Origin of the sequence: Cognatishimia sp. (assembly GCF_049116455.1) — a bacterium.
In the GTDB taxonomy this organism is placed as follows: Bacteria; Pseudomonadota; Alphaproteobacteria; order Rhodobacterales; family Rhodobacteraceae; genus Cognatishimia.
The window spans coordinates 1-57671 of record NZ_JAGDYW010000006.1 but is presented as its reverse complement, the minus strand read 5'-3'; the positions used below and the strand labels follow the sequence as shown (position 1 = coordinate 57671).

Below are 57671 nucleotides of genomic sequence, written 5' to 3'. Positions count from 1 at the left end.
TGATGGCAAATAGCTTTTCACGTTCAACCGCTGTCAGCGAGGTCGTGGGTTCATCCAGGATCAAAACACGATCTGCATGCAAAAGCGCTTTGGCGATTTCCACCACCTGCTGTTTGCCTGCGCCCAGAGTTTCAATCAAAGCACGCGGATCAATTTCGATCCCAAGAAAGTCGATCTGCTCTTTTGCGATCTTTTCTGCCTTAGCCCAATTCACGCGGGCGGATGGTCCGGGCAGATCCGATACACAGATATTTTCTGCAACCGTCAGAGACCCAAACAAAGACAGCTCTTGGTGAACAGCCGACACGCCGTGTTCAGCGGTGTTGATCCGCTCAACGGCTTGCCCATTGACCAAGATCTCTCCTTCGGTCGGTTCCAACAACCCGCAGAGCATGTTCTTCGTTGTGGATTTCCCTGCGCCATTTTCACCGACCAGAGCCAATGCCTCGCCGGGGCGAAGGTCAAATTCAACACCATTCACGACAACCTTGCCTGAAAAGGATTTTTTCAATCCCCGGACAGAGATCGCGGGTTTTACCGATTGATGCTGCATCATGCCCGCCCTCGTGCGCCAAGACGCATCGCAAGATAGGTACCAAGGAATATCAGAACGCCCTGAATGATCAGCTGATCATAGAACGGTATTCCCACAAGGTTCAGACCGTTTGTCAGGATCGCCAAAATGGCAACGCCCAGCAATGTGCGTTCGACAGAGCCTTCACCTCCGTTCATACCTGTACCACCCAGAACAACGGCACCGATGATGATCAGCAAAAGCGTGTCGCCGACACCCGGAATAGCGTTGCCTAGATTGGCGATTGAAATGAAACCGGCAGCGCCCGCCATGGCGCCTGCAAAAAGGTAGACGCTGAACTCAATGAAACGCGTGTTGATGCCAACATGGCGCGCGGCATCTTCGTTAGAGCCAACCAACATCACATACCGCCCCCAGGTGGTCTGAGACATGGCGAAGGCAGACAAAAGCACCAATGCCAGAGCAATCAGCGTGACAGCCGGAATGCCCATCCAAACCATAAAGCCAAAGTCGAGCATCCAAAACGGTGTGCCTTTGACCGCAATCCCCTGGCTAAGCACAAAGGCGATCCCGCGTGCAATCAGCTGTGTCGCCATGGTTGTGATGAAGGGCGTCAGGCGAAAATACCCGATCAACACTCCATTCAGCGCACCAAACCCAAGGCCCACAATCACAGCCGTCACGGCTCCTAGCGCCACATTGTCTGTTTCGGCCATCACAAGGCCGGCAATGACCGCGCTGGCGCTGATCACCGTCGAAATCGAGAGATCAATCCCCCCTGCCAGAAACACAACCGTCATGCCAATCGCGGCAATCAGGACGACAGCATTCGCGCCCAGCATGGCCTCGAAGTTACCGGTCGTCAGAAAAAAGGGAGATAATAGAGAAAATCCAACCAACAGCACCGCGATAATCTGCAAAGCTGGGTAGGATTTCAGAAACTTCAAAACAGGCTGCACGCACTCATTTCCTTAAATCGAAAACCCCGCGCTTGATGTGGCGCGGGGTCTGAATGGGTTTGCTTACTTAGGTGCGCCCCAGATTTTGGCTTTGTTCGCTTCTGCGTCGGCAGCCGTATAAAGGTTGCCACCCACGTAGTTCAGACGATCAACAGACTCGCCAGCCAGGATTTTTGCAGCCAGATCAACCGCTTTCCGACCCGTCGCCTCTGTCCCCATGACGACAAATGCATCTGCTGTCCCGGACAGAACCGCTTGATATCCGTCGTTAGATCCATTCACGCCGGTGATCACAACGTGACCATCTTTACCCGTCGGCATCAGTTTCCCAAGGTCAGTCAGAACAGTTTCAACCGCTGGAATATGCGTGTCTGTTGCCGCAAAAACTGCAGCTACATCCGGGTTTGCTTGGAAAGCGTTCTGCGTGCCAGACAATGCGCGCGCGGAATCCCAATCTGTCGGCACTTCGATCAGATTAACGTTTTCCAAAGACGCAATACCTTCGCGGAACCCCTTAGAGCGGTCGATGCCGTTCTGATCGTTAAGAGCCCCAATCAATTCGACAATTGTGATTGGCCCTTCTTTGCCAGCTAGAACATCAGCGGTGTATTCACCAGCAAGACGACCATCAATCAAAGAGTCTGGCCCCACAAAGGCCTGAACCACGCGGCTGTCAGGCAGGTCACGGTCATAGGCAACAACCGGAATATCTGCGCGCTTTGCAGCAAGCAAAGCACGTTCAATTGTGTTCTGGTCCACAGCACACACCAAGATTGCGTCAACACCCTGAGCGATCAGGGATTGAATCTGCGCGTTCTGCTGTTGCGCATCGCCATCTGCGACCACTTCTATAACGTCATAACCACGATCTGCTGCTTCAGCCTTAATGCCATCGTTCACCGCAACGCGGCTTTCAAACAATTGGTCTACGGACAAGCCGATGGTGATTTCAGCGAACGCTGCACTTGCAGTCAGCATGGCGCCAGCCACCACTGCTCCGAAAATCTTCTTCATGATCTAAGTTCCTCCAAAAACGATCAACCGCGGCGAAACTCGTGCCGCGGATTTAATACAAACCGAGTCCTCCTCAGGCTCACTTTCATTTAAGCAAGTAATTTTTATATATGCAATAACAGATATTATTTAGGACAAAATTCTTGGTTTTAGACGCCGCATTGAGGATCATGCGGCTGCATCGGTTCTCGCAATCGAAGTAGCAAACAGCGCCCGTTAGACGGATTAGCCTCTCTGCGCTGCAGAACGAATTACTGGCCTAGAGCTCTGCATTGGGCCATTTAACCTTCCCAACCGTGGACTAGTTAATCCCGACATCACTGAGTCGAGTCTCAGAGTCGGACGCGATCATCGCGCCTGAGAAATTCCGCCTTCATCTATCGGGTTCTAGTGAAATCTCACTTATCAGTTTAGATCTGCGGTCGAAAACGTCCGGTAGTTGTCCAGAAAAGTTGCATCGGTTGCCGTTCCATTTTCGTCCCCTTGGGGAGATCTCGCTGACCAAATCAAACTACGCATTCCTGAACACTATCTGAACAATGTCATGTTCAACCCGATTTGAGAACTCGTATCGATGACCAGGTGCTCCTAAAGATAAGGCGTGATTGGTTGCGCGAACACGGAAAACTCTGAGCATATCTATAACGTCCTTGATCATGCGGGCGTTCAATATCGATCTGACATCGGTATTCATAGCTCCCACATGGGATATTCGATGATCGCGATGAATTTGGCGGTTGGTGTGATTGAACCATTTGGTGCCGGACTTTGGCGCGTAAATGGCGTGGTCACTCGGCCGTTTGAGCCAAGCGTTGAATATTTTTAAGTCATTGCGACGCCTGAAGGGCTGCCCTCCACAAAACACCTTGAGGCTTTGTGCAAATTCTCAGGCATGTCGCTGCGGAAACCGCCGCTCGGTAGTGCACGCATAAAAATACCCACCGCATGTCACGGTGGGTATCACTTGGATTATCCCGAAGTCGCTTTAATAGGTTGCACGCCCACCTGATAGGTCGAAGACGAACCCTGTTGTGTATGAGCAGTCTTCGGAGCACATGAAGGAGACCATTGAGGCGATCTCATCGATGGTGCCAGGGCGTCCCATTGGGATTTTGGACAGCATGTAGGCCAACTGTCCTTCTGTGACGTCATCCAGCATCTCTGTGCGGATCACGGCCGGGCACAGCGCGTTCACGCGGATATTGGAGGTCGCCAGTTCTTTGCCAAGAGATTTGGTGAGGCCGATCACCGCCGCCTTGGAAACAGAGTAAGCCGAGGCGTTCGGGTTGCCTTCCTTGCCCGCAATCGAGGCAATGTTTGCAATGCGCCCGTAGTCTGATTTCTGCATGATTGGCACAATGGCCTTACAAGTGTGGAAGATCCCGTTGAGGTTTACTTTCTGCACAGCGTACCATGTCTCGATCGGGTACTCGGTTACAGGTACATTGACCCCGGCGATCCCTGCGGAGTTTACCAGCAACTCAATCCCACCAAGCTCCACCTCTGCCTGCGCCGCAGCCGCTTCGACGTTGGCATAATCGCTGACATCAACACGCTGTGTGATAACCGTGCCAAGCGACGATAGCGTGTCTTTGGCCTTAGCCAGGGTCTCTTCACTGATGTCCCACAGCGCTACAGAGGCACCACTTTCCAGAAAGCGTTTTGCAACCGCAAACCCCATGCCGCGCGCGCCTCCGGTGATCACGGCGCGACGCCCCTTCAGATCAAATTGGTTCATAACTTCACCACGGTCTGAGCTTGTTCACCCAATCCTTCGATGCCAAGCGTGACCTTGTCGCCAACATTCAGCCAGACCTGCGGGTCCATGCCTGCACCCACACCCGGAGGGGTGCCTGTACAAATTAGATCGCCTGGCTGCAGTTCAGTAAATTCGCTCAGGTAGCTCACGATGGTCGCCACATCAAAGATCATCGTGTCGGTATTGCCGGTTTGCATCCGCGTGCCGTTCACATCCAGCCACATGGACAGCGCCTTGGCGTCATCCAGCTCATCGCCTGATACAATCACGGGACCGGTTGGGCAGAAATTCGGGAAGCTCTTGCCCTTGGCCCATTGGCCGCCGCGCTCCATCTGCCAGGCACGCTCGCTCACATCGTTCACCAGCACATAGCCCAGAACATGTTCCAGCGCGTCGTCTTTGGAGATGTTGAGCGCTTTCTTCCCAATCACAATGCCCAGCTCAACTTCCCAATCCAGCTTGGTCATCTTCTCGCTAAACAGGATGTCATCGTTTGGACCGCAGTAGGTCACAGAGGATTTGTTAAACAGGATCGGCTCATCAGGCACTGGCAGGCCCGCCTCCACTGCATGGTCAGAGTAGTTCAGACCGATGCAGTAGATATTGAACGGCTGCGCAGAGGGTGGTGCGATCCGTTTGCCTTCGATATCCGCAACGGGCAGCGTGGTTGGATCCACGGATTTCAGCTGATCAATCACCTCTGGCGTCAAAGAGCGCGGGCCGAAGTCGCCAACAATGCTGGAAGCGTCTCGCGCCACGCCATCAGCGTCCAGGATGCAGGGAGTTTTGGAACCATCTCGGTCCCCATAGCGCATCAGTTTCATAATCAGCTATCCTTCTTATTCGCTTTGCCCCACCATGTATTGGCAAGGGCCTGACCAGCCGCAAAACTGTTCTGGCCAAGTTGATCTTGAATGCGCAGGCATTCGTTCCATTTTACCATCCGCTCAGAGCGCTGGAAGGAGCCAACCTTCAACTGACGCCCACCGAGACCGGTGCTGAGATGAGAGATCGAGGCGTCTTCGGTTTCACCCGAACGTGCAGAGACAATCGTACCCCAGCCTTTTTCTTGCGCGGCTTTGAAGGTCTCAATCGCTTCTGTGATTGTCCCGATCTGGTTCACCTTAATCAACACTGCATTACAGGCGTTATCAGCCTGCGCCTCGCGCACCAGATCCGCGCTGGTCACCAGATAATCATCTCCAATGATCTGCACCCGGTCCCCAAAACGGCGGGTGAACTCAATTGTGCCTTCTTGGTCGTCTTCGCCAAGCGGGTCTTCGATCGAGGCAATCGGATAGGCATCCAGCCAGCCGCCAAGCATGTCAATCAACTGACCGCTGTCCATGTCGCGATCTTCCAGCGCCAGACGATAAGTGCCGTTTTCGCCAAATTCAGACGCCGCGATGTCCAAAGAGATCACCACGTTCTCGCCTGGCTTTTCCCCTGCCTTTTCGATGGCTTGAACTAGGGTCTCTAGTGCTTCTTCATTGCTTTTGAAGACCGGCCACCAGCCGCCTTCATCCGCCACACCAGCGAGGTTGCCACGTGAGGCCATAATATCGCCAGCGGCAAAGTAGACCTCATTGGTGACTTCCATGACCTCATCAAAGGTCTTGGCACCCGGCACCATGATCATGAAGTCCTGAATATCCACGCGGCGACCCGCATGCGCCCCGCCGCCAAAGATCTGGACTTCAGGCAGAGGCAAGGATGGCGTGCAACCATAAGCCTTAGCCACGTGACGCCACAATGGTTCACCTGCATCTGCAGCTGCCGTATGCAGCAACGCCAACGAGGTCGCAACGGTCGCATTGCCGCCCAGAGTTTCTTTCAGAGCCGATGGGTCCAGCTCTAAAATCGCGTTGTCTGCCCCCTGCTGGTCATAAATATCACGCCCCACCAAAGCAGAGGCAATTGGACCGTTGACGCTGGCCAGAGCCTTCTCGATGCCCTTCCCCTGCAAGACAGGGCCACCATCGCGAAGATCGATGGCCTCTCGTGTCCCGCGAGACGCACCTGCCGGCGCGATGGCGCGCCCCAGTTTGCCGTTTTCCAGAAACACATCGACTTCGACCGTCGGATGCCCACGAGAATCCCAGACCCGACGTCCAGTGATTGATTTGATTGCCGTCATGAACGAATGTCCTTCAGTACATTGGCGAGTGTTTCAACGAGTGTGTCCAAGTCGGACACAGGTGATTTGATCAGTGGGATAGAAAGACGACGCACAGCCTCGCGCCCCGTTTCATCCAAATATTCAACAGGGGATTTGCCATCCACACGTGCCAGCATCAGAGCGGGCAATAACCGACAGATCTTGGCCTCTAGGGCGGCAGGATCTTCCCAAGCGATGTGCGGCGCATAGGCCGACCAATACTGACCCATCTGCCCCAGCAGGCTTTCTGTCGATCCCGGCAAATGCACAGCTTTCAAAATCAGATGGTTCAGACAGAAAGACACGTCAAAACTCGCGTCCCCCATCGTCGCGCATTCTGCATCCAGGACCAAAGGCACATCGCCCCGGAACAGAATATTCTTTGGGCTCACATCCCCGTGCACCAAAACATTGCTGCTCTCATACAGCATGTCCTCAAGCGGTTTGATCTGTCCCGCCAGATCAGGATGGTTCTCGGCCGTGAAGCTCAGATAGGGCTCGATCCGCAGCGCCCGGAAGTCATCCCGGTTTTGGAAGGCAGCGGTGTCAAAACCCTCTGCAGCAGAAGCCTTGTGCACCTGACCCAACATATCGGCGACACGCGCGGCCTCTCCCCGATCAGGCGCTTCCTCAAGAAGCGACTCCTTCCAAAGATAGACCCCCTTACCGTCCAGAAACTCCATGGCAAACCCGTGCTCTTTCTCGGAGCGGCCAAAGAGTTTCACTGAGCTATCAGGCAGGATATCTGCGGCCACCTTGAGCCAAGCATATTCAGCCGCATTCCGGTGCACAGGCGCCTGCCAATCCGCTGCCACACGCAATTTTGCCAAGGCAAATTTCACGCAAATCTTCTGCGTCGGCAGCGCCACCATCGCAATATCAGACGCCACCCCGCCGGTCAGCGGACGTACTTCAGACACATCCTCCCGTGCCCCAAGGCCAAGCTCGACCACAAGGTCACGGCAACGTTGTTCTAACTCGGTGGGCACGGATGATTTCCCTTGTATTGTTCACGTGAACAATTAGTCTAAAAATTGTATTTCCGTCAAGACAGGATTTGACAACTTTGTTAAAAGCGCTGGAACCGAAGGGAAAAAACTTGTCTAACCGCGTGACCATCAAATCGATCGCAAAGGATCTCGGCATTTCGCATATGACCGTGTCGCGTGCCCTGTCTGATCATCCCAATGTCAACAAAGCCACGCGCGATATGATCCTCAACCGAGCACGTGAACTTGGCTATGTCAAAAACGCAGCCGCCAAGGCCATGCGCGGCGATGGCACAAAGATCGTCGGGCTGCTTCTGCCCAATATCATCAACGAATTTTATGCCCGCTTCGCGAACGCATTGGCCCTGGCCTGCGAGAAGAACTCGCTGCATCTGATCATCCATCTGACCAATGACGACATCGACCAAGAATACGCAGCATTAGAGCGCTTACGGGAAGTTCAGGCCATGGCCGTTCTTATGGTCCCTGCCCCGCGCCACGCAACCAATGACGTCACCCAGACATTTGGCCATAATATCATCCAGCTTGTGCGGGAACGCCCAATCGATGGCACCAGCGCCACTGTCTTGGTCGATGACCACAGCGCCATTCAGGAGGCCGTAGCATATCTGGCAAAGCAGGGTCATACGGAGATCGGCTATATTGGTGCCAACAACAAGCTCTCATCTGGTCAACAACGTCTGGCGGCCTTTCGCGCAGGGCTCGCAACCGCCGGTCTCAGCGAAAACCACGAACTCGTGCACACCGCCACCCCCTCCTTTGAAATGGGCCACGCCTGCACTGGCATGCTGTTAGACGGAAAAACTGCAACCGCGCTCATCTGTGGCGGCGTTGAAATATCAAACGGTGCGCTTGCGGCGCTTATGGATCGGGAAAAAGACCCCCACAAGGACATTGCCTTCATCGGATATGGTGACCCATCATTCTACGCGTGGATCGCAGGTGGGATTTCGACCATCAAATTGCCGATAGATCAACTTGCGCAGCAAGCCATGCACCTGTTGCAGAATACCGAGGACACCCCCCTAAACTCAGACGCCCTGAAGGCCACCCTCACTCTTCGACCATAGTTGATCACCTTGAAATCGGTGCTACTCAGTGCTACTTAGGCAAGAGGAGCACCTCATGACTGTTAAATCCTCAATCTCTCTTACCGACGACCAATTCGCCTTTGCCAAAGCAATGGTGGAGACAGGTCAATTCTCAAGCCTTAGTGCTGTCCTACAGCAAGGCGTTGAAATCTTGCGTAAAAAACAAGAGGATGATGTGCTGGAACGCGACGCTCTCCGGGTTCTATTGCAGCAGCGCGCAAAGGCACCAACCGTGTCGGCTGATGAATTTGATACAGGCCTGACCGATATGTTGGCTCGGAAACGCGTGGCCTATGGCCTGGACACTTAAATTTGCCGAAGGGGCAGAGCGTGACTTTGCGCTGATTTTCGACCATCTCGTGGACAGCTATATCGGGTTCGGAGAACCGCTTTCTGCTGCGCTAGATCACGCAGAAAACCGCGTGCTGGATATTCGGAAAGAAGCAGATCGTATCCTAATCGCGCCACATCGTGGTTCAGCGACTGACGACATCTTACATGGGTCGCACCAACTGACATTGGGGCAATCCACCTATTGGTTCCGCATCGATGAAGCTGAACAGATTGTCGTGGTTCTGGCAGTTTTTTTCGGAGGTCAGGATACAAGGCGAAAAATGCTTTTGCGCCTGCTTGAGGGCCCTCAATAGACCTGCGCCAGAGGTGGGCGACAATGCAATATTGGTGCTTTCAGCTCAGCAGAGAAAAGATTGCGTCGAATTCTGCTTTGACAATACCGCTGCTGATTTCTTCCAGATCAGCAGTGATTTACCGAGAACTTACTTTCCCGCCCCCATATCACATTGCCCCTCCCCAGCGAGCCTGCCCAAGTGTTCACCGGGACAGGCGGTGGAATCTACCGGCCCATCCAGCCGCCATCGACGACCAGAATCTCGCCGTTTACGTAACTCGCAGCATCGGATGCTAGAAACACAACTGGTCCTGCGAAATCTTCGGGTGTACCCCAGCGCCCTTGCGGAATCCGTTCTAGGATGGCTTTGGAACGCACTGGATCATCTTGTAGGGCCTGGGTGTTGTCTGTGGCGATATAGCCTGGTGCGACAGCATTCACGTTCAAACCTTTGCCCGCCCATTCATTTGCCAAGGCTTTGGTCAACTGGCCAATCCCGCCCTTTGATGCAGCATAACCCGGCACAGTGATACCACCTTGGAAGGTTAGCAACGACGCTGTGAAGATGATTTTTCCGCTTCCACGTTCAATCATGCCACGGCCAATCTCGCGTGACAGAATGAACTGTGAAGACAGGTTCACATCAATGACTTCATCCCAGATCTCATCTTCGTGTTCCGCTGCGGGCGCGCGTTTGATGGTGCCTGCGTTATTGACTAAAATGTCTGGCTTAACGCCATCCGCCTCTAATTGAGCCGCAAACCCACGCATGGCATCGCGATCTGAGAAATCGCACTGATAGGCTTTGAAATTTCGGCCAATCTCGCGCACTGATTTTTCGACTGCGCTGCCTTCAAGTTCCAAAGATGCGCTGACACCAACGATATCTGCACCTGCTTCTGCAAGGGCCTCGGCCATGCCCCGCCCAATACCGCGTTTGCAACCGGTGACGAGTGCGGTTTTTCCGGTCAGATCAAAGCTCGACAGAATGCTCATGCGAAATCTCCAACTTTGATTAGGCTTTTCATTGCGGTTGGGGTGCTGTCCAACGATTCAAACGCCGCTTGGATGTCTGACAACGGGCTGACGTCAGTGATGATGGTTTCCGCATCGATCACGCCAGTGGCCACAAGCGAAATCGCGTGTTCGTAGTCTTCTGGTTCATAAACACGAGCGCCGATCAGCTTCAGTTCGCGCCAGAAGTACTGGAACATATCAACGGTTGGCTTTTTCGCGTGGATGGCCACCATCACGATCCGGCCGCGTGTCGCTGCGACAGCGGTTGTGGCGTCAACACCTGGCTGAGAGCCAGACACTTCGAACACGACATCCGCACCTTTGTTGCCGGTCTTTTCATTGACGATGGCAACCAAGTCTTCTTTGGCTGGGTTCACGGTGTCAAAGCCAAGCTTTGCCGCAACCGCCAAACGGTTTTCGTTCACTTCAGATACGATCACTTTGCCACCTGCATCACGGGCCACCATGGCGACCAAGATACCAATTGGGCCGCCGCCGACAACAACTACGTCTTCGCCTTCTTTCAGCTCAGATAGGCGCACATCGTGGCAGGCCACTGCAACCGGTTCAACCAACGCTGCGTGATCCAGTTTCATGTCGTCAGGCAATGCGTGAACGGTAAAGGCTGGAACGGTCCACAGCTCTTGCATGGCGCCATCAGTATCAAGGCCTAGGAATTTCATGTTGTGGGACACATGCGGATACCCCGCTTGCGACGCTGGACAGTCCAGATCAGGGTCCAGTGGGCGCACGGTCACTTTCTGACCGGCGTCAAAACCCGTGACACCACTGCCAACATATTCGACAACACCTGACATCTCATGGCCAACAATCCGGTTATGACCGACACGCGCGTCCATATTGCCGTGAAACACATGCATATCGGTGCCACAGATGCCACAATAAGCGACCCGAATTGTCACTTCTCCAGATGCCGGCTTAGGGACCGGAACCTGTTCGACAGCAAATGTCTTGTCGCCGCGATAGAACGCGGCTGCCATCGTTTGGTTACTCATGAATGCATTTCCTTATGTGCGTCTTCAAGTTTGCCCCAATCAAAAGTCACGCCAACACCCGGTGCCATTGGTGCGAGTGCCATGTTATTTTCGATCTGAAGCGGTTGTGTTGTGTATTGGTCAATTGGGAAAGAGTGGACCTCGATCCATCCGCGGTTTTTCTGTGCCGAAACAAGGCTTACATGCAGTTCTTGCATACCATGCGAACAGATGGTCACATCATGTTTGCGGCTTAATTCGGCCACTTGCAGCCAACCTGTAATGCCACCACAATTTGAGGCGTCTGGCTGTACAAATCCTAGGCTTGCTTGATCAAAAGCATATTCGAATTCGTGGATTGTGTGTAGGTTTTCTCCCATTGCCAACGGGATGTTCGTATGTTTCGCGATCTCGCCAAAACCTTTGTAATCATCGGGGATCGTAGGCTCTTCAAACCAGACCAGATCAAAGGGTTCAAAGGCCTTGGCCGCTTTGATCGACTCTTCGACAGACATCGAATAATTGGCGTCCACCATGAATTTGATATGAGGCCCAATCAGCTCTCGTACGGCTTTGATACGTTCAATATCTTCTTCAAGCGTAGGCTGGCCAATTTTGATTTTAACGGCCTTAAATCCGCGATCCAAATAGGATTGAATGGATGAAAGCAGTTTCGGCAATGAGAAGTTCAAATCGATGCCACCGGCATAGGCAGGGCACTCTGGATTTTTGCCGCCAAGGTACTGCCAAAGCGGTTTGCCCGCCGCTTTACAGCGTAGATCCCACAATGCAATGTCCACCGCTGAAATCGCAAAGGACGCGATGCCGCCACGTGCCACGTAATGCAGGTGCCATTGCATTTCTTCATAGATGTCTTCAACGTTCGAGGCGTCTTGGCCGACCAACCAGCCGGCCAAGTCATGTTCAATCATCGCAGCGATCGCCCGGCCACCTTTACCACCGGTATAGGTATAGCCTGTTCCCTCAGATCCATCGGCCAACTGAACCGTTGCAGTGACCAATTCAAAGTGAGTGTGGTCACCGTGTTTTGCGTCCGAGAGAACCTCGGCCAGCGGGACATCAAAGACCCGAACGGTGACTTTGGCGATCTTTGCCATTTTAGATAGTTCCTTTCTTTGCCGTGCTTGCAACACGGCTTTGGAAAACGATCACCACGAATAAAAAGGCACCACGGATAACCATCTGCCAATATGCGCTGAGGCTGATCACCCCACGACCGTTTTCAAAGTTTAGAATGTTAAAGACGAGCCCCAAAAGAAGCGCACCGGCAACCGTGGCCGAAATCGATCCCATGCCGCCTGTCAAAAGCGTTCCGCCGACAACAACGGATGCGATGGCTGAAAGCTCCCAGCCGACGCCTTCCAAAGGCTGCCCTGCTCCAAAGCCAGAGGCCAAGAACAGACCGGCCATACCAGCGCAACCACCGCTGATCACATAGACCAGCACTTTGGCGCGGTTCACATTGAGGCCCATCATCATACTGGCGTCTTCACCGCCACCGATGGCCAAAACCGTGCGACCCAAAGACGTCTTTTCAAGCAGAATCCAAAGGCCGAACACCAGAATGATCGTGATCACGATGGTCCATGGCAGGATGCCAAAAGCCTTTTCCAGTCCCAGTTTGGTGAAATTGGAGGTCCAATCGATGGAAACTGTCTGAGCTCCAGAAATCACCAGAGCACCGCCTTTGGCCCCCAACATAGTGGCCAAAGTGGCAATGAACGGCGGGATGCGCATCGCCACAACGAAGAAGGCATTTAACCCCCCGATCGCCATGCCCGCAGCTACCGCGCCGGGCAAAGCCACCTGCACACCATAGGGTGACAGATAAGCCGCAACCACTGACGTGAAAGCTGCAACGGACCCCACTGATAAATCAATTCCGCCGGTCATGATGACAAAGCACATGCCCACCGCAATCACAATAAACATCGCGTTGTAGTTCAGAAAAGACGAGATGTTATAAGAGCCGCCAAAGTTCTCGTAGCGCATCAATCCAAAGAGAATTAGCGCCACCAGGGTAATCCAAACACCCAAGCTGTGCGTGTTGCCTTGAATGTAGCGGCGCAGGTCGAAAGCAGAAGTATCAAGCATCTGACTCACTCCTTCCGTGCTTGCTGGACATAGACCGCCAGCACGATAATGCCTGCCTTTGCGATCAGCGCGACTTCGTCGGCGACCCCATTGGCGAGCAGTGTGTATTTAACAAGCTGAATGATCACGGCACCCAAAATGGCTCCGAAAATGGGTGCTTTGCCGCCTTGCAGCAGCGTGCCCCCAACAACCGCCGCAGCAATCGCATCCAGTTCCATCAAATTACCGATCCGTGCCGCATCCGAGGCCGAGTTGATCGCAACAACGATCAAACCCGCCAACCCAGACAGGCCCGCACAGATCACATAGGCTCCGATCTTGACCCGTTTCACCGGCACGCCAGACAGCTGTGCCGCGCGCTCATTGCCGCCAACGGCAAGCAATTGACGCCCAAAGACCGTGTAGGCCATGACCCACCAGACGATGACCGCAATGATCAGCACCAAATAGCCCTGAAACGGGATGCCAAGGATCTTACCAGTCCCCAAATAGCTAAACGCCGGATTCGAGAAGGTTTGCAGATTCCCGTTAGTCAGAACCAGCGCGATACCGCGACCCGAGATGAAGAAAATCAAGGTGGCCACGATAGGCTGAACATTCAGTAGGCTCACCAAGGCACCGTTAAAGACTCCACAGGCCAAGGCCACAACGATTGGAACAATGATCGACAAAACCAGACCCAGTTCAGGGTTTGCTTCTGCGAAGGGAGACGTGAAAATCAACGGAGCTAATGCGCCAGACAATGCCATGATTGCCCCGACACTCAGGTCGATACCACCTGTGGCGATGACCAGCGTCATTCCAACGGCGACGATAGCAATGGTCGCCACTTGGCTGATGTTCACAAACAATGTTTGTGGATGCAGAAAGTTTGGTGTGACGAGAACGTTGAACAAAAGGATCACCAGCAGTGCAAATGCACCGCCATGACGTGTGATCATACTCCAGTCGAATTTTGGGCCAGCCGGTTTTGGCGAGTTATCCATAGCGTTATTTTCCATGGTCATGCCGCTGCCTCCCCGTGGTGTTGGGCAATGGCCGCAATCAGGCTTTCTTCTGTGACCCCCGGATTTTCCAGCTCTGTGATGGAATAACCGTCGCGCAGCACAATGATGCGATCCGCCCCTTCCACCAGCTCTTCGAATTCGGAACTGATCAGCAGAACACCCAAACCCTTGTCGACATATTCGCGGATAATCGATTGGATTTCGAACTTTGCACCAACATCGACACCGCGAGTCGGTTCGTCCAAAATCAATACTTCAGGCTCCAGTGCCAGCCAGCGCGCCAACAAGACTTTCTGTTGGTTCCCCCCGGACAATTCCCGGATCGGCTGCTCCATACCTGATGTTTTGATGCCAAGCGCTTTGATGAAACGTTCAACCAATTCGGCCTCACGTTTGCGATCTACCCGGCCCATTTTTTTCAGCTTGGGCAACAAGGCGAGCGTCATGTTTTCACGCACCGACATATGCGGCACGATGCCTTCGCGTTTTCGGTCTTCTGTTAGGAAACCAACCCCAGCTGCGATTGCTTCGGCAGGCGTGCCAATCTGACCTTTACCGCCGTGGCTGTCGATCTTGCCCGATTTTAGGGAATCCAAACCAAATAAAGCCCGCGCAGTTTCGGTGCGGCCAGATCCAAGCAGACCGCCCAATCCAACGATTTCACCTTTGCGAACAGTCACAGACACATCTTTGAGGCCACGCGCAGTTGAAATGTTTTCAGCCTCAAACAACGGGCTGCCCGGCGCGGTTTTCTCGCCGCCGCCAAGGCCTGTCATCCCAGCGGCTTCGATCTCTTCAGGATCGCGGCCAAGCATTTCAGAAATCAGACCAAGTTTTGTTGTATCTGCAATCACCCGCTGGCCCACAGTTTGGCCATCGCGCATGATCGTGACGCGGTCACAGATTTGATAAAGCTCATCAAGGAAGTGCGAAATATAAAGAACGGCAACGCCTTCTTTCTTTAGCTCACGCACAACACTGAATAGGATTTCGATCTCTTGATCATCCAGCGAGGATGTCGCCTCGTCCATGATCACCAATTGCGCATTCAATGAAACAGCGCGCGCGATGGCGACCAGCTGCTGAATGGCGGTTGAGTAAGACCCAAGCTGTGCTTTCACATCGATGTCGATACCAAAGCGTTCCAAAATCTCACGTGTGCGTTTGTGGGCCGCCTTCCAGTCGATCATGCCCATTCGGGTGCGCGGCTCATACCCCATCATGACGTTTTCCGTCACACTGCGTAGGGGAACCAGGCTAAGTTCTTGATAGATTGTTGCGATTCCGGCGTCTTGCGCCTCGCGAGGAGTGGATACCGTTGATGCGGTTCCGTTGATTGTCACCTCACCTGCGTCTCGTCGGTAGACGCCAGTCAGGATTTTAATGAGCGTGGATTTTCCGGCACCGTTCTGTCCAATGATGGCATGGACTTCTCCGGGTGCGATGTGAAGATTTGCGTTTTGCAAAGCAACGACGCCTGCAAACGATTTCTTAATCCCACTCATTTCGATCAGGTGTTGCATAACCTCATCGCCTTTCATGATGTTGTGCCGAAGGGGCCAGATGGCCCCCCCGGCTCAGGGAGAAATCAATACGCTTCGCCGATGTGGTCCGCTGCGTTGTCGATGGTGAAGACACGGTCTTCAACCTTCACCCAACCTGGGATTTCTTCGCCAGCGGCATATTTCTTCATGACGTCACAAGCCAAAGGACCAAAGAAAGGTGAACTTTCAACGGTCACACCCATTTTGCCATCAATGATCGCTTGAAGCGCGTCACGTGTCCCGTCGATGGAAACAACAGTGATGTCTTCACCTGGCTTGCGCCCTGCAAGTTCCAGCGCTTGGATTGCACCAATCGCCATTTCATCGTTGTGTGCATAAACAACGTTCACATCAGGATGCGCCTGCAGCAATGTTTCCATAACCTGACGGCCCAGATCCCGTGCAAAATCGCCAGTCTGAGAAGCTACGATCTCAAAGCGATCATCCTGCAGAATGCGGTCATCAAAGCCCTTCTTACGGTCATTTGCCGGAGAAGACCCTGTGGTGCCTTCCAGCTCAACGATGATGCCTTTGTCGCCGTCAAAGTTGGCAATCAACCATTCCGCTGCACGATCACCTTGTTCGATGAAGTCAGAACCAAGGAAGGCCACAAAGTGGTTGCCAGCTTGAGCAACACTCTCATCAACAGAGCGGTCTACCAAGAAGGTAGGAATGCCAGCTGCTTTGGCTTTCATGACCGCAGGGATCAGCGGCTTTTCTTCACGTGGTGGCAAGAACAGGACATCAATGCCTTGCGCGATCATGGAATCCACATCAGCAACCTGCTTCGCTGCAGAACCTGCGGCATCAGTTGCAATCAAGTCCCAGCCACAGCTTTCTGCCGTGTCATGAAAAGACTTGGTTTCGGCGATACGCCAAGGGTTGTTGGATTCCATCTGAGCAAAGCCCACACGGTAGCTGTCTTTTTGCGCCAGCGGCGGTGTATCAGCCATGGATACAGACGCGCTAAAGCCCATTCCCAGCGCGATGGCTGTTCCTAGCAAAATACGACGTTTCATTTCAATTTCCTCCAAGTTGAAATGCGGCCAAACCTCCTAGCCGCGTGTTGTCCAGGCTTACGCCCAGTTCATGTACAGGCTCTGCTTGCGCAGATACCCGTCAAACCCATATTTGCCGTCCTCACCGCCAAGGCCGGATTGGCCCCACCCGTTATGGAAAGCGTGGACCTGCTCGCCATTCGCGCGATTGACGTAGATTTCGCCAAACTTCAGTGCGTATGGGGATTGCATGATCCGGCGATGGTTTTCTGTGAACACATAGGCTGAGAGGCCAAAGGCTGTGTCATTCGCCATCGCAAGTGCCTGATCGAAGTCATCAACGCGGATCGCTGGAACAACCGGTCCAAACACCTCGTTTTGAACAACGCTGGAGGCGTTGTCTTTGACTTCAAGCACTGTTGGGGCAATCCAATGCCCCTTGGCATAATCACCTTCAGTCAGTGGTCCTCCTTCCAAAAGAACCTCCGCACCTTCAGCGATTGCCGTTTCTACAATCGAGGCCACCTTATCGACCTCAGGACCGCTGACCTTTGGACCCATATCTGGGTTGCCCATCGGATCACCGATTGTAAGTGCCGCAGATTTTGCAACGAATTTCTCTAAGAACTCGTCGGCAATATCCTTGTGCAGATACATGCGCTCATTACAGGTGCAGATCTGACCGCAGTTGGTGTACCGCGCAGCCACGGCCGCCTCGACAGCTTTGTCGATCTCGGCATCTTCCAGAACGATAAACGGTGCTTTGCCGCCCAGTTCCAGACGCAGCACTTTCATGCCTTCTGCGCCCGCTTTGAAAATTTCGCGCCCTGCCCGGTTGCTGCCGGTCATGGTCACCATTGCAGTGTCGGGATGCTCTACCAGAGCCTGCCCCACAACTGGCCCGCGACCAGCAACGACATTAAACAATCCGGCCGGCACACCTGCGTGTGCGGCAAGGGATGCAATGAACAGACCCGAAAGCGGTGTGATTTCATGCGCCAATAGAACAAAGCCATTGCCCGCGACAAGCGCCGGACCAAGCTTTCGCGTCGCCAAAGCGGCAGGGTAATTCCAAGACGTTAGTCCAACTACAACACCATAAGGGTGGCGGCGAATATGGATTTCTTCATTCAGATTATCGGAAACAAGAATGTCCCCTTCAATGCGACGCGCATTATCTGCGGCATGAAACAAGAATTCTGCGGTTGCGCCCACTTCGCCACGGGCTTGATCCAATGGCTTGCCCTGTTCGGCTGTAATAAGGCGCGCGAACTCTTCAGTGCGCGCTAGAACCAGTTCACCCAATTTGCGCACAACGCGACCACGCTCAACAGCCGGCACCTTCGCCCAGGCCTGTTTCGCAACACGAGCTGCATCTACAGCGGCCGCGGCGTCTTCTGCAGTCCCAACAGGAGTGGTTGCAATCACCTGTTCGTTTGCGGGGTTTTCAACTTCGATGGTCTCGCGACTACTGCCAACGGTCCACTGTCCATTGATAAACATTTGCGCTGCCAGAATCTTGCCTGACTGAATGTCGAACTCTTCCACGATCTTCCCTTTTGGTCATACCAAACAAGATGATGTTGTTCCGCATATCAGCGATTCAGTCAAGGTATTTTTCAAAAAACAGCGGATTCGCGGGTTTTTGATGTACTTCTTGTTTATTTTGGTGTGATCATATAGACGGCGACAGCATTCGAATAGCTATTGGGAGGTAGCTGCGAATCAAGCGAGCCGATGACGATTGAAACGCATTCGATCCCACATGAGGCTGTTTGAATTGCCAAGCTGGAGGAAGACACATGGCAGTTGAATTTGATTACATTGTTGCAGGAGGTGGCGCATCAGGTTGCGTCGCAGCCGCGCGTTTGGTCGCAGATGGTGGACATAAAGTTCTTTTGTTGGAAGCAGGCTATTCCAACAAACACCCACTCCTGGATATGCCGCCGGGCATTTTTAAAATGATCAATGGCACCAAATTCATGAGGTACCACAAAACTGTAGAACAGGATCATCTGGGTGGTCGCGTCCATGACATTCCGCAAGGCCACGTCTTGGGCGGAGGCTCTTCGGTGAATGCCCAGGTCTATATGCGTGGCCGCCCATCAGACTACGACGCATGGCACGAAGAGCTGCGCGGCAGTAATGATGGTGTCGACTGGGATTGGAACGCCGTTCTCCCTCATTTTCGTGGCATGGAAGATAACAATCGTTTGCACAATGACCGTCACGGCACCCATGGTCCACTTTTGGTGTCAGACCCCGGTCATATCGACAGTCTATCGCGTCTTTTCGTGCAAGCAGTTCAAGGTATGGGAGAGCCGTTCTCTGCTGACTTCAATGGCGCTCAGCAGCGTGGTGTTGGATTCTATCAATTTATGAACCGGCATGGGCGCCGGTCTTCATCGGCCTATGCTTACATTGAGCCATTGAAAGATAACCCGAACCTGACAATCCGCCTGCAATCCGAAGTCCAAAGCGTCGTCATCGAAAACGGAAAGGCCGTTGGTGTACGTTATGCGGACAAATCAGGCATTGTGCATACTGCACGATGCTCTGGCGAAGTCATCTTGTCAGCTGGCTCTCTGATCACACCAAAAATATTGATGCATTCGGGCATAGGCCCCGCAGATCATCTGGGTGAATTTGGTATCGATTGCAAAGTGGACCTGCCCGGTGTGGGTGAAAACCTTGTGGATCACCCAGAAGTCCCAATCACAGCACGGATCAAAGGCAAAGGCGGCTATTACAAACAGGGTGATGGTTGGCGCATGTTGAAAAATGGGCTTCAGTTCAAGCTGTTTGGCAGCGGCCCGATTACGTCTGCCGGTGTCGAAGCGGGGGCATTTGTGAACCCAACCGATCCAGAGGCAGACCCAACCATTCAAGCGTTCTGTGTGCCGATCGTCTATGTGGACCGCGACACAAAACATCTCGTCGAAGATGGTTATGGGCTGACAGTCACAACCGTAGTTGTGAAACCTAAATCCCGCGGCACGGTCAAGCTTGCGTCTGCCGACCCTAAAGCCATGCCGCTTGTCTCGCCAAATCTGTTAAAAGCCAAAGAAGACATGGATGCCATGGTCGAAGGCCAGCGTTTCTTCTTAAAGGCCTTCCAATCCACGCCGCTTGCGGAACGAATCGACAAGGTGATGCTGCCGAAACCAGGCGAGGATTCTGATGATGAAATCCGCGCCTATTGCCGCCGTTTCGTGAAAACCAATTACCATCCGGCAGGCACCGCAAAAATGGGTAAAGATGGAGACCCGATGGCTGTGCTTGACCCGCGGATGCGAGTGCGAGGAGTCGATGGGTTACGCGTGTGTGATCTATCCGCCATGCCAGACATCAACGCCGGCAACACGCAGGCCCCCGCCATGATGATGGGGGACCGCTGTGCCGATATGGTACTTGGTCGGTTATAACCCCTGACCCAACGTGATTTACTCAGCTAGGGTCACGGATTAAACACAAACCGGGTCACGTCAAAACGTGACCCGGAACAATGGAAAGGAATGCGCATTGCAAGGCCAAGATGACAAGGGACGTGCCGCCGATTTGGTGGTGCAGCGACTGGCGCAGAAAATCCAAACCGGGGAACTTCCTGATGGGCAGCCCCTGCCCCCAGAACGCAATCTCATGGAAGAATTCGGCATTAGCCGAACCGTTGTCCGCGAAGCTGTGGTCGCGCTGTCCAACAAAGGTCTGATCGAAGCCCGCCCTCGGCATCGTCCTGTTGTACGCAAGCCGGGGTTTGACGCCGCGTTTGACGCGCTGGAAAGCATCGTCACCCACCTGCTGCACGAGCCAGGTGGCGTGCGTAATCTTTTTGACACGCGTATTATCATCGAAGCTGCGCTGGTTCGAGAAGCTGCGAAAAATGCCACCAAGGAAGACATCGTCGCATTAAAAGAGGCCCTTGCTGCCAATGAGGCTGCGATCCACGACAGCGACGCGTTTTATGAAACCGATATCGGGTTTCACAAGGTGCTCTACAGCATCCCGCGCAACCCGGTTTTGCCTGCAATCAACAAGGCCTATACCAACTGGCTTGGGCCTCAATGGTCGCAAATGCCACGACTGCCCGATCGCAACCGGGCTAACTACGAGTCACACCGCGAAATCTATGATGCGATTTTGATGCGCGATCCGGACGCCGCCGAAGCCGCCTTGCGCACTCATTTGAAAAACGCCTGGGAACAGGTTCGAAAGACCTTTGGAGAACTTTAAATGAACGCCATCAGACGCCCAATCCAATCCATATGTTGCATGGGGGAGGTCATGATCGAACTTGTCAACGGCCGGGATGGCAACATCGCTCAGGGTGTTGCTGGCGATACTTACAACACGGCCGTCTATATGAAACGCGCCTTGAAAGACGCCGACGTCACCGTTTCATATTGCACAGCCCTTGGCACCGATCCTTATTCCGAGACCATTCGCGCCGAGCTAACAGGCTATGGGCTCGACACCTCCTGCATCGAAACACGGGCGGATAAAATCCCTGGCCTATATGCGGTTGATACCGACGATGAAGGCGAACGCAGCTTCACATATTGGCGGTCCGATGCCGCCGTACGCACGCTTTTTCAAGCTCCGTGCGAAGTGACGTTTGATAAACTGGCTCAGTTTGACCTGATTTATCTTTCCGGTATTTCCATGGCGATTTTATCACCTGCCATCCGGGCGCAATTGATCGATTTCATTGCAACGTTTCGCGCAGGTGGCGGCACCTTTGCCTATGACAGCAACTATCGCCCCCGCCTCTGGGACAGCCAAGCCACCGCCCAGGCAGTGAACACACAAATGTGGAAACTATCAGATATTTCCTTGCCCTCCATTGATGACGAAATGGAACTGTTTGGTGATGACACGGAAAGCGCCGTCCTAGACCGGCTGGACAGCTTTGGGGTTTCAACCGGCGCATTGAAACGCGGCGCAGAAGGACCGCTTGATCTGGCTGGGAACGTGGTAGCTGAAAACCTAAATTCCGTGGAAAAAGTCATCGACAGCACAGCTGCTGGTGACAGCTTCAATGCGGGCTACCTGGCAGCCTATATTCAAGGTCAATCCACACAGCATCAAATGGAAGCTGGCCATAACCTTGCTGCAAAGGTCATCACCTACCCCGGCGCCATTATCCCTGACTAAAGCAAAAGAGCGGGCCTAGTTGGACCCGCTCTTTATTGATGCAATTTTGATGCTTTAACTGGCCCGTTCCCTTTGATGCGGATCTGGAATTGGAACCGCAGACAGCAGCGATTTTGTATAGGGGTGTTTTGGCCCTGCCGCCAACTCTTCGCGGGTGAGCAATTCGACCATTTCCCCTTTATACATCACCGCCACACGATCACATATGTGATCCACAACGGCCAAATCGTGTGAGATAAAGATATAGGTCAGTGCGAACTCTTCCTGCAGATCCTGCAACAGGTTTAGAACCTGCGCTTGGATCGGCACATCTAGCGCTGAAACCGCTTCGTCGGCAATCACCAGCTCTGGCTTGGTCGCCAGCGCACGCGCCACACCAAGGCGCTGACGCTGCCCCCCGGAAAACGCATTTGGATGGCGCAGCAGAAACTCGGGGCTTAACCCGACCTGAACCAGCAGCTTGGCCACACGCTCAGACAGGTCTTTACGGCCCAGGCCTTCGGCTTTTTCAATACATTGTCCGATCAGATCGATCACGCGCAGTTTCGGATTAAGCGACGATTGCGGGTCTTGAAAAACCATGCGCATATCCCGCCAGATATCGCGCATCTCGGCTTTGCCTGCCGTGCTTATTTCCGCTGCGGGCTTATCTTTGCGCAGAAACTCGATGGAACCAGAGGTTGGGGGACGGATGCCCATAATGGCCCGACTTAGGGTCGATTTTCCCGACCCGCTTTCGCCAACGATGCCGAAGGTCTCGCCGCGATATACGTCAAACGAGACGTTGTTGACCGCTTGAATCACGCCAGTCGGTTTGCTGAAAACACCGCCGCCAACTGGGAACTCCACATTTACATTGCGCACCTTGATAACCGGTTCGCCCGCAGGTGGTCGTGGCTTGGCGGGGATTAATTCTGGTGGGTTGTCTGGGTTTGCCAGCAACTCCTTGATGTCTGGCAAGCGGTGCACACGTTGTCCGCCTAGTTTGGGAACAGAGGCCAAAAGCGCGCGCGTATACGGATGCTTTGGGGCATCAAAGATCGAATAAACATCGTTCTTTTCTACAATTTTACCGTGGTACATTACCACGATATCCTCAGCCACCTGTGCCGCAACGCCCATGTCGTGGGTGATCAACATGACCCCCATCTGACGCTCTTCCTTCAGCTCAGCGATCAGGTCCAGAATCTGAGCCTGTGTTGTGACATCCAAGGCTGTGCTTGGTTCATCTGCAATCAACAAGCGTGGCTCGCATGACAAGGCCATCGCGATCATCGCCCGCTGACGCATCCCGCCCGACAGCTCAAACGGATAGGCTTCAAACCGCTCTGCTGGACGCGGAATTCCGACGCGATCCAACAGATCAATTGCCGCTTCTTTCGCCTCGACCTTGGTCACATTCCGATGCAACAAAATCGTTTCGACAATCTGTTTGCCAATTTTGGTGATCGGCCCGAGGGATGACATCGGTTCCTGAAAGATCATCGATATATCTTTACCGCGGATCTCACGCACCTCTGGCGCCCCTGCCCTTGGTTTGGCCAAGTCCAGAGATCGACCATCCGCATGATTGTAGATGATCGAGCCTTCGGTGATCTTGCCAGGCTTGTCGACGATACGCAGAATTGACCGCGCCATAATCGATTTCCCAGACCCACTTTGTCCCAACACAACCATGGTGCGGTTCGCCATCACATCCAGATCCACACCATCAACGGCGGTGACCACGCCATCTTCGGTAAAGAACTCGGTCTTTAAACCGCGAATTTCGACAAGCGGCTTGTTCAAGTCTGTTTTCGGATCAATGTGCATTTGGATCTGCGGCATCACGGAGGCCGTCCCCTAGGAAGTTAAGTGTCAGAACCGCGACCACAATCATCGCACCTGGCGCAATCAACAGCCACGGAGCTTCAACAATCGAGCGGATGTTCTGTGCTTCTTTCAACAAAGTACCCCACGAGATAATCGGTGGTTGCAGGCCAATGCCAAGAAAGCTCAGCGAGGTTTCCGCAAGGATCATCAGAGGAACAGCCAATGTTAGCGAGGCAATGATGTGGCTTGAGAAATTCGGCACCATATGTTTCCGAATAACTTCCCAATCCGTCAGCCCATCCAGCCGCGCGGCAATGATAAAATCTTCATCGCGCATCGCCAGAAACTTACCGCGCACCTCGCGGGCCAGTGACGTCCAGCCGATCATCGAGACAATTAAGGTGACCACGAAATAGGTTCGCAACGGTGGCCATCCCAATGGGATCGCGGCGGCCAATCCCATCCACAATGGGATTGTTGGAATAGAGCGCAGGAATTCAATCAGACGCTGGATCAGATTGTCGATCCAACCGCCGTAGAAACCAGAGATCCCACCAAGAGCCACGCCAACAACCAGTGAAACGGCGACCCCAACCAGACCAATCGACATCGACACTTTAGTGCCAATGATGATCCGGCTCATCATGTCGCGACCAAGACGGTCCGCGCCAAAGAAATAGACCTTATCTTTTGCGTTTACCGGACCAAATAGATGCACATCCGATTTAAACAGACCCAAAACTTCGTATTCGGCACCGCGCACGAAAAATCCTAGCGGAATTATCTTTTCAGGGTCTGCCGCATAGCTGCGCCGCATGGTCGAACGGTCGATCTGCATTTTCATCTGCTTAGCGTGCAGCTTAAAGCTACGGCCCCCATCCGCATCATCCACCATAAAGTGGATGCCTTGCGGTGGCTGGAAGATCGCGCGGCGATTTGTATCTGCCGCGTCGCCTGGTGCCAAAAATGGACCAATCAAAGCCATCAGATAGATAAGGCCTACCAGCCAGAGGCTGAGATAAGCAATCTTGTGGCGTTTGAACTTACGCCACATTAGCGCCCGCGGGCTTAGAACGTTAGGCACGTCCGTCTCATCCGGCATTGGCGTGGTTGAAGAAAGCGTTGTCATTGGTAACGAATCCTCGGGTCAATCCACGCCAGCAACACGTCCGACAGCAAGGTGCCTAAAACGGTCAGGATGGAAACGATGAAAATCAGCGAACCAGCAAGGTACATGTCTTGCACCAAAAGCGCGCGCAGCAGCAAAGGTCCGGTTGTGGGCAGGTTCATGACCACCGCAACAATGATTTCTCCTGAAACCAATGTCGGCAGGATCCACCCGATGGTTGAAATGAACGGGTTCAACGCGACACGGACGGGATAGCGCAGCAACAGGCTGAACTCACTCATGCCTTTTGCGCGTGCAGTTACCACATAGGGGCGATACAGCTCGTCCAGAAGATTGGCGCGCATGATGCGGATCAAAGCGGCGGCACCGGATGTTCCAACAACAACAATCGGCATCCAGATCCGGCCCATAAGATTGCCGACCTTATCCAGCGTCCAGGGTTGGTCCAAATATTCAGGGCTCACCAAGCCACCGACACTTTGGCCGAAATACTTAAAGGCCACATACATCATCACCAGCGCCAGCAGGAAGTTCGGGATCGCAAGGCCGATAAAGCCAAAGAAGGTCGCGATATAGTCGCCAATAGAATACTTGCGGACCGCGGAATAGATCCCAATCGGCAGCGCTGTCATCCAGATGAAGGCCAGCGTCATCAATGAGATACCAAAGGTCCACCCCAATCGATCCCAAATCAGATCATTCACGGGTAAGTTCTTTTCAAACGAGATACCGAAATTGCCCTCAAACAATATGCCGGTCATCCACTTGTAATATTGAACATACATTGGCTGTCCGAGACCATATTGGTCGCGCAACGCTTGCATGGTGCCCTCATCCAAACCACCAGAGTCATTGAGCTCTGCGGCAAGGGTATCAAGGTAGTCACCAGGTGGAAGTTGGATGATTGCAAAGGTCACAATCGAGACCAAAAAGACGGTCGGGATCATATAGAGCAATCGGCGGTAGATGAAACTGAGCATCAGTCCAGGCCTTATTCAAAGTAGGTGTGGAGCTGCCACCGGGGAGGTTTGGGGCAGCTCCACTTGGTTAAGTCATGCCAACTTGGAAGAAAGAAAGCATGGCTTTTTTCAAAGAGCGATTATTTCAGGTTATCCCCGCCTTCGAAATAGTACTGCGCTGTGTACGGCGCCGGTGTCCAGAGCTGACCAGCGATCGGCATTGGATCCGGATAGTTGCGCAAGTTGTTGCGAGCGATACCAAAGGCACCATCTACCTGGCGAATACCAATGGTTAAAAGCTGGCTGGTCGCTTGGTCGATCAAGCTTTTCAACGCAGCTTCTTGTGCCACTGGATCGGCAGTGGATGTCACACCGCTATAAGCTTCAAACAAAGCTTTGATATGTGCTGGTGGCTCTTCACCAGTGCTTGGGTCCGCACCCCATGCTGCCCACTTCGGCGCCCAGTAAACAACGTTTGGACGTGGCAAGTAGCAATCCGGGTTAGAATAGGCATCCACCAGACCACCTGGGCAGTTCCAGATATAGCCATCATGCTCTGCACTGCCTGCAACTTCTTGCAAACGAGAACGATCCGTTGCGCGAACCTGAATATCTAGGCCAACTTCTTTGGCCTGCTCAGCGATGATTTCCATCACATCTGGATATTGGAAGCCAAAGACATCAGCGACCAGGAACACCAGTGTGAAACGTTCCCCATCAGCACCAAGACGGAAGCCGTCAGAGTCACGTTTGTCCAGACCAACACCATCCAACAGCGCATTTGCCATATCGGTGTTATATTCCGTGTGCTGCGTTGACCATTCTTCGTTGAAGACTGGTGACAGCGGGTGCGGAGATGTCTGCACCGGACGACCTACGCCTAGATAAACCAGATCGATGATCTCTTGACGATCAATCGCGTGGCTCAGCGCCTTGCGGAAGTCGAAATTGTTTACAATTGCGTTTTTCGCAGGATCCGGATTGTTCAGGTTCAACATCAAGGCCGCTTGGCTCGCAGTGATGTCACCCACTTGATAGAAACCATACTGACCACGGTCTTTGTTGTCGGTCAAAGCCGCCAAGTTGGACGCGCGACCAATGTGGCGAGCCATATAGTCGATCTCACCGTTGAATGCCTTCAGCAGAATACTTTCAGGATCTTCGACCTGATCCCATGTTACGCGGTCGATGTAAGGCAGCTGTTGGCCATCCCCATCAACTTTGAAGTAATATGGGTTCCGTTCCGCTACAACGCGGTCGCTTGCACCATATGCGGTGCTCAGGTGCCAGGGATGCAACGTCGGGCGATCCACATTCTGCCAGAACAGCGGCGTGTGCATCGGACCTGCTTTCAGGTTGAACAAAGACACCCAGTCGTTGGCTGCAGGTTCTGCGTCAACCAGCGCCTGCACATCACTGTTATAGTCCGCATGGAACTGCTTCAGATAATGCGCTGGATAGTTCACCACATAGTAGCCAAAACCATAGGCCATGTTCTGTAGGAACAGACCATTAGGCGCACCAAATTTGAATTCCACCGTAGTGTCGTCAATCTTGGTAACTTCGACAGGACCTTTTGGACCCACAAAGTTTGGATGCTGGGATTTGGTTAGACGTTCGTCGTTAAACACCTCCGCCCAGAACATGATGTCGTCCGCTGTGAATGGCGCACCATCAGACCATTTCATGCCCTCCCGCAGGTTGAACGTGAAGGTGGTCGCATCATCGGATACTTCATAGCTTTCCGCGATATTGGTATGGATTGTCGCCCAATCCGCGCTCCAACGCACAAGGTTCTCGTTGGAAATCAAACGCACGATATTGTGCTGATCACCACCACCCAGAATAGCGCGGCGCAGCGTGCCGCCATATTCACCGATGGAGTCCAGCGTTTCCAAAACCAGTGGCTCAGACGGCAGACGTTCCTCAACCGGTGGCAACGAACCCGCAGAAACCATATCCGCAAGCATCGGCGCCTCTTTATAGCCCTCCGCCATGGCCATTGTCGCCATGCAAAGACTTGCAACGGTTGACCCGAGCAGCCCTCTCATTTTCAAGTTTAGTCCCATTCTATCCTCCTCTGTCCGAATGGATATTTCAATGTGTCACCAGTTGGTGACGGACCCGTCGGGTCGCTTCAAATGTGGGGCCTCTACGAGTTCCGGCTTTTGCTCCCGGAGCGCGTCTTCATTGACCTCAATCCCCAATCCGGGTTCATCAGGCAACAGATAGACGGGGCCCTGCATTTCAATTTGCTTTGGGAACAACGACGCGTCGTGATAACCCAATTTTTCCACGGCCGTTTGCCGCGTCTCCAACCAGCTAAAGTTCGGAATTGCTGCCGACATATGCACGCTCGCTGCAGTACAGATCGGACCAAGCGGATTGTGTGGCATGACGTCGACATAATGGCGTTCGCTCATACCCGCGACCTTCATCGCCTCGGTAAAGCCGCCGATATTGCTGACATCGAGGCGCATATACTGCGTCATACCTGCATCCAAGAAACGGGCTGCTTCCCATTTTGAAGCAAACTCTTCGCCAACTGCGAAAGGCACATCCGTCAACTTGCGCAACGCAGCATAGGCTTCCGGCGTTTCAGAGCGAATAGGTTCTTCGATGAAGTTCAATGTGCCCTTAGGCATCATGGCACAGAAATCTGCTGCCTCTGCCACCGAATACCGGTGATGCATATCGACACCTAGAGTAATTTTGTTGCCAAATTCCGCACGGATCGCCATCAGCTCCTGGGCGGTTTCGCTAAGGGTCGCGCGCGGATCAAAAACTTCGCCTTCATCAAAACTGCCAGGATAGGTGCGGATACACGTCCATCCCTGCTCGACGAGCAAGGCGACGTCTTTCAACTGCTGTGCTTTGGTGGTGCCCATTGTGGTGCCAAAGGTTGGGATCACATCGCGCTGTTTGCCGCCCAAGAGTTGGTAGACCGGCACACCAAGGCGTTTGCCAAGCAAATCATAGAGCGCAATATCGATGGCCGAGATCGCCGCTGTTAATACGCGACCGCCTTCAAAATACTGGCTACGATAACTCTCTTGCCAGATGCGCCCAATGTTTCGTGAATCCTGCCCCTTTAGAAAGCCAGCATAATGCTCAACTGTGGCTGCCACTGACAACTCACGTCCAGACAGGCCACTTTCGCCCCATCCGATCAACCCATCTTCCGTGGTGATTTTAACCAGTAACTGGTTTCGGCGTCCCACACGGGCAATCAAAGTCGAAATATCAGCAATGCGTGCCTGCGTTGCCGCGTTGGGCTTGCGCCGAGCTGCGGGCATGTCAGCACCTGCTGATTGCAGGGTCGCCATCTGTGTTTGGTCTGGCATCGAGAACTCCGAATCGTCGTGTCTGAAATCATCATAGTATTATCTTGCTCAAATCGTCGACTATTTAATGTGTATAGTGATATATTTTTTGCAAGCATTTGTTCTGAATAACAAAATTGCCGTCAATAATGCTATGAATTCCTTGAAATAGTATTAGTATGGTGAGATACAGCCCTTCTGTCCGCCAATTCAGGAGCTCCCATGGCCGAGCACTCCCCGCTTCAAGATCAAGAACAATCTCTCTATTTGACCATTCTGGAAGATATTTTTCGTGGCAAATTGTCTGGCGGTGATCGACTAAAGGTTTCTGCTCTCGCTAAACAATATGGCCAAAGCGCCAGTCCGGTACGTGAAGTGCTAAGGCGAATGCAGGGTGAAGGTTTTGTTGAAATCCACCCCAACAAAGGTGCTGTCATCGTTTCGGCCAACGCCAGTACAATCCAAAACATCTTCGAAGTTTTGCAATTGTTGGAACCCTATTTTGTCGAATGGTTCGCAGAATATGCCCTACCTGAAGTGGTCGATGAATTAGAAGCCATCCAAGTCAATATGAAGAACCTGGACCCGAACGACCTCTTTCATTTCCGCCAGCTTGACTCGGACTTTCACAAAATAATCGCAGATCACCACTATAATGACGCCGCCGCCAATACATGGAAACGCTTGAGGACGGCATTGACTGTGCATGCCACGCGCCTTCGGATCAGCCCGACGCGGGTTGCGACCATTCTGGAAGAACACGACGCGCTGATTAAGACCTTCCGCACAAATGACGCCGAAAGCGCCAAATCAGTCATCCAAAAACACGTCAGCGGGTCATATGAACAAATGTCCCAACAAATGCGCGCTCTAGGCATTTGGACGACCTTGCCCTAGCTTCGCAGTCAATCATAGATAAACGCTAAGAGGCCCGGAACATGACAGCAGAAAAACTGAAAATCGCATTGGTGGCGCACGATGCCTGCAAACCCGCTCTTGTTGAATGGGCCAAAACACATGCAGATTTTTTAGAAAACGTCGAGATCTTCGCAACCGGCACCACTGGCGGAAAGCTGCAGGACAGCAACCCCAACTTTTCAGTGCATCGGTTCAAAAGCGGCCCGTTGGGCGGTGATCAACAAATCGGTGCTATGATATGTGAAGGCAAATTGGATGCACTCATCTTCTTTATAGACCCTCTTTCGCCCATGCCACACGATGTGGACGTCAAGGCCCTTACACGGTTGGCCATCGTCTACGATCTGCCCATGGCTTCCTCAGCAGCGACCGCAAATTTCATTGTTGAGGGTCTATCATAGCCTTTTAGGGCTTGCAGATCGGTTGCGTGCCCTGCCCTGACATCCCCAAATTGTAGAAAAATCTTGCGCGACTCTCCCTTTTCAGACAATAGTCACGAAAAGTAAGGCAAAAACGCCAAATACCGTGATCACGTCACGGGGATGAGCAGCAAATGAGCAAAGATATTGCGATCGAAGACCTGAATGCGGTGATCCGCCAGCACTCTGAGTGGCTGGCGAACCAATTGCATACGCAGCGCGAGAACCTCTTTCCGCCCAATGCGCAAAAGGCAATCCGCAAGTTTACCTCTGGCGAGGCTGCGGCTCTTTTAGGAGTGAACGATTCCTATCTACGTAAGCTGCATTTGGATGGCAAAGGCCCCTCCCCTGAACTGACACCCGGCAATCGTAGGCTCTATTCTGCCCAAAACATCCAAGAATTGCGGGTATTGTTGGAAAAAACAGCCCGCAAGCCTGGTGATTATCTACCTGGACGCCGTGAAGGCGATCACATGCAGATTATCGGTGTCATGAATTTCAAAGGCGGATCTGGTAAGACCACCACGGCAGCCCATTTGGCCCAACGTTTGGCTCTTACAGGCTACCGCGTCTTGGCAATTGACCTTGATCCGCAGGCGTCGTTGACCGCTTTGCATGGCGTACAGCCAGAATTTGACCTGCAAGACGGTGGCACCCTCTATGACGCCATCCGCTATGATGATCCTGAACCAATTTCCTCCATCATCCGCCCGACCTATTTCCCAAATCTCGACCTGATCCCGGGAAATCTTGAACTCATGGAGTTCGAACACGATACACCCCGCGCTCTGGCACAGGGCAATGCGGGTCTGTTCTTTTTCCGCGTCAAAGAAGCTTTGGCGCAGGTTGATGAAAATTACGATGTGGTTGTGATCGACTGCCCACCTCAACTAGGCTTCTTGACGATGTCCGCCCTTTCGGCGGCCACAGGCGTTCTGGTCACCATTCACCCGGAAATGCTCGACGTAATGTCCATGAGCCAGTTCCTACGCATGACGGCTGATCTGATGGACGTGATTGCAGAAAGCGGCGCGGACATGTCGCACGATTGGATGCGCTATTTGATAACGCGCTACGAGCCGCAAGACGCCCCACAAAACCGTATCTTGGCTTTCTTACGAACAATGTACACCGATTCTGTTCTCAACTCGACCATGTTGAAATCCACCGCAATTTCCGACGCTGGCCTGACCAAACAAACGCTTTACGAAGTTGAACGCAGCGCCTTCACCCGATCCACCTATGACCGTGCGATTGAAAGCCTGAATGCGGTAAATGACGAAATCGCACAACTGATCCAAAAGACATGGGGGCGTCATGAGCAATAGTAAAAAGAAGCGTCTTTCGATGCTCGATAGCATTTCTGCAGCGGGCGGCGCCTCGCCCGTACCGACGACACCCATGATGTCCTCAAACCGCGCGCTACGCTCTGCACGCGACGCAGTCGACGCTCATAAGGTTTGGGAACTTGATCCGGCTGATGTCATCGATGATCGCCCGGCAGACCGGCTGGACCCAGCTGACGTTTTGGACCTTCGGGACGCGATTGAAACGAACGGTCAGACCGTCCCGATCTTGGTGCGCCGACACCCTTCGGAAGCGGAAAAATATCTTCTGGTTTACGGCCGCCGCCGTTTAGAAGCGATCAAACAATCCGACAAGGTTGACACGGTTCGTGCCCTTGTCGCATCGATGGATGATCAGTCGGCTGTACGCGCCCAAATTTCAGAAAACATGGCGCGGCGAGACCTGTCTTTCATCGAGAAAGCTCTGTTTGCGCAGGAACTGGTCAATTCCGGATTTGGCAATCAAACAACGGTTGCTGAAGTGTTGACCGTACCCAAATCAGCCATTTCCATGGCGCTTTCGGTTATCGATTCCGTAGGCACACCCCTAGTGCGCGCAATCGGTGCTGCACATGGCATTGGGCGTCCCCGCTGGGAGGCCCTGGCCAAAAACATGCGCGGGAACCCCGTGGACAATGACAAACTCGTTAGCCTTGCCGACGACGTACACGTTGCCGCAGAAGTTCAGCTTGCCAAGTCTGCCACTATGGCAGATCCCAACGAAACATCTGTCGCCGCCTTTGCAGCCGTTGAGGCCTATCTCGAAGCTGGCGTGAAAGCAACGACTGCCCCTGCCCTGCCGAAAACAGGAAAAACAAAATCCTTGAACATCGGCGGCAAGCGAGGCGGAACGCTGAAACGGACAAAAGCAGGGCTTGCCCTAACACTGAACGACGGCCCTTTCTCAGACTGGGTCGAAAGCGAGGCGCAAGACCTTGTTGAAGAACTTCACGCGCGCTGGATAAGGCGCAACGAAGATTGAGCATGAGCAGTAAACAAAACAGGAGACACGACTAAGCCAAAGAAAAGGTCCCGCAAAGATACACTCCACGAGACCCTAACTTGTATGTAGCAATATCAAGCTAGATCTTCGCCATGATAACCGCAAGTCCTAAGTGATTCGCGGAACGGGATTTCTTTGTCTTCGTGACATTTTATGACTTACACACCAGTAACATCGTTTCGGCGATCCCTTTCTGCTGCCGATTTGGCGCCACAAAGGGATGCACCCCAATCACTCCTCAACCCGTCAATCAGCAAATGGGATGTCTTAAAAGAACTGGGCACTGCCCGCAGTGCCTATGGCCTTTCAGACCGGGACATCACCGTGCTGCAAGCGTTGTTAAGTTTTCATAAAGGCAGCGCTCTTGATATCCGCGCAGACCAATTGATTGTCTTTCCTTCAAACAAGAAGATTTGCGAACGGTTGAATGGCATGCCGTGCTCGACGATGCGGCGGCATTTGGGAAAACTTGTTACCGCCGGTTTTCTAACACGGCGGGACAGTCCAAATGGAAAACGATACGTACGGACTCGTGGTGATCTGCGTATGGCTTTTGGATTTGATCTGTCTCCATTGATCAATCGCTTTGTCGAAATTTGCGAGGCTGCGACTTCAATCCGAGAGCAACAAGCCCGGTTGAAAGACATGCGCGAAGAGGTCAGCCTGATGCGCCGTGATCTCATAGGAATGGCAGAGCTAGGCGCTGATCAGCAGCCGGACGTAGGCCTGTGGGACGCCTTGAACGACCTTGCAATCCTATCAGCCAGAACGCTGCGCCGAAAGCTGTGTGAAGCCGATTTGCGTGATCTAAAAACAAGCCTCGCGTCTGCATTGGAACAAGCAAACGCAGGATTAAAAGAGCTCGTTGAAACACAAGAAATGAGCACCAGTGACGCTTCAAATGAGCAGCACCAATATACATCTATTTTAAAAGATTCTGAATCTATGGCTCAGGTTTCAATTGAGGCTTGCGACAATCCTCAACGGAATCCACGGAGCACAAACTCAGAATCTTCTAAGAATAAAGATCAACCAAACCACCTGGACGTCTCATTTGACGAAGTGGAAGAAGCTTGCAGTGAAATGCAGCAATTCTCGGAGCGACCCATTCAATCATGGAGCGATCTCGAGATAACCGCTGAGACCGTGAGGCCCATGATGGGTATTTCATCTGAGGTCTGGCAGCTTGCAAAGCAACATATCGGCGGGGCTGAATCTGCTATTGTTTTGGCAGTGATGCTACAGAATTTTAGCAACTATCGATCTCCAGGTGCCTACCTCAGAACCTTAACCAATCGCGCCATTGAAGGTCGGTTTTCATGTGCATTGATGCTCACTGGATCTCAGCGCCGAGCGGCATGAGTTCACAACTGTGAACTTTTCGCCGAGGGATCTGTCATTGCCAAGAGTTCACAGCTGTGAACTGTATAGGCCTCTGATCTTTAACAAAAAATTTTAACCGTACTTAGCACGGAACTAACTAACTGAAATTCAAAGACCATTGCTCAATTGCGGGAACCCGCAGAATCTTTGCGCGGTTGCCAGTTTGGAAATCGGATTACTCGATGGACAACATGACTCCAAATTCCTGATGCTTAAAACACCACAGGCTACTGCGAGCGGAGAATAAAATGATGACAATCCAGTGGATCGCTTTGGACTGGGGAACAACCAATCTGAGCGCATACGCGATCGATGAAAACGGCAAAGTTCTAGAACGCGTTCACAGCGATAAAGGAATGTCGTCTCTGGCGCCTGAAGAGTTTGAGCCTGTCTTGCTTGATATCATCGAGCCGTGGATCTCGGCGGATCGTGTAACACCTGTCATTGCTTGCGGAATGGTGGGTGCCCAACAGGGTTGGATGGAAGCGCCTTATTCTGAAATACCTTGTATGCCTGTGGACGCGGAAACTGCAGTGGCAGTCCCCACAAAGGACCCGCGTATTTCAGTTCAGATAGTTCCAGGTTTGTGTCAGCGTGTGCCCGAAGATGTCATGCGTGGTGAAGAAACACAGATTGCAGGCTACCTTGCTCAAGACCCACAATTCAGTGGTGTGTTCTGCCTGCCTGGTACGCATTCAAAATGGGTCCGGGTTGAGAACGGAGAAATCCAAGAGTTCACAACCTTCATGACAGGTGAGATGTTTGGGCTGTTGTCCAATCATTCGGTCCTGCAGTTTTGTACGCAAAGCAAAAGTTGGGATGATACCGCTTATCTGAAGGCTGTTGAGACTGCGATGCTCGACCCTGTTGGACTTACAGGCAAGCTATTCAGCCTTCGGCCTCAGGCTTTGCTGAGCGGTAAGTCCAGCGAGATTTTGAAATCGAATTTGTCGGGTTTGCTGATCGGCGCCGAATTGGCTGCAACACGCAAATACTGGGACAATAAGAAGGTGGTCATCATTGGGGATCGCGAAAACGCGCGACTTTACCATTTGGCGCTGATGTCACGTGGGTCAAGACCTCTGACCTTTGATGGTTCTAAAGCCATCATTGCGGGGCTCCAACCTATTGCAAAAATTCCTCAGCGCGCGGTCGAACCCGCCTAAAGCTTTGAATTCCGCACGGAAGGAAAGAGGCTAAGTTGAAACAAAAGTCAGAGTATGATCAACTATTGGCACCCGAGGGGAGGGTGTCAGCCTTAATGCCAAATGCTGCGGAAGCTCTGGATTGTTATCTGTCTATTGCACAAGCAATTGCCGGTCCGACTGACTATGAGCTTGTACTTGAGAACTTTGCAAATCGGTTACGGGCGCTGATCGCGCATGACCATCTGGATATCGTATTGCTGCATCCTTCTGGGACGCAAATTTGTTACGAGGCAAGGATGCATACATCCTGGAGCCACACGCAGAACCCAACTAAACCGACAGAGGAAAGCCCGATCCGCGCCGTATTGCGGGGGGACGTTCCTTATCTTTTGACCAATGACGCTTGGACTGATCCGCGGTTTCATTTCGACGGTGCAGACAGTCAACCGATCTTTGAAGCCGATTTGCATAGCCGCATTGTTGTGCCACTGAGAGTGCAGGGTGAGCTAATTGGTTCATTGGCTATTTCAAGCCACAAAATAGATTTTTACAATGAAGAGTTGGTTGTCTTGGCACAGGGGGCCGCTGATTTGGTGTCGGCTTATCTGTTTGCACTGGAACGGGGCAAAGAGGCCAAGGATTCTGCGATAGCTGAACTAGAAGCGACCGGGCGTGAACGTACGCTGAGAATTGGCGCGCTGCGGCTGACCGAAGGTATGGAGCGCGAGCGCCAACGGCTTGGTATGGATTTGCACGATCAGACCTTGGCAGACCTTGCGCGGATCCGGCGACGTATGTCTCGGATCGAAGGGGGGTCGGCGGCGGCAATGACTGAACTGGCTTCGCTGCAAGATGAGCTGGATCATTGTTTGGATGAGGTGCGGGGTATTGTCGAAGATATGAAACCGGGTGTCTTGGCTTTGTTTGGCTTTAGCGAAGCTGTAGATGCACATTTACAGCGTTGCTTGAAGAATATGCGTCGCCCTATGTCCATGCAGGTTGATGATGCGTCTGACGGTCAAATGGACGCGCTTCAAGACACTGTTCGCACCGCGATGTACCGCATCGTGCAAGAGGCTGTGAACAATGCTTTGAAACATGCCGAATGCAGCAGTATCCATGTGCGTATCACCAGAGAAGGTGATATCATGAACGTTACTATTGATGACGATGGCACCGGTATTGAAGTGGCCGATTTGGATTCTCAAAGTGGTATCAGCAATATCAAAACTCGTGCTGATCTGATCTCAGCGACGGTCCACTTTGAACGTCTTAAGAAGCCTAATGGAACACGCGTGCTGATCATGGTTCCATTGTCAGAAGGCAAAGCCACGAGCGATAACATCTGACCTTTTATACAGGATTACTAATGCGCCTTTTGATTGCCGAAGATGACAAATTGCACCGCTCCTTTCTGGAGTCAGTGGCGCGCAGTACTTTACCGGACTTACAAGAGCTGACCATCACTGCTGATGGGCAGGACGCTATTGCAGCCTTTGAAAGTTCTGAATACGATTCCGTGGTTTTAGATTTACAAATGCCCAAGGTCACTGGGGTAGAAGTTGCCAAGTCTATCTGGGCACGACAGCCACGTACCAAAATCCTTTTTTGGTCCAATTACACAGAAGAAGCGTACATTCGGGGCATCACAAAGATTGTGCCAGGAGCAGCTGTGTATGGCTATATTCTAAAGTCTGCACCCGAAGAGCAGCTGAAGCTGGCTTTACAGGGTGTTTTTATTGCAGAGCAATGCGTGATTGACCGTGAAGTACGCGGCGTGCAGCAGAGGGCAGGGGACCGATTGTCGGGACTGAGCGAACTGGAGTACGAGGCTTTGGTCGATCTGTGTCTGGGCCTGACGGATAAAGCCATGGCGGCGCGGCGCAATGTGTCATTGCGTGGGGCGCAAAGCCGTTTGCAGCATCTTTATCAGAAGCTTGGGCTGGACAAGGCCGATATTCCGGTCGGGCACTGGGGCCCAAGTTTCAATTCCAGAACACGGGTTATCTCCTTGGCCCTGTCACAAGGTATTTTGAATGCAGATGCGCTGCGTCGCGAAGAAGAAAATCTGCAAAATTGGCTGACCACGAACGATCTTTAAGTGTTTTAAATCAACGTCTTGCGGGTTCCCGCGTACATGCTGCGCGTGTTGACGCATACGTTCAAGAATCATCCTCCTAATCTGATCCCAACATGACAAACCGCCCCGACCAAAACGGGAAGCGGGATAATTAAGGGAGGATACCGATGCCGTTTGTGAATATCCGCATCGTGAAACAAGTCATTGAGCATGACCCGGACACCATCAAAGAAACGGTGCAGACGGCTATTACCAATTCGCTTTCCGAAGCGGCAGGGATCCCCAAAGAAAATGTTTGGGTGACGTTTGAAGAAGTCGACGAGACCGATTGGTTCTCAGGTGGCACACGTGTCAAAGAGCTGAGGTCCCAGTCATGACTATCGAAGTGCGTATGGAAGGGATGCATGACATCGTTGATGCGAATGCATCCCTAGAGAAAGTGGCTGGGGGGTTCTTGTTTCTGGAGGGCCCGATTTGGCATCCAGTGGAAAAACACCTGACGTTTTCTGATATCCCGGGCAACGAATTGTTTCGTCTGGATGCAACCGGCACTGTGTCGTCTTTCCGCAAGCCTAGCAATATGGGCAACGGTAACACCTATGATGCCAATGGCTGCATGTTGACCTGCCAACACGCCACAAGTTCTGTCACGCGTACAGAGCAGGATGGCAGCATCACCACCTTGGCCACTCATTATGATGGGAAAGAGCTGAACAGCCCAAATGATATCGTTGTTCGCAACGATGGGCTGATCTACTTCACCGATCCGACCTATGGCCGTCTGGACTATTTCGGTGTTGAGCGTGACGTGGAGATGGGTGAGCAGGGGGTCTATTGTGTGACACCTGATGGCAAAACCATCACCCAGTTGGCGAATGATTTTGCCCAGCCAAACGGCCTGTGTTTCTCGCTCGACCAGAAGACGCTTTATGTGAATGACACAGACCGCAAGCATATCCGCAAGTTTGATATTGCCGAAGATGGCACTGCGACAGGTGGCGATGTTTGGGTCGACGTGACGGTAGGGCAGGGGGAAGGGCACCCCGATGGCATGAAGATTGACAGCGTGGGCAATGTTTATTGCACCGGCCCGGGTGGAGTTCATGTGATCACGCCAAGCGGCGAGACGCTGGGTGTGATCCGAATGGCTGAGTTCACTGCGAACTTTGCGTGGGGTGGGGAGGATCTAAACGATCTCTACTTCACGTCCTCGACCTCACTTTACCGCATCAAAGTTAAAACGCCGGGACTGCCGCTGTTTTAAATTCTAACGGCCAGAGCAATGCAGGTTCTGGCCAAGTTAATAGACTGAATCAAGGAACCTAATATGGCACATGTCATGCCTGATCTGTTCAAGATCGATGTTAAGGGACGCGCTCTATCGCATGCACGCACTGAGATGGTTGCACGCGGCAAAGTTGTAACAACGGACGAGCCGCCAGAACGCGGTGGCACCGATCTTTTCGCGACGCCTTTGGAAACAATGCTGTCTTCTTTCTTGGGCTGCACGAATGTGATCGGAAACTACGTCGCGGGTCTACTGAAGATGGATGTTCGCAGCATGGATTTCGAAGTCTGCGGACACTTTGATACCCGCGGCGTTTTTGGCAAAGCCGAGATTGAATCGCCTTTCCCAGTGATCGAACTGAAGGTGATTTTGGATACAGATGCAAGCGATGAAGATATTGCAAAGCTTCAGCGTATCACCGGTGAGAAATGCCCTGTGTCGATTTTGTTGCGTCGTGCGGGATGTGAGATTCAGGAGAGTTGGGTCAGGAAATAGGGCGCAATCAATCCTGTTTGCGGATGTGCTCGACTAAGGTGCGGGTTTCCGCAAAATCAGGGCGTGATCCCCCATGACCCAGCCGTCGGAACAGAGCTAATCAATGAGTATGTGACGAAATAAATCAGGTGGACCTCGGCATAGAGGAGTTTGCAGAGAGACATCTGGGTCACCCGTAAGGGCGTTTGCCTTTCGTCTGAAATGACGAGAAACTATAAAAGGGAGAAGAACCAAAATGAAAATGATCAAATCACTTTGCGCAGGTGCATTGGTTGCGGCCTCACTGGCAGCACCAACACTATCTGCAGCAGCAGAAATCGATATCAAATACCACGCCTTCACAGGCAAAGGTCCATCCAACCTGGCGACGCGCTGGTTCATGGATGAAGTCGAAGAGCGCACCGAAGGTAAAGTTAAATTTACACGCATCTTCGGCGGCCCACTTGGCAAGTTGTCAGGTCAGCCTGAGAACATCAAAGTTGGCGCGTTTGACATGGGGGATTTCTCTCCGGTTTATAACCCTGGCTTGTTCCCACTTGCGAACGTCACATCGCTGCCGTTCATGACCGACAACCCAATGGCGCACGTGCATTCCGGTCACGAACTGTTCCAGACTCCGGCAGTTGAAGCTGAATTCACTGCGATGAACCTGAAGTACCTGTACCCAGGTCAGTGGGGTTCCATCCAGATGCTGTCGCACGATCCGATCCGTTCGATCGAAGATCTGAAAGGGGCCAAAATCCGCGCGCACGGTGGTGCGGCTGAAATGTTGAAGGCTCTGGATATCTCTGTTTACGGTATCCCTTGGGGCGAACTGCCAGCTGCCGCAGAGCGTAAAGTTGTGACAGCAGCGATCATCGGCGCACCTGCGGATGCCTATGCATTCGGCTTCGGTGAGATCTTTAGCTACTGGGACGCTGTAGACTGGTTCTACTTCCCACTGCCTGTTGCCATGAACCTAGACACTTGGAATGGTCTGCCTGATGACGTGAAGGCCGTGATCGAAGAAGTTCGCTACGAGACTGTTTCACAGGCCCGCCTGCTGCTTGAAGCAACTGAAGGTGAAGCAGTAGATGCGCTGAAAAAGCAAACTGAAGTTGTGAAGTTTGACGACGCAGAATGGGACAAGATGATCAGTGCGCGTGATGTGGCTTGGAATAACTGGGCCGAAGCTCGCGAAGCTGAGGGTCTGCCAGGTAAAGCTGTTCTGGATGAGTTCGTATCGCTTCTTGAAAAGAACGACGACCTCTAAGACCAAATACAGGCCATTCGCCTGACGACAAATGCGCCGCCCAAGACGACTGAACAGGTTGTGGGCGGCGTAACATCTCCAAGACACTGATGAATGTACGGATAGTCGTGAACTCGGTACAATAATCTTAGTGTACAACCTGTTCAAATCTCTACTTTTTGAGGGAAGGATGCCTTGATGGCCAGTCTAACCAGCAGCACCTTTTGGCTACAGAGGAAGCTGGAAGAAATTGCCTGTTACGCGTCAGCCTTAGCTGTTGCAATCATGATGTCGCTCACGATGCTTGAAGTTCTCGCACGTGCGCTGTTTCAGAAAAGTATGCCGGGTGCCTACGAATACGTCAGCTTGATGTTTGTCTACTTGATCTATTTGGGGCTTGCCTATTCGCAACGCCGCGATGCGCATATCACGGTGGGAATTCTGTATGACCACATGCCCCATATTTTTAAGAAGATCACGCAGGGCATTTATCTGTTCATCGTATTCGTGTTTTTCGCGGCCTTGACCTGGACAACTGGGGCGTCCGCATTGAGCAATTATGTCATGGGCGACACAGTGCTTGGCATTATCGAGGTGAAAACCTGGTGGGCGCGTGCGGGTATTCCCGTCGGGCTGGCTTTGTTCTCGCTGCGGTTCCTAGTCCAGCTCATCAACCTGATCCTAAACAATGAACTGCTTGAGGACGCCGCAGTCGGCGAGAAAGAACAATGATAGAGTCAATTCAAGTCCCACTTGTGATCGGGATGGTCGGATTTTTGATGATCCTGCGCGTACCGGTTGGCATTTCCCTGCTTCTTTCAGGCGCTTTGGGCTTTGCCCTCATTCGAGGTGTCTCAATTACTTTAGACACCCTTGGCGGACGGTTGTTCGACATCGGGTCTGGGTACGCTTTAAGTGCAATCCCGTTGTTCTTGTTAATGGGACACGTTGCTGCCAAGGCAGGCATTACGCAGGATATTTACACTGCCACACGGGCTTGGCTAGGGCATGTAAAAGGTAGTGTTGTGATCGCCACAACAGTTGCCGCCGTCGCCTTTGCCGCCTGTTCTGGGTCAACAACATCTTCTACAGCGGTTTTCGGACGCGTTGCCATCCCAGAGATGCTGCGCTTAAAGGTTAACCGCAAACTGGCGGCCGGTTGTGTTGCAACTGTGGGGACCCTTGCCGGTATGATCCCGCCAAGCATCAACCTTATCGTCTACGGTATCATTGCACGTGAATCGATTCCGAAGCTGCTGATCGCTGGCATCATCCCCGGTTTGCTGACAGCCTTTGCGTATCTGATCATGATTTGGATACGTGTAAGCCGCAATCCAGAGATGGCGCCACCCCTTCCAAAGGCGAGCATTGAAGAGCGCATTCATTCCCTGAAAGGTGTTTGGAGTTTCATGATGCTTGGCGGGATTGTGATCGGTGGCATCTATGCCGGTCTTATCACCCCGACAGAAGCAGGAGCTATTGGGGCGGTTGGGTCTTTCCTGATTGCGGCCGTTCGCAAGCGGATGAATTTCCCGATGCTCAAAGAGGTCTTCTTGGATACGGCACAGACTACGTCTGTTATCTTCATTATCCTTGTGGGTGCTCTGATCTTCTCTTCCTACCTTGCAGTAAGCGGCGCATCTGGCGCGGTGTCTGCGTATATCATTGGCCTGGATATGTCGATGATGGGCATCGTGTGCATCTATGTCTTGCTGCTCCTTGTGCTCGGTTGCATGGTTGATCCGGTCTCAGTGATGTTCTTGACCGTACCGATTTTTGTACCACCGCTCATTGAGCTAGGTGCCCATCCAATTTGGCTTGCGATCGTGATCGTTAAGACTTTGGAGATTGGCTTGATCACACCTCCGGTTGGCTTGAACGCCTTCATTCTCAAAGGCGTCGTACCTGACTTCTCATTGAAAGAGATTTTCGGTGGGATTTGGTGGTTCCTGCAAGTGGAAGTGATCACCTTGATTATGATTATGTTCATACCTGCAATTGCCACCTTCCTCCCAGAATTGGCCTTTGCAAAATGATGGGGTAACCCATTCTTGAGGAACTGTTGGTAGGGCGGCTAGCGATTTTGGGTAATGCCAAAATCTTTAGTCGCCCTCCTTCTTTTTGTGGGGAACTTTGAACTTCGATAAAGAGGCCATGAGCGATTTCTCAACTGCCATCGCGCAGATTTTTGGGGACGTTTTCGCTTATTGAAATATCGCTAAATACAGCCTCTCTGCCGGTGCCTGATGGCGATTGGATGATGGCCCCGAGCTGAAGGTTCAAGCCCGCCGGCAACGCCGCATACCGCGCCATGAATTGTCAGCGTTTGGAATATGCCAGGAAATCGTGCCTCCGATTTTGGTCACCCGAAATCGGGTAAGCGACATCCTGCGGAAGTATTCACCGGCCCGCGCTGTAGTGCACAATTTCATGGGCAAGTTCTTTGACTTTGACTATTACGCGCTGAGTGAGGACTTGGATATTTCAAGCTGGGACGCATACCCGCTGGGGTTCCTAGAGCGCGAGATTGGGGATGAAGAACTGCTAAAGCGGCACATGGGCGTTGGTGATCCTGATTTTGATCCATTCCACCACGATCTCTATCGCGCCTGTGGTCAAATGCGGAATGGCACTGAAAATGGACGCTGGTGGGTGATAGAGCAACAGCCTTACGGGCCATTGAACTGGGGAACCTTCAATCACAATCCCGAAAAGGGGGCAGAGCGCCTTTGGGTGTGGGAGGCTTTCGTGGCCGGGGCCGAAGTTGTCAGTTTTTTCCGTTGGCGCCAGCCACATTTCGGGCAGGAGCAGATGCATGAGGGGCTATTGCTGCCAAACGGAGAACCAAATTTCGGCTATGAGCTTTGCAAAGCCTGATCGATATCGCCGTGCGCCGGATTGAAACGCGGCGTGCATTCTCTCCAATCCCTCTTGAAGGTGGCGGGGAATTCCAAGGCTGGCGCGAGTTTATTATTGCGGGAGAAGGTGTGGAGGTCGTGCAAAAGACCGAAGATGGGACGCCCGCGATCCTGAGAAACGGACCCGTGACCTATGTTGCGGGGCGTCTGGATTCTGACAGCCTTGATCAATTGTTTCGCGCAGAAATGGATCAGGCCGGTATCGAGTGGTTTGACATGCCGCAGGACATCCGCATGCGCTGCAATGGCGATTTCCGTGTGGTCTTTAACTATGGGAAATCAGAGGTCGAAGTTGGGCATCTGTTTGGGACGGGTGAGAAGATTCAAATCCAACCTGCCGACGCGATTGTGCGGAAAGTTTAGGGCGCATTCAGCGTACGTGTAAAAAGAAAACCCTATTTGATGTACCGTCAGATAGGGTTCAATTTGAGGTGTTTTCACGGTTTGGAAGTCTGAACCTGCGTCGGACTTTCTACCTTGAAATCAGCGCTTTAGACTTTCGTTACCCTTTGACAGCACCGGCTGTTAGGCCAGATTGGAATTGGCGTGTCATCAAGAGGTAGGCGATGACCACAGGCAATGTGGAGACGACCACCGAACTGAAAACCAGACCCCACTCGGTTGAATAGGAGCCGATGAAGGACACGATTCCGACGGGCATTGTTTGAACTTCCGGCTTAAAGGCCAAGATCAGCGGGATAAAGAATTCGTTCCACATCCAAACACCGTTCAAGATGGCGACAGAAATCAAACCGGGCTTCATCAGAGGCATAACAATGCGCCAGAAAATCTGCCATTCTGTTGCTCCGTCCATGCGGGCTGCGTGGATCAGATCGCGGGGCAGGGCGGCTGCAATCGGCGTAAGCACTAGGACACCCAACGGCAGACCCATCGCGATATAGGGTACGATCAGCGCGAGCAGAGTGCCGAACAAGCCGACAGCTTTCAGGACCACAAACAGAGGCAGGATAATCGCATGTACTGGGACAAGCAGACCTGCCACGAACAGCGTATAAAGCCCCATCGCAAAAGGTTTGCTTTTCTGGCTGAGACCATAGGCGATCATGGTCGCAAGGATCGTGCTGATCAGAACCGCTGTGGTGGTCACCAAGATGGTGTTCGGCAGGGTGAGCGCAAGATCGGCCTCGGTCCAGGCACGCGAATAGTTTTCGATCTTCCAGTCTTCAGGCAGCCCAAACGGATTGATGAAGAACTCAGGAACAGATTTGAACGACGCGATGATCATAAAGAGGATCGGCGTCAAAACCCAAAGAGATGCGATCACCAGCACAGAGGTGCGGAAGGATTTCCCTAAGAACAGAGTGAGCGGGCCTTGGCTTTGGCTCAACATATTTTGAGAACTCATGCGTCGATCTCCCGGTTGCGTAGAATTCGGATCAGTCCCCAACAAATCGCTGCCATGACCACCATCATCAGAAGCGCCATGGCGATGCCGAAGGCAAAGCGAATGTCGGCGCTAGAAAAAGACGAGCCGCCAAAGGCTGTCCGGTAGATCAGGGTGCCCAAAACGTCGGTGCCAAAGTTTGGCGCACCAAGAGGGCCGGTGAGGACATAGACGACATCAAAGGTTCGGAATGTGCCGATGAACGTCAAAACGGTCAGGGCGGTGAAGGCTGGCGAAAGCTGCGGGAAGACCACGCGCCAAAAGACCTGACGGGAGTTTGCGCCGTCCATTTCGGCGGCTTGCTTTAGCTCTTCCGGTACGTTTTGTAGGCCGGACAGGTAGATAATGATCGACCAGCCCATAGAGTTCCAAGCGGTCACAAAGATGATCACAGCCAGCGCGGAACCTGGTTTGGATAGCCATTGGCCCTTCAGAAAACCCAGCCCGATTGCATCCAGCATTGGGTTGATAAGGCCAATGTTCGGGGACAGCATCAAGGTCCAGACAAAGCCTGTCGCCACAAGAGACATGATCACTGGCAGGAATAAGACCGTGCGGTAAAACTGCATGAAACGTGGTTTGTCGTTCAAAAGAACGGCCAGATATAGGCCGACGGAATGCTGAAAAACGAGGATCGCGATAAAGATAATCGCGTTGTGGAAAGCCGCGCGATAGAACGGCCAATAGGTCAAAATTTCGAAGTAATTCGCCAGCCCAACAAACTGCACATTGTTCCCAAGACCGGACCAGTCGGTCAGTGAGATACCAAATGCAAAGCACAGAGGCATAAGCATAACGGCGAGGAAGAAAGCAAAGCCGGGCAAAACAAACCAAAGGTGTCCGTACTTTAGTGTGAATTGCGAAGGTGGTTTGCGCATGGGATTTGCAGGCATCGGTTACCTCTGGATCGTGAGGTGGCAGAGCGAAGCCCTGCCACCGAGTGGTTTTTCACCTGATCGGTTATTGTGCTGAAGGAACCACAGCGTCTTGCAGCGCTGCTGCAAAATCCTCTGGTGTCATTTCACCAAGGAACAGAGCCGCGGTATTCTGCTGGGCAACAGCCCAAACGTTGCCGGTTTCTGGAAGTTCATAGAACACGCGCATATCCTTGCTACGTGCGGCTTCCACGAACTCGGTCAGGATACGGTTTTCTGCAGGCACCACGTTTTTGTTTGTGGTCATGGTGATGGTATCAACCACCATCTGCTGCGCTGTCTCACTCATCATCCACTGCAGGAAGGTCAGAGCTTCATCGGAATGCTCAGAATCTGAGTTCACAAGGTAGATGTATTCCAGACCGGTTACGGTTGCCGGGGCATTGTCGCCAACACCTGGGAAAGGCACCACGCCTAGATCAACATTTGGGTTGATCTCTTGGTAACCCGCATAGTCTGCAGACCCGCCAGGCATCATTGCGCCTTGGCCAAGTGCTGCTAATGCTTTGCCTTCCACATATGGTGTAGAAAGAGCGCCCGGCTGCATGCAGTCGCCGATCTTTTGCAAGAACTTTGCTGCTTCCAACAGGTCAGGATCGGTGAATTTGCGTTCGCCACGACGCAGCTCTGCAAATCCATCAACACCCATGACCGATGCGGCCAGCATCATGTACATAAAGGATGGAACAATGCCGTCAGACGCAGGAACGATCAGTGGCGTGACGCCCTGCTCTTTCATGGTGGCGCACATTTCCATGAACTCTGCCTGAGAGCTTGGTGGTGTCAGGCCCAGATCTTCAAAGATATTGCGGTGGTAGTAGAGCCCCACGGAATAGGTGCCGAGGATCGGTACACCCCAAACAGAGCCATTTTGATTGATCGCGTCCGCCGCTGCGTCACGCAGGCTGGAGGTGTCGAGCTTGCCAGTCAGCTCCATTGCGTAACCGGCCTCGGCTGCGGCAAGAGTTTCAGGGCCCGCAGGAAGACCAAACAGATCAGGTGCTTCGCCAGCAGCCAATGCAGTGTTCAAGCGTGCGGAGTAGTTTGTGCCAGCAATTTCTTCCAGATCGATTTTGATGTTTGGATGTTCCGCCTCAAAGGCGTCAAGGATGGCCTGAGTGCGGTCTTTCCATTCTGGATGCTGGTGCCACATGGACAGGGTGACTTGCTCAGCGAAGGCAGGCATCGCGGCAGTCACTGCAAGCGCGCTTGCCAGAAGTGCGGATTTAAAAGTGTGTTTCATATTCTCCTCCAAAGTTGGTGTGGTGAGGTCTCCGTCCTCGCCGTTACTTGGTTTTTTGCCCTATGATTTACGCAGGGCCGTTCCAGTCACTGGGTGAAAGAAATGTAGTCGGTCACATGCGACCGCAATCTGGGCCGTGTCGCCTGTTTTGGTGCGAGATTGGGATGAGAAACGGCAGATGCAGGTCGCAGAGGCGTCTTTCAAATCCAGATCACTAAGACCTGTGTCATCATCGGTGTCGACATTGACTTGTTTTGCGTTCACGGCGACATGGGCCATGTGGTCTGACCCCAAAGATTCAAGCAATTGAACCGGTGCAGAGATGCGTTGATCCTTCGGATGATCTGGCAGGAGTGTTGCGTCTTCCAGATCTTCTGGACGCAATCCAACAATCACGTCATCCCCATCAAGATCTGCCAATCCGTCATATTTGGACAGCGCAGCATCAGTGACTGTAAGGGATTGATCGCCCAGAAGAACTTTGAATGTGTCACCTTCCCGCACCAGTTTGGTGTGGAACAGGTTCATTGCGGGTGATCCGATAAAGGCCGCCACAAAGGTGTTCGCCGGATCATGGTACATTACATCCGGTGGCGCGACCTGCTGCAGGACGCCATCGCGCATCAGCGCAACCCGATCACCCATGGTCATCGCTTCGACCTGATCGTGCGTCACATAGACGGTTGTCACGTTTAATTTGCGCTGGATCTGCGCAACTTCAGCCCGCATTTTCACCCGCAGTTTTGCGTCAAGGTTAGACAGTGGTTCGTCCATCAAGAACACAGAAGGGCGACGGATAATGGCGCGGCCCATTGCGACGCGCTGACGTTGTCCACCTGAGAGGTGACCCGGTTTACGTTGCAGGTGCTGCTCGAGCTGCAGTGTCTCAGCGACGGCCAGAACACGCTTTTCGATCTCAGCTTTTGGTGTCTTCGCGATCTGTAAGGGGAACGCAATATTATCAAAGACGGACATATGCGGATACAAGGCGTAGCTTTGGAAAACCATCGCGATATCGCGGTCACGGCTTGCGAAATCGTTCACCATCTGATCGCCAATCCAGACTTCACCGCCGGTCGCATTTTCAAGCCCGCCGAGCATCTTAAGCGCGGTTGATTTTCCGCAGCCGGACGGGCCAACGAGAACCAGAAACTCTCCGTCTTCGATATGCAGTGATAGATCTTGCAGCGCTTTGGACTCAGCCCCGTCATATTGTTTGGATAGGTTCTTTAGCGTTACAGTCGCCATTTTTGCTCCCGGTATTCAGTCTGCACGAGTGTCCTCAGATTTATCTGAATGGCTCGCCTTATTCATAGCGCGTGTATGATGCATACCATCAACTATTTCACAACTATTGTATACAATATCGTGTATAAAAACGACGAAATATACAACAAGCTATTATTAAATAAAACATTTGATAGCAGTTTCTCGAGGCCGGAAGGCGCAAAGTGCCTCAAATTTCACGTCGAATCGGTATCAATTTGAAATTTGGGGTGAGAGTGCCTGCACCGTGGCGCCAATGCACAGCGCCACCGAGATTAAAAGTGTCGAGTCAAAAGAGGGCTATCAGAGCTACATCGGGCCCAGCCGTAGGTAAGCCACTTCGCGGCGCGTATCGCTGTCCTCAGCCACATCACCTAAATAGTGAAAGCGGGCTCCAAAGGCTCGTTATTGCTTTTGGGGAGCTAATGGTTCCAGCCTTTTTGCGTGTATTCTGCTTACCTAGGCACGGATTTTCTTGGCCAATGCGTCAGTTCTCACAGGTGAATCAAGCTTACTGTTTTCCAGAGAGCCTGATTTTGAAACGCTCCACAATTTTGCCAATTCGAGAATAACAGCACGTTATCAACGATATGATGCGTTTCATATGCGCGCTTTGGCAGCCACGCTAAGAAACGCCTTGACTCATATTCAATAATATACTGTGATATATCAATGGAGATGAGTAGCGGTTTTGAGCTGTGGAGGCAGGTCAATCAATTGCGACATGGGTGCTGAATCTAGTCAGTCCAAATTTCGCATCTTCGGAAAATTTGCGATACGGCGGGAGGAGCCAGGTTGTATCAGTTTAACTTCGAACCGGTCTTCGGGGCGTTTGATACGCTTTTGCTTGGGGCTTGGTTTACAATCCAGATGTCGTGCATGGCGATGCTTTTGGGGCTCGCTGTGTCGATTGCTGGCGCGGTCGGAAAAACATCGGGCATCCGTCTGCTGAATCTGGTGGTCGACATCTATGTCGAGATTATTCGCAACACACCATTCCTCGTGCAGATCTATTTCATCTTTTTTGGCTTGCCTGCCTTGGGTATTCGTATGTCTCCCAACCAAGCAGCATTGCTGGCCTTGACCGTGAACTTTGGCGCCTACGGTACCGAGATCATTCGGGCCGGGATCAATTCCATTAACCGTGGTCAGATCGAAGCCGCTCAGGCCATTGGTCTCTCTTGGCTTCAAGTCCTTCGTTATGTGGTGATCAAGCCTGCTTTGCGCGCGGTCTATCCGGCGCTGACCAGCCAGTTTATCTTTCTGATGCTAGGCTCCAGCGTGGTGTCCGCGATCTCTGCAACCGATTTGACGGCTGCCGGTAACGATCTGAATTCGCTGACGTTTGCGAGTTTCGAAGTCTATCTGGTGACGACCGCGATTTACCTCGTGATGTCGATTGCCTTTTCCATCGCATTTTCAGTCATCGGGCGCACATGGTTCGCCTATCCGGTTAATAGGTAGGAGGCAAAGATGATCCGTGAATTTGGAACAGGTGAAGTCATCTATATCGTGCTGGCGATCCGTTGGACGATTGCGCTTTCGTTGATCGCATTTCTCGGCGGGGCCTTGGGTGGTCTAACCGTTGCGTTGGCACGCGTGTCGACAAACAATTCCGCGCGATTGGCCGCGACCGGATTTATCCGATTGTTCCAAGGCACGCCGCTGTTAATGCAGCTGTTCATTGTCTACTTTGGTCTGAACATCGTTGGCTTGCCAACCAGCGCCTGGCTGGCGGCGGCCATTGCCTTGACGCTACATGCTAGCGCCTTTCTCGGCGAGATTTGGCGCGGATGTATCCAGGCTGTGCCAAGCGGGCAGACCGAAGCGGCCGATGCTTTGGCTTATAGCTACATCACGCGCATGAAGGATGTGATCCTGCCCCAAGCGGCACGGATTGCTGCTGCCCCGACCACGGGATTTCTGGTGCAACTCATAAAGAGCACCTCCCTGGCATCCATTATTGGGTTCACTGAGCTAACCCGGGCGGGGCAGATCATCAGCAATGCGACCTTCAAACCCTTCGTGGTGATCAGCTTGGTCGCTGTTCTTTACTTCATTCTGTGCTGGCCACTGTCTTTGGCCGCAAAGCGTCTTGAATCCAGATTTGATCGGGCCGTAGCGCGTTAACGCGTGGCCCAAATGCAACCGCTACGCCATATAGGAGGAGAAACATGGTACTAGCTAAAACAAAGAGCCTGATCGCAGCGTCAGCCGCGCTCGCGCTGAGCGTTCTCAGTACGCAGCACGCCACTGCCGATAGCATTTCCGATATTCAAAGCGCAGGTTCGATGAAGGTCGGCATGCTTGTGGACTTCCCGCCAGTTGGGTTCATGAACTCAGACAATGAGCCAGATGGGTACGATGCGGATATTTCGGCCATGCTCGGTGAGAAACTGGGCGTTGATGTGGAAATCGTGCCTGTGACAGGCCCGAACCGCATCCCTTATCTGTTGAGCGGTCAGGTAGATTTGCTGATTTCGTCGCTTGCAATCACTCCGGATCGTGCGAAGAAAGTCGATTTCAGCGAACCCTATGCAGCCGTGCGCATTGGCATCTTTGGCCCCACTGATTTGGATATCTCAGATGCAGATGATCTGCCGGGTCATGTGATTGGTGTAACTCGGGCGAGTGGTCAGGATGCGACGCTGACAAAGATCGCGCCAGAGGGCACCAATATTCGCCGCTTTGACGATGATGTCAGTGCGGTGCAGGCGCTGCTGAGTGGGCAGGTCGAAGCGATTGGCGTGTCAAACATCGGCATGAAGCAAATTCATCAGATCGCGCCGGGCAAATTCAACGAAAAGTTCGAGATGAACCGCTTCATTCTGGCGCTTGGTGTGCACCCGGATGATGACGCAATGATGGACTATGTGAACACCTTCCTAGGTGAGATCAAAGCCAGCGGTCAGTTGGAAGCCACTTACCAAAAATGGTTTGAGGAATCCCTGCCTGACTTCTCTGGTGTGGTCACCAAGTGAGTGCAGAGGACACATCCATGAACATGGTCCCAACAAAACCTGAGCCTGCCCTGCAGGCTCAGTCACTGCCAGCCATTGAGCTGCAAGGTCTTGAGAAATGGTACGGCGCATTTCAAGCTCTCAAAAACGTGGATTTGACCGTACAATCTGGCGAAAAAATTGTCATTTGCGGACCTTCGGGATCAGGCAAATCGACGCTGATCCGGTGCATCAACCAGCTTGAGGAAATCCAAGGCGGCACCATTCGTGTTGATGGCAATGCCCTGACAAATGATCCCAAAAGCGTTCGCGCGGTCCGGCGCGAAATTGGCATGGTGTTCCAACAGTTTAATCTGTTTCCGCATATGACTATCCTTGAGAACTGTATTCTTGGCCCAATCAAGGTGGCTGGTGTGCCAAGGGCTGAGGCCGAAGACATTGCGCATGAATATCTAAAGCGCGTCCGTATTCCTGAGCAGGCCAACAAATACCCGGCGCAGCTTTCTGGCGGGCAGCAACAGCGTGTCGCCATTGCGCGGGCGCTTTGTATGCGTCCTAAAGTGATGCTTTTTGACGAACCCACCTCCGCCCTGGACCCTGAAATGGTCAACGAGGTTTTGGATACGATGATCGATCTGGCCTCAGACGGGATGACAATGATTTGCGTAACCCATGAGATGGGGTTTGCAAGGAAGGTCGCGGATCGGGTGATCTTTATGGATCACGGTGAAATCATTGAAGAAAACGACCCCGAACAATTTTTTGAAGCGCCACGTCACGAGCGTACGCGCGGTTTCTTGGGTCAAATTGCATAAGAAGGAAGCTGACATGTCTGATATCGCAGAGTTGCAAGCTGCTGAGAACGCGCGTTGCAAGGCGCTCATGAACAATGATGTCGATGGGTTGGCGACGATGCTGGCCGAAGATTTGTCTCATATTCACCTAAACGGAAATGTAGACGGCAAGGATGCCTATCTTTCAGGTGTTCGGGATCGGTTTCGGTTTTTATCTGTGCAGCGGGACAATCTGCAAATCCGTGTTTTTGGGGACACGGCTGTGATGATTGGGGATTTGATCCAGCAAACAAGAACACTGGAGACCAACACGGATTTTGACATCAAGGCAGTCACAACCCAAGTCTGGGCACGACAAAACGGCAAGTGGATTTTGAACACTTGCCATAATGCGCTGCCGGCATAGACCAATGTGAGGTTTGGACTGGTTTGGGTTATGTCAGGGGATGCATGACTTGAGAGCGAAAGGCGTGCCTTTCGCTTAGCTTTTTATACCACCGTTCAAGGTTCTTAAGTACAGGGCGCTCAATCTCAAGCGCATGCCAACGGTAAGCCGCACACCCAATTGGAATATCGGCCATCGAAATCCGATCACCCAACAGAAATGATTTTCCTTCAAGTTGCGCATCGATCATAGTCCATAGGTCAACGGACCGTTTATGCGCAGTCGCCATTAACTCTGGGTCGCGTTCTTTGATCGGCGTACGGATCAGTTGCAGGAACACAGTGGAAACCGGGGCATGAAGCGTCGTCAGGTACCAATCCATCCATTGCTGTGCCGAACCCTGCTGCATCACGCACTCTGGTACCCAACTCGTTTTCCCATACTTCTGACAGAGGTATCGTACGATGGCGTTGGATTCCCAAATTACAAATTCGCCATCTTTTAACACCGGGATTTGACCGTTCGGATTGAGGGATAAAAACTCAGCGGTTTCAATGCCTCCAAAAGCGCCCCCTAAGTCTAAGCGTTCGATATCCAGACCTAATTCTGTCGCGCACCACATGACTTTCTGAACGTTAATCGAATTTGCACGGCCTAAAATTTGAATCATCTTGTCATCCCTGTGGAATTGGACCGGCGTCATGCGGAATGTGGTATCCGCGCTGCACTGCGTCTCGTTTAAGGATATTTCGATACCAGGCCTGCACATTTGGATAGGCGCTAAGATCGACCTGATGCCATTCATAGCGTGACACCCAAGGCCAAATGGCCATGTCGGCGATGCTGTAGTCGCCCGCGATATAGGAATTGTCTGAGAGCTGATCATTGAGCACCCGATAGAGGCGCGCGATTTCTGTTTTCAATCGATCCTCTGTATAGGCAGACGCTCCGGGGTTAAATTTCATAAAGTGATGCCCCTGTCCGGCCATGGGGCCTAGACCGCCCATTTGCCACATCAGCCATTGCATCACTGAAGCACGGCTTGTCACATCAGATGGCAGAAATTTACAATATTTTTCAGATAGGTAAATCATGATTGCGCCGGATTCAAATTGCTTAACGCCGGTTTCGGTGTCGTGAAGCGCGGGCACTTTGTTGTTTGGACTGATGTCCAAAAACTCAGAGGTGAACTGTTGGTCTTGACCAATGTCGATGGAATGCACCTGATAGGGAACGCCGAGTTCCTCCAGGAGGATCGACACCTTCCGGCAGTTTGGTGTGGGCCATGTATATAGGTGGATCACAGGAGCCTCATTCTAAATGCTAAAAAGGTGTGAACCCGGTTTGACCCGGGTTCACATGACCGTTTGGTTGGGAAGGATACCGAACGGTCAGGAAGATCATTGTTCCGGACTATATTCGCCGCGAGCAGGGTAGTTTGCGGCCATGGCACCATCGACGGCAGCCAGCAGCTCTTTGAAGTGCGGACGCACAAACGGCATGGTTTGAACAGAGCCATAATACAGCGCGCGATCCGGCTGCACGAGGAATATGCCTGGTTCTGAAAACAGATCCGGTTCCATGATGTCCAAAGACGACTTTCCGCGCGATGTGGAGATATAAAGCCCCCAATCCATAGCTTCTTCGATCGACACGCCATAGCCTAGACGCAGGCTGGACATTCCAACCTTTTCCGCCATCGCCTGTGCGCGCTCTTCAACATCGGTCGACACCGCAACGGTGCCGATGCCGCGTTCGTTGAACTCGGGCGTAAGACGCTCGAGTTCTTTCAAGTAGTTGGCGCAAATTGGGCAATGCAGGCCGCGGTAAAAACACACAACCGTCCCGCGTTCATTTGTTTCTTCCGAGAGGGTAAACTTGTCACCGGTGACCAACTGAACCGACAGGTCAGGGGTCTTTTTGCGTGGCATCAACATTCGAATTTCCTTTCAATAGTCAAAGTGTCTCCATCGTTTGAAATCGCTTCAAACGTTGGGAAGTGTGAGATGTGATTTGGCCTGTTAGGCCGGGGGGAACTTAATTTGTCCTCGGTCAATCATGGCTTCGACCTTGAGTGCCGTTGCCTGTGATGTTTCAAACGTTTCTTCCAGCGCTTCTCGGGCGGCCGCTTCATTGCCTTCAGCAAGAGCGCGTGCCATGCGGCTGTGGTTGTCCGCAGCGCTTCCTGGCCCTGTATCTGTTTCGCGCGCGAGCAGGTAACCAATTCGACGAGAAATGGCGTGAAGCGGGAAAACAACCTTACAGGCGATGTCATGACGCGCGGCTTCCGCGACGCGATCATTCAGCTCGCGGTCCAACGCCATAAACGCCAAAGTATCTCCGCTTTGCCCTGCTTCCTCGATCCGCTCGGCCAGTTGACCAAAGCGCCACCGCTCTGTGCTTTCCGCAAAATTGGCAGCACGTGCCGTAAGGAAGGGCTCCAATCGACGACGGACGTCCAGAGTTTTAATCGCTTTCTGGGCATCAATTGGTTCGATAAGAATGCCGCGTCGAGGTAGCACCGAGACCAACATGTCCCGTTCAAGTTTTTGAACCGCCTCTCGAACCGGCGTGCGACCAAAGCCGCTGAGCGTACACAGCTCCTGTTCGGTCACCAGGCGTCCAGGTGAGATGACGAGCGTCACAATTTTCTCTTCAATATCTTTGTAGACCGCTTTTGATCGGCTTTCAGGACGGTCACTACTCATATGCTTCGCTTTCTTCGTTTGAGCGTTGAATACAATAAGGGAACGACGATGATTGCAATGGTAATTGCTCCGAGGCTTCCCGCGATTGGGCGTGAGAAGAACTCGGCGAAAGATCCCTGCGATTTTGCGAGTGATGCCAAGAATGTGGATTCTAGAATTGGGCCAAGAACAATGCCCAAAATCACGGGTGCTAAGGGGAAGTCATTCTCTTCAAGATAAAACCCCAAAAGCCCTGCCGCCAGCATGACCAGAATAGCGAATGTGGTGTTTTCAACCGCGAAAGCACCGACAATGCAGGCCAGCGTTACAAGCGCCATGACTACACCTGGAGGTGCTGACAGAATACGGCGGAAAAGAACAATGGCGCCAAAGCCGAAGGGAACCATCACGATATTGGCGATTAAGAAAGCGATGAAGATCGCGTAAAGCAGCGTTGGCTGCATAATGAAGACGGTCGGCCCCGGATTAAGGCCCTTCATGTAGAGCACGCCGATAATGACCGCTGTCAGGCTATCGCCGGGGATGCCGAATACCGTCGCTGGGATCATCGCACCACCGACGGCTGCGTTATTTGCGGCTGTCGCTGGTGCAATGCCATCAACAGAACCAGTCCCGAACTCCGCTTTACGGGGCGATGACCGACGTGCGACGGCATATGAAATATAGGCCGCAATATCGGCTCCTGCACCGGGAATGGCGCCAACCACGGAACCGATGGCCGACCCACGCAAGACCGGCCATTTCAGGCGGCGCACATGGCTGAAGACACCGACGAAGAGTGACTTTGGTGACATTGGTAGTATGTCGGGTCGTTCGATAGGTTTGGCGCCAAAGCGGAAGGCCTCAGATACAGCAAACAGCCCTATCAGCACCGGAATGAAAGCAAGACCGCCAATGAGGTTGATATTACCAAAGGTAAATCGTTGTTGGCCCATAACCGGATCAAGACCAACCATCCCAATTGTCAGACCAATAAACAGCGATATCGCCCCTTTCGCCGGTGTCGCATTGGAGGCAGCAATCGCTGCGACCAATCCTAGGCAAGCCAGCCAGAAGTATTCAAAACTTGAGAAATTTAAGGAAATTTCAGCGAGTAAGGGTGCGCCGAGTATCAGCATGAGTGCTCCGAAAACGCCACCTAGTGCAGATGCGACCAGTCCAACGCCCAAGGCAGTCTCTGCCTCACCGCGTTGGGCCATGAGATAGGATTCATTCGCATAAGCCGCTGATGCAGGTGTGCCTGGCATGCGCAGCAATGCACCGGGGATGTCGCCCGCAAAAATCGCCATGGCGGCAAGCGTAACAATTCCTGCAAGTGCTGGAACTGGGTCGAGAAAATAAGTCATCGGGACCAAAAGAGCGACTGCCATCGTGGCGGTGAATCCTGGGATTGCACCAACAACAAGACCATATGCTGCACAGCCGAGTATGACAGCCAGTGTTGTTGGCTCCAGCAGGAGCATCAGGGAGTCATAGGCTACCATGTCAGTGCTCCTGAGTAGTCAATTAGAATGCCCCATGGCAGGGGTGCCTTCATGATTTGATAGAAGAATGCATGCAGTAAAAAAGTACCCAAGATGCCAACCGCAATGGCGAGCTTCAAACGGCGCTCGAACCAATAGACGATGACAAACAACAATATCGGGGCGACAACAAGAAACCCCAGCGTGTCTGCCGTCAGAATGTAAAAGAAAATGGCGGCGAGAAATATGCCGATGCCCAATAGGCCGCGCATTCCATTGCCATTGAACGCGAACCCTCCCGCAACAGCGCCAGCGTTTCTCCAAATCCGCGCGACGATTAAGACCAAACCGGCCAAGGCCATTCCGGTTCCCACGATGCTGGGCAAAAACCCGGGACCGTATTCAATTTGTGCCATTGTGGGCAGCGATTGGGCATAGGCGACAATTCCAATTCCCAAAGCAAGAAACACAACGCCATTGATGAGATCGTCCAGTTTCATCAGAAGTCCTTTCGCGTGACGCAGAGATACCGGAGCAGCGCTGCCACTCCGGCATAGATCACATGCGTTTAAAGGCCTAGTGTCGCGACGATCTCGCGGACTGTGCCTTCTTCAGAGGCTATGAAGTCAGCAAAGGCAGAGGAATCCCGCCATTGAATACCAAATCCACGCTCTGTCATCTGCGCTTGCCAGCCTTCGTCGGTGACGATCTCGCCCATAGCCTCTTCCAGTTCAGAGGCGATTTCCGCGTCTAGGCCTACAGGTGCAACGACGCCGCGCCATGCGCCAAGCGAGAGATCAAGGTCGGTCTGCTCGGACAGAGTAGGGATGTCTGGGAAAGCGGCCAAACGTTCGGACCCAAATACTGCTAGGGATTTCACGCGGCCCGCTTGGATCAAAGCTCCCGCTTCTGGTACCGAAGAGGGCACCACGTCAAATCCGCCGGCAACCATGTCCTGCAATGCGCCAGCAGCACCTTGACCGGCGATCATGCGAACCTGTGAAAGGTCGACGCCCCATTCGCTGAATAGAGTCGCTGTAGCAATCGGCCAAGAGCCGCCACATCCGCCGCCACAAGCG

General features: G+C 52.6%; 59 protein-coding genes (1 of these 59 running past the window's edge). 28 read left to right on the top strand and 31 right to left on the bottom strand.

Annotated features, from left to right (window positions below):
- From JXQ85_RS15650 to JXQ85_RS15640, 3 genes are all read right to left on the bottom strand, one after another.
- Positions 1 to 556, bottom strand: the 5' end (the start) of a protein-coding gene (locus JXQ85_RS15650; RefSeq protein ID WP_421749903.1) for a sugar ABC transporter ATP-binding protein. The gene continues 953 nt to the left of window position 1, outside the view; the window shows 556 of its 1509 coding nt (coding positions 1-556); the start codon lies at positions 554 to 556; its stop codon lies off the left edge, out of view.
- Positions 553 to 1494 (bottom strand): ABC transporter permease, encoded by a 942-nt coding sequence (locus JXQ85_RS15645; protein WP_421749902.1) that lies wholly within the window; start codon positions 1492 to 1494, stop codon positions 553 to 555. Before JXQ85_RS15645 ends, JXQ85_RS15650 begins: the two co-directional genes overlap by 4 nt.
- A 63-nt stretch (positions 1495 to 1557) precedes the next feature.
- Entirely contained in the window at positions 1558 to 2508 is a 951-nt protein-coding gene (locus JXQ85_RS15640) for a sugar ABC transporter substrate-binding protein (RefSeq protein WP_421749901.1), read from the bottom strand.
- Positions 2509 to 3109: 601 nt separating this feature from the next.
- On the opposite strand from JXQ85_RS15640, the gene JXQ85_RS15635 reads away from it, so the two are divergent.
- Positions 3110 to 3334 (top strand): hypothetical protein, encoded by a 225-nt coding sequence (locus tag JXQ85_RS15635; RefSeq protein WP_421749900.1) that lies wholly within the window; start codon positions 3110 to 3112, stop codon positions 3332 to 3334.
- 159 nt (positions 3335 to 3493) lie between these two features.
- Here the strand turns inward: JXQ85_RS15635 and JXQ85_RS15630 are convergent, their stop codons facing one another.
- Genes JXQ85_RS15630 through JXQ85_RS15615 form a run of 4 tightly spaced genes read right to left on the bottom strand, consistent with a single transcriptional unit; the run spans position 3494 to position 7414 of the window.
- On the bottom strand, positions 3494 to 4246 hold the full coding sequence (locus JXQ85_RS15630) for an SDR family NAD(P)-dependent oxidoreductase (RefSeq protein ID WP_421749899.1): 753 nt from the start codon (positions 4244 to 4246) through the stop codon (positions 3494 to 3496).
- Positions 4243 to 5091 carry a fumarylacetoacetate hydrolase family protein gene (locus JXQ85_RS15625; RefSeq protein ID WP_421749898.1) on the bottom strand — a complete coding sequence of 283 codons (849 nt, stop codon included), beginning with the start codon at positions 5089 to 5091 and terminating at the stop codon, positions 4243 to 4245. Before JXQ85_RS15625 ends, JXQ85_RS15630 begins: the two co-directional genes overlap by 4 nt.
- Positions 5092 to 5093: 2 nt before the next feature.
- Positions 5094 to 6404, bottom strand: coding sequence for a phosphopyruvate hydratase (gene eno, locus JXQ85_RS15620; protein ID WP_421749897.1), 1311 nt, complete (start codon positions 6402 to 6404; stop codon positions 5094 to 5096).
- Positions 6401 to 7414 (bottom strand): phosphotransferase family protein, encoded by a 1014-nt coding sequence (locus JXQ85_RS15615; RefSeq protein WP_421749896.1) that lies wholly within the window; start codon positions 7412 to 7414, stop codon positions 6401 to 6403. The genes eno and JXQ85_RS15615 overlap by 4 nt, the downstream gene beginning before the upstream one ends.
- A 110-nt stretch (positions 7415 to 7524) precedes the next feature.
- Between JXQ85_RS15615 and JXQ85_RS15610 the strand changes: the two genes are divergently transcribed.
- From JXQ85_RS15610 to JXQ85_RS15600, 3 genes are read left to right on the top strand one after another with little or no spacing between them, the layout of a single operon-like run.
- Positions 7525 to 8505 (top strand): LacI family DNA-binding transcriptional regulator, encoded by a 981-nt coding sequence (locus tag JXQ85_RS15610; protein ID WP_421749895.1) that lies wholly within the window; start codon positions 7525 to 7527, stop codon positions 8503 to 8505.
- Between the two features lie 55 nt (positions 8506 to 8560).
- Positions 8561 to 8836 (top strand): ribbon-helix-helix domain-containing protein, encoded by a 276-nt coding sequence (locus JXQ85_RS15605; RefSeq protein WP_421749894.1) that lies wholly within the window; start codon positions 8561 to 8563, stop codon positions 8834 to 8836.
- Positions 8820 to 9173 (top strand): type II toxin-antitoxin system RelE/ParE family toxin, encoded by a 354-nt coding sequence (locus JXQ85_RS15600; protein WP_421749893.1) that lies wholly within the window; start codon positions 8820 to 8822, stop codon positions 9171 to 9173. The genes JXQ85_RS15605 and JXQ85_RS15600 overlap by 17 nt, the downstream gene beginning before the upstream one ends.
- Positions 9174 to 9379: 206 nt before the next feature.
- Here the strand turns inward: JXQ85_RS15600 and JXQ85_RS15595 are convergent, their stop codons facing one another.
- From JXQ85_RS15595 to JXQ85_RS15560, 8 genes are all read right to left on the bottom strand, one after another.
- Positions 9380 to 10144 carry an SDR family oxidoreductase gene (locus tag JXQ85_RS15595; protein WP_421749947.1) on the bottom strand — a complete coding sequence of 255 codons (765 nt, stop codon included), beginning with the start codon at positions 10142 to 10144 and terminating at the stop codon, positions 9380 to 9382.
- Positions 10145 to 10146: 2 nt separating this feature from the next.
- A complete protein-coding gene (locus tag JXQ85_RS15590; protein WP_421749892.1) occupies positions 10147 to 11187 on the bottom strand; it encodes a zinc-dependent alcohol dehydrogenase in 1041 nt (346 codons plus the stop codon).
- Positions 11184 to 12284: a mandelate racemase/muconate lactonizing enzyme family protein gene (locus JXQ85_RS15585; protein WP_421749891.1), complete on the bottom strand. Its 1101-nt coding sequence runs from the start codon at positions 12282 to 12284 to the stop codon at positions 11184 to 11186. The genes JXQ85_RS15590 and JXQ85_RS15585 overlap by 4 nt, the downstream gene beginning before the upstream one ends.
- A 1-nt stretch (position 12285) precedes the next feature.
- The gene (locus JXQ85_RS15580; RefSeq protein ID WP_421749890.1) at positions 12286 to 13281 is read right to left on the bottom strand and encodes an ABC transporter permease; all 996 of its coding nucleotides are present in this window, start codon (positions 13279 to 13281) and stop codon (positions 12286 to 12288) included.
- Positions 13282 to 13286: 5 nt separating this feature from the next.
- Entirely contained in the window at positions 13287 to 14288 is a 1002-nt protein-coding gene (locus JXQ85_RS15575) for an ABC transporter permease (protein ID WP_421749889.1), read from the bottom strand.
- Positions 14285 to 15811, bottom strand: a complete 1527-nt coding sequence (locus JXQ85_RS15570) for a sugar ABC transporter ATP-binding protein (RefSeq protein WP_421749888.1) — start codon at positions 15809 to 15811, stop codon at positions 14285 to 14287. Before JXQ85_RS15570 ends, JXQ85_RS15575 begins: the two co-directional genes overlap by 4 nt.
- Before the next feature lie 65 nt (positions 15812 to 15876).
- On the bottom strand, positions 15877 to 16851 hold the full coding sequence (locus JXQ85_RS15565; protein WP_421749887.1) for an ABC transporter substrate-binding protein: 975 nt from the start codon (positions 16849 to 16851) through the stop codon (positions 15877 to 15879).
- Between the two features lie 57 nt (positions 16852 to 16908).
- On the bottom strand, positions 16909 to 18378 hold the full coding sequence (locus JXQ85_RS15560) for an aldehyde dehydrogenase family protein (protein ID WP_421749886.1): 1470 nt from the start codon (positions 18376 to 18378) through the stop codon (positions 16909 to 16911).
- A 254-nt stretch (positions 18379 to 18632) separates the two neighbouring features.
- Between JXQ85_RS15560 and JXQ85_RS15555 the strand changes: the two genes are divergently transcribed.
- The 3 genes from JXQ85_RS15555 (at position 18633) to JXQ85_RS15545 (ending at position 21981) form a co-directional block, all read left to right on the top strand.
- Positions 18633 to 20255 carry a GMC family oxidoreductase gene (locus JXQ85_RS15555; protein ID WP_421749885.1) on the top strand — a complete coding sequence of 541 codons (1623 nt, stop codon included), beginning with the start codon at positions 18633 to 18635 and terminating at the stop codon, positions 20253 to 20255.
- A 97-nt stretch (positions 20256 to 20352) separates the two neighbouring features.
- Positions 20353 to 21060 (top strand): FadR/GntR family transcriptional regulator, encoded by a 708-nt coding sequence (locus tag JXQ85_RS15550; protein WP_421749884.1) that lies wholly within the window; start codon positions 20353 to 20355, stop codon positions 21058 to 21060.
- The gene (locus JXQ85_RS15545; RefSeq protein WP_421749883.1) at positions 21061 to 21981 is read left to right on the top strand and encodes a sugar kinase; all 921 of its coding nucleotides are present in this window, start codon (positions 21061 to 21063) and stop codon (positions 21979 to 21981) included.
- Between the two features lie 54 nt (positions 21982 to 22035).
- Here JXQ85_RS15545 and JXQ85_RS15540 read toward each other — a convergent pair whose 3' ends face one another.
- From JXQ85_RS15540 to JXQ85_RS15520, 5 genes are all read right to left on the bottom strand, one after another.
- A complete protein-coding gene (locus JXQ85_RS15540; protein ID WP_421749882.1) occupies positions 22036 to 23808 on the bottom strand; it encodes a dipeptide ABC transporter ATP-binding protein in 1773 nt (590 codons plus the stop codon).
- Positions 23783 to 24922, bottom strand: a complete 1140-nt coding sequence (locus JXQ85_RS15535; protein ID WP_421749881.1) for an ABC transporter permease — start codon at positions 24920 to 24922, stop codon at positions 23783 to 23785. Before JXQ85_RS15535 ends, JXQ85_RS15540 begins: the two co-directional genes overlap by 26 nt.
- Complete coding sequence (locus JXQ85_RS15530; RefSeq protein ID WP_421749880.1) at positions 24919 to 25902, bottom strand: ABC transporter permease; 984 nt, start codon at positions 25900 to 25902, stop codon at positions 24919 to 24921. Before JXQ85_RS15530 ends, JXQ85_RS15535 begins: the two co-directional genes overlap by 4 nt.
- A gap of 119 nt (positions 25903 to 26021) precedes the next feature.
- Complete coding sequence (locus JXQ85_RS15525) at positions 26022 to 27950, bottom strand: ABC transporter substrate-binding protein (RefSeq protein ID WP_421749879.1); 1929 nt, start codon at positions 27948 to 27950, stop codon at positions 26022 to 26024.
- Between the two features lie 36 nt (positions 27951 to 27986).
- Positions 27987 to 29225: a mandelate racemase/muconate lactonizing enzyme family protein gene (locus JXQ85_RS15520; protein ID WP_421749878.1), complete on the bottom strand. Its 1239-nt coding sequence runs from the start codon at positions 29223 to 29225 to the stop codon at positions 27987 to 27989.
- Between the two features lie 201 nt (positions 29226 to 29426).
- On the opposite strand from JXQ85_RS15520, the gene JXQ85_RS15515 reads away from it, so the two are divergent.
- From JXQ85_RS15515 to JXQ85_RS15440, 16 genes are all read left to right on the top strand, one after another.
- Positions 29427 to 30101 (top strand): GntR family transcriptional regulator, encoded by a 675-nt coding sequence (locus JXQ85_RS15515; protein WP_421749877.1) that lies wholly within the window; start codon positions 29427 to 29429, stop codon positions 30099 to 30101.
- 41 nt (positions 30102 to 30142) lie between these two features.
- Positions 30143 to 30523 carry a methylglyoxal synthase gene (locus tag JXQ85_RS15510; RefSeq protein ID WP_421749876.1) on the top strand — a complete coding sequence of 127 codons (381 nt, stop codon included), beginning with the start codon at positions 30143 to 30145 and terminating at the stop codon, positions 30521 to 30523.
- A gap of 152 nt (positions 30524 to 30675) precedes the next feature.
- A complete protein-coding gene (gene repA, locus JXQ85_RS15505) occupies positions 30676 to 31869 on the top strand; it encodes a plasmid partitioning protein RepA (RefSeq protein ID WP_421749875.1) in 1194 nt (397 codons plus the stop codon).
- Positions 31859 to 32869, top strand: a complete 1011-nt coding sequence (repB, locus tag JXQ85_RS15500) for a plasmid partitioning protein RepB (protein ID WP_421749874.1) — start codon at positions 31859 to 31861, stop codon at positions 32867 to 32869. Before repA ends, repB begins: the two co-directional genes overlap by 11 nt.
- Positions 32870 to 33043: 174 nt before the next feature.
- On the top strand, positions 33044 to 34252 hold the full coding sequence (gene repC, locus JXQ85_RS15495; protein ID WP_421749873.1) for a plasmid replication protein RepC: 1209 nt from the start codon (positions 33044 to 33046) through the stop codon (positions 34250 to 34252).
- 269 nt (positions 34253 to 34521) lie between these two features.
- The gene (locus JXQ85_RS15490; protein ID WP_421749872.1) at positions 34522 to 35439 is read left to right on the top strand and encodes a 2-dehydro-3-deoxygalactonokinase; all 918 of its coding nucleotides are present in this window, start codon (positions 34522 to 34524) and stop codon (positions 35437 to 35439) included.
- A 95-nt stretch (positions 35440 to 35534) separates the two neighbouring features.
- Positions 35535 to 36770: a GAF domain-containing sensor histidine kinase gene (locus JXQ85_RS15485; RefSeq protein WP_421749871.1), complete on the top strand. Its 1236-nt coding sequence runs from the start codon at positions 35535 to 35537 to the stop codon at positions 36768 to 36770.
- Between the two features lie 20 nt (positions 36771 to 36790).
- The gene (locus JXQ85_RS15480; RefSeq protein WP_421749870.1) at positions 36791 to 37522 is read left to right on the top strand and encodes a response regulator; all 732 of its coding nucleotides are present in this window, start codon (positions 36791 to 36793) and stop codon (positions 37520 to 37522) included.
- Between the two features lie 146 nt (positions 37523 to 37668).
- Positions 37669 to 37878, top strand: a complete 210-nt coding sequence (locus JXQ85_RS15475) for a tautomerase family protein (protein WP_421749869.1) — start codon at positions 37669 to 37671, stop codon at positions 37876 to 37878.
- Positions 37875 to 38765, top strand: coding sequence for an SMP-30/gluconolactonase/LRE family protein (locus JXQ85_RS15470; protein WP_421749868.1), 891 nt, complete (start codon positions 37875 to 37877; stop codon positions 38763 to 38765). Before JXQ85_RS15475 ends, JXQ85_RS15470 begins: the two co-directional genes overlap by 4 nt.
- Before the next feature lie 63 nt (positions 38766 to 38828).
- Positions 38829 to 39284: an OsmC family protein gene (locus JXQ85_RS15465; RefSeq protein ID WP_421749867.1), complete on the top strand. Its 456-nt coding sequence runs from the start codon at positions 38829 to 38831 to the stop codon at positions 39282 to 39284.
- Between the two features lie 235 nt (positions 39285 to 39519).
- Positions 39520 to 40536 carry a TRAP transporter substrate-binding protein gene (locus JXQ85_RS15460; protein ID WP_421749866.1) on the top strand — a complete coding sequence of 339 codons (1017 nt, stop codon included), beginning with the start codon at positions 39520 to 39522 and terminating at the stop codon, positions 40534 to 40536.
- Between the two features lie 177 nt (positions 40537 to 40713).
- Entirely contained in the window at positions 40714 to 41247 is a 534-nt protein-coding gene (locus JXQ85_RS15455; protein ID WP_421749865.1) for a TRAP transporter small permease, read from the top strand.
- Positions 41244 to 42551, top strand: coding sequence for a TRAP transporter large permease (locus JXQ85_RS15450; RefSeq protein WP_421749864.1), 1308 nt, complete (start codon positions 41244 to 41246; stop codon positions 42549 to 42551). Before JXQ85_RS15455 ends, JXQ85_RS15450 begins: the two co-directional genes overlap by 4 nt.
- A 310-nt stretch (positions 42552 to 42861) precedes the next feature.
- Complete coding sequence (locus JXQ85_RS15445; RefSeq protein ID WP_421749863.1) at positions 42862 to 43392, top strand: beta-galactosidase; 531 nt, start codon at positions 42862 to 42864, stop codon at positions 43390 to 43392.
- Positions 43380 to 43796 (top strand): beta-galactosidase trimerization domain-containing protein, encoded by a 417-nt coding sequence (locus JXQ85_RS15440; RefSeq protein WP_421749862.1) that lies wholly within the window; start codon positions 43380 to 43382, stop codon positions 43794 to 43796. Before JXQ85_RS15445 ends, JXQ85_RS15440 begins: the two co-directional genes overlap by 13 nt.
- Before the next feature lie 139 nt (positions 43797 to 43935).
- Here JXQ85_RS15440 and JXQ85_RS15435 read toward each other — a convergent pair whose 3' ends face one another.
- The 4 genes from JXQ85_RS15435 to JXQ85_RS15420 all read right to left on the bottom strand — a co-directional run bounded on the left by JXQ85_RS15435 (position 43936) and on the right by JXQ85_RS15420 (position 48264).
- The gene (locus JXQ85_RS15435) at positions 43936 to 44799 is read right to left on the bottom strand and encodes a carbohydrate ABC transporter permease (protein WP_421749861.1); all 864 of its coding nucleotides are present in this window, start codon (positions 44797 to 44799) and stop codon (positions 43936 to 43938) included.
- Positions 44796 to 45731 (bottom strand): carbohydrate ABC transporter permease, encoded by a 936-nt coding sequence (locus JXQ85_RS15430; RefSeq protein ID WP_421749860.1) that lies wholly within the window; start codon positions 45729 to 45731, stop codon positions 44796 to 44798. The genes JXQ85_RS15435 and JXQ85_RS15430 overlap by 4 nt, the downstream gene beginning before the upstream one ends.
- Before the next feature lie 67 nt (positions 45732 to 45798).
- Positions 45799 to 47016 (bottom strand): ABC transporter substrate-binding protein, encoded by a 1218-nt coding sequence (locus JXQ85_RS15425; protein WP_421749859.1) that lies wholly within the window; start codon positions 47014 to 47016, stop codon positions 45799 to 45801.
- 60 nt (positions 47017 to 47076) lie between these two features.
- Positions 47077 to 48264, bottom strand: a complete 1188-nt coding sequence (locus tag JXQ85_RS15420; RefSeq protein WP_421749858.1) for an ABC transporter ATP-binding protein — start codon at positions 48262 to 48264, stop codon at positions 47077 to 47079.
- Positions 48265 to 49077: 813 nt separating this feature from the next.
- On the opposite strand from JXQ85_RS15420, the gene JXQ85_RS15415 reads away from it, so the two are divergent.
- From JXQ85_RS15415 to JXQ85_RS15395, 5 genes are read left to right on the top strand one after another with little or no spacing between them, the layout of a single operon-like run.
- Positions 49078 to 49746, top strand: coding sequence for an amino acid ABC transporter permease (locus tag JXQ85_RS15415; RefSeq protein ID WP_421749857.1), 669 nt, complete (start codon positions 49078 to 49080; stop codon positions 49744 to 49746).
- 9 nt (positions 49747 to 49755) lie between these two features.
- Complete coding sequence (locus tag JXQ85_RS15410; RefSeq protein WP_421749856.1) at positions 49756 to 50412, top strand: amino acid ABC transporter permease; 657 nt, start codon at positions 49756 to 49758, stop codon at positions 50410 to 50412.
- Between the two features lie 44 nt (positions 50413 to 50456).
- The gene (locus JXQ85_RS15405; protein ID WP_421749855.1) at positions 50457 to 51263 is read left to right on the top strand and encodes a transporter substrate-binding domain-containing protein; all 807 of its coding nucleotides are present in this window, start codon (positions 50457 to 50459) and stop codon (positions 51261 to 51263) included.
- Positions 51264 to 51280: 17 nt separating this feature from the next.
- Complete coding sequence (locus JXQ85_RS15400) at positions 51281 to 52057, top strand: amino acid ABC transporter ATP-binding protein (protein ID WP_421749854.1); 777 nt, start codon at positions 51281 to 51283, stop codon at positions 52055 to 52057.
- Between the two features lie 13 nt (positions 52058 to 52070).
- On the top strand, positions 52071 to 52442 hold the full coding sequence (locus JXQ85_RS15395; protein WP_421749853.1) for a nuclear transport factor 2 family protein: 372 nt from the start codon (positions 52071 to 52073) through the stop codon (positions 52440 to 52442).
- A 28-nt stretch (positions 52443 to 52470) separates the two neighbouring features.
- Here the strand turns inward: JXQ85_RS15395 and JXQ85_RS15390 are convergent, their stop codons facing one another.
- The 7 genes from JXQ85_RS15390 to JXQ85_RS15360 form a co-directional block, all read right to left on the bottom strand.
- Complete coding sequence (locus JXQ85_RS15390) at positions 52471 to 53091, bottom strand: glutathione S-transferase family protein (protein WP_421749852.1); 621 nt, start codon at positions 53089 to 53091, stop codon at positions 52471 to 52473.
- Positions 53092 to 53095: 4 nt separating this feature from the next.
- On the bottom strand, positions 53096 to 53725 hold the full coding sequence (locus JXQ85_RS15385; protein ID WP_421749851.1) for a glutathione S-transferase family protein: 630 nt from the start codon (positions 53723 to 53725) through the stop codon (positions 53096 to 53098).
- Positions 53726 to 53821: 96 nt separating this feature from the next.
- Positions 53822 to 54358 carry a peroxiredoxin-like family protein gene (locus tag JXQ85_RS15380; RefSeq protein WP_421749850.1) on the bottom strand — a complete coding sequence of 179 codons (537 nt, stop codon included), beginning with the start codon at positions 54356 to 54358 and terminating at the stop codon, positions 53822 to 53824.
- An 84-nt stretch (positions 54359 to 54442) separates the two neighbouring features.
- Positions 54443 to 55129 (bottom strand): GntR family transcriptional regulator, encoded by a 687-nt coding sequence (locus JXQ85_RS15375; RefSeq protein ID WP_421749849.1) that lies wholly within the window; start codon positions 55127 to 55129, stop codon positions 54443 to 54445.
- A complete protein-coding gene (locus JXQ85_RS15370; protein WP_421749848.1) occupies positions 55126 to 56613 on the bottom strand; it encodes a tripartite tricarboxylate transporter permease in 1488 nt (495 codons plus the stop codon). Before JXQ85_RS15370 ends, JXQ85_RS15375 begins: the two co-directional genes overlap by 4 nt.
- Entirely contained in the window at positions 56607 to 57092 is a 486-nt protein-coding gene (locus tag JXQ85_RS15365; protein ID WP_421749847.1) for a tripartite tricarboxylate transporter TctB family protein, read from the bottom strand. The genes JXQ85_RS15370 and JXQ85_RS15365 overlap by 7 nt, the downstream gene beginning before the upstream one ends.
- A gap of 68 nt (positions 57093 to 57160) precedes the next feature.
- The coding region (locus JXQ85_RS15360; RefSeq protein ID WP_421749846.1) for a Bug family tripartite tricarboxylate transporter substrate binding protein at positions 57161 to 57671 on the bottom strand (511 nt) is incomplete at its 5' end.

Coding starts and splice junctions, on each gene's coding strand:
- JXQ85_RS15640 (WP_421749901.1), bottom strand. CDS start 2,508: ATGAAGAAGATTTTCGGAGCAGTGGTGGCTGGCGCCATGCTGACTGCA.
- JXQ85_RS15630 (WP_421749899.1), bottom strand. CDS start 4,246: ATGAACCAATTTGATCTGAAGGGGCGTCGCGCCGTGATCACCGGAGGC.
- JXQ85_RS15625 (WP_421749898.1), bottom strand. CDS start 5,091: ATGAAACTGATGCGCTATGGGGACCGAGATGGTTCCAAAACTCCCTGC.
- eno (WP_421749897.1), bottom strand. CDS start 6,404: ATGACGGCAATCAAATCAATCACTGGACGTCGGGTCTGGGATTCTCGT.
- JXQ85_RS15605 (WP_421749894.1), top strand. CDS start 8,561: ATGACTGTTAAATCCTCAATCTCTCTTACCGACGACCAATTCGCCTTT.
- JXQ85_RS15600 (WP_421749893.1), top strand. CDS start 8,820: ATGGCCTGGACACTTAAATTTGCCGAAGGGGCAGAGCGTGACTTTGCG.
- JXQ85_RS15590 (WP_421749892.1), bottom strand. CDS start 11,187: ATGAGTAACCAAACGATGGCAGCCGCGTTCTATCGCGGCGACAAGACA.
- JXQ85_RS15585 (WP_421749891.1), bottom strand. CDS start 12,284: ATGGCAAAGATCGCCAAAGTCACCGTTCGGGTCTTTGATGTCCCGCTG.
- JXQ85_RS15580 (WP_421749890.1), bottom strand. CDS start 13,281: ATGCTTGATACTTCTGCTTTCGACCTGCGCCGCTACATTCAAGGCAAC.
- JXQ85_RS15575 (WP_421749889.1), bottom strand. CDS start 14,288: ATGACCATGGAAAATAACGCTATGGATAACTCGCCAAAACCGGCTGGC.
- JXQ85_RS15570 (WP_421749888.1), bottom strand. CDS start 15,811: ATGCAACACCTGATCGAAATGAGTGGGATTAAGAAATCGTTTGCAGGC.
- JXQ85_RS15565 (WP_421749887.1), bottom strand. CDS start 16,851: ATGAAACGTCGTATTTTGCTAGGAACAGCCATCGCGCTGGGAATGGGC.
- JXQ85_RS15555 (WP_421749885.1), top strand. CDS start 18,633: ATGGCAGTTGAATTTGATTACATTGTTGCAGGAGGTGGCGCATCAGGT.
- JXQ85_RS15545 (WP_421749883.1), top strand. CDS start 21,061: ATGAACGCCATCAGACGCCCAATCCAATCCATATGTTGCATGGGGGAG.
- JXQ85_RS15540 (WP_421749882.1), bottom strand. CDS start 23,808: ATGCCGCAGATCCAAATGCACATTGATCCGAAAACAGACTTGAACAAG.
- JXQ85_RS15535 (WP_421749881.1), bottom strand. CDS start 24,922: ATGACAACGCTTTCTTCAACCACGCCAATGCCGGATGAGACGGACGTG.
- JXQ85_RS15530 (WP_421749880.1), bottom strand. CDS start 25,902: ATGCTCAGTTTCATCTACCGCCGATTGCTCTATATGATCCCGACCGTC.
- JXQ85_RS15525 (WP_421749879.1), bottom strand. CDS start 27,950: ATGGGACTAAACTTGAAAATGAGAGGGCTGCTCGGGTCAACCGTTGCA.
- JXQ85_RS15520 (WP_421749878.1), bottom strand. CDS start 29,225: ATGCCAGACCAAACACAGATGGCGACCCTGCAATCAGCAGGTGCTGAC.
- JXQ85_RS15515 (WP_421749877.1), top strand. CDS start 29,427: ATGGCCGAGCACTCCCCGCTTCAAGATCAAGAACAATCTCTCTATTTG.
- JXQ85_RS15510 (WP_421749876.1), top strand. CDS start 30,143: ATGACAGCAGAAAAACTGAAAATCGCATTGGTGGCGCACGATGCCTGC.
- repA (WP_421749875.1), top strand. CDS start 30,676: ATGAGCAAAGATATTGCGATCGAAGACCTGAATGCGGTGATCCGCCAG.
- repB (WP_421749874.1), top strand. CDS start 31,859: ATGAGCAATAGTAAAAAGAAGCGTCTTTCGATGCTCGATAGCATTTCT.
- repC (WP_421749873.1), top strand. CDS start 33,044: ATGACTTACACACCAGTAACATCGTTTCGGCGATCCCTTTCTGCTGCC.
- JXQ85_RS15490 (WP_421749872.1), top strand. CDS start 34,522: ATGATGACAATCCAGTGGATCGCTTTGGACTGGGGAACAACCAATCTG.
- JXQ85_RS15485 (WP_421749871.1), top strand. CDS start 35,535: ATGCCAAATGCTGCGGAAGCTCTGGATTGTTATCTGTCTATTGCACAA.
- JXQ85_RS15480 (WP_421749870.1), top strand. CDS start 36,791: ATGCGCCTTTTGATTGCCGAAGATGACAAATTGCACCGCTCCTTTCTG.
- JXQ85_RS15475 (WP_421749869.1), top strand. CDS start 37,669: ATGCCGTTTGTGAATATCCGCATCGTGAAACAAGTCATTGAGCATGAC.
- JXQ85_RS15470 (WP_421749868.1), top strand. CDS start 37,875: ATGACTATCGAAGTGCGTATGGAAGGGATGCATGACATCGTTGATGCG.
- JXQ85_RS15465 (WP_421749867.1), top strand. CDS start 38,829: ATGGCACATGTCATGCCTGATCTGTTCAAGATCGATGTTAAGGGACGC.
- JXQ85_RS15460 (WP_421749866.1), top strand. CDS start 39,520: ATGAAAATGATCAAATCACTTTGCGCAGGTGCATTGGTTGCGGCCTCA.
- JXQ85_RS15455 (WP_421749865.1), top strand. CDS start 40,714: ATGGCCAGTCTAACCAGCAGCACCTTTTGGCTACAGAGGAAGCTGGAA.
- JXQ85_RS15450 (WP_421749864.1), top strand. CDS start 41,244: ATGATAGAGTCAATTCAAGTCCCACTTGTGATCGGGATGGTCGGATTT.
- JXQ85_RS15435 (WP_421749861.1), bottom strand. CDS start 44,799: ATGAGTTCTCAAAATATGTTGAGCCAAAGCCAAGGCCCGCTCACTCTG.
- JXQ85_RS15430 (WP_421749860.1), bottom strand. CDS start 45,731: ATGCCTGCAAATCCCATGCGCAAACCACCTTCGCAATTCACACTAAAG.
- JXQ85_RS15425 (WP_421749859.1), bottom strand. CDS start 47,016: ATGAAACACACTTTTAAATCCGCACTTCTGGCAAGCGCGCTTGCAGTG.
- JXQ85_RS15420 (WP_421749858.1), bottom strand. CDS start 48,264: ATGGCGACTGTAACGCTAAAGAACCTATCCAAACAATATGACGGGGCT.
- JXQ85_RS15410 (WP_421749856.1), top strand. CDS start 49,756: ATGATCCGTGAATTTGGAACAGGTGAAGTCATCTATATCGTGCTGGCG.
- JXQ85_RS15405 (WP_421749855.1), top strand. CDS start 50,457: ATGGTACTAGCTAAAACAAAGAGCCTGATCGCAGCGTCAGCCGCGCTC.
- JXQ85_RS15400 (WP_421749854.1), top strand. CDS start 51,281: ATGAACATGGTCCCAACAAAACCTGAGCCTGCCCTGCAGGCTCAGTCA.
- JXQ85_RS15395 (WP_421749853.1), top strand. CDS start 52,071: ATGTCTGATATCGCAGAGTTGCAAGCTGCTGAGAACGCGCGTTGCAAG.
- JXQ85_RS15390 (WP_421749852.1), bottom strand. CDS start 53,091: ATGATTCAAATTTTAGGCCGTGCAAATTCGATTAACGTTCAGAAAGTC.
- JXQ85_RS15380 (WP_421749850.1), bottom strand. CDS start 54,358: ATGTTGATGCCACGCAAAAAGACCCCTGACCTGTCGGTTCAGTTGGTC.
- JXQ85_RS15375 (WP_421749849.1), bottom strand. CDS start 55,129: ATGAGTAGTGACCGTCCTGAAAGCCGATCAAAAGCGGTCTACAAAGAT.
- JXQ85_RS15370 (WP_421749848.1), bottom strand. CDS start 56,613: ATGGTAGCCTATGACTCCCTGATGCTCCTGCTGGAGCCAACAACACTG.
- JXQ85_RS15365 (WP_421749847.1), bottom strand. CDS start 57,092: ATGAAACTGGACGATCTCATCAATGGCGTTGTGTTTCTTGCTTTGGGA.